This is a genomic window from Paenibacillus herberti (assembly GCF_002233675.1).
Lineage (GTDB): Bacteria > Bacillota > Bacilli > Paenibacillales > Paenibacillaceae > Paenibacillus_O > Paenibacillus_O herberti.
In genome coordinates this window covers 1,531,173-1,583,489 of the sequence record NZ_NMUQ01000001.1, presented here as the reverse complement: position 1 = coordinate 1,583,489, position 52,317 = coordinate 1,531,173, and the positions used below count along the sequence as shown (strand labels likewise).

Below are 52,317 nucleotides of genomic sequence, written 5' to 3'. Positions count from 1 at the left end.
CTATATAGAGCGCAAGTGAAAAACGAACAAAGTCAGGCTTACCACCAAAGTGGGTAATGAATAGTAACAAGAACCCGGTGGTGATGAAAATGAGTACTGCAGAAATGGAGAAACTCAATGTGTCCATGAGAGAAACTTCAGATAAACGGCTTTACGAGAGATACCTGGCGGTCCGTCTTCGCTTTGAAGGTCACTCGTTTGAGGAAATCGGCCATTTACTCAATCGCACGCGCCAAACGATCAGCCTCTATTGGCAAGCGTATCAAGAACGTGGTCTTGCCGGGCTGGAAATGGATCATTCTCCCGGACAACCGACAAAGCTCACGGATGAGCAACGCAGCCAGCTAGGCGCCATGCTGGAGCAGAAAACCCCAGTCGATGTTGGCTTTGAAGCGCGTCACACCTGGACACTTCCGCTGGTAGCCGAGTGGATCAAGATGACGTTTGGTGTCACCATGAGCGTACGCGGTATCAGCGCGATGCTGGGACGCATGAACTTCAGCTTTACCAAAGCGACCTATTCGCTGGTTAGAGCCGATGCGGATGCCCAAGCCCTTTTCCGCAAGCAAACGTTCGCTCAGCTCAAGAAACAGGTGGAAGCCGAAGAAATCGATCATCTGCTGTTTGAAGACGAATCCATGATTCGCTCCTATCAAGCGCTGCAATACAACTGGTTCCCACGTGGCAGGCAACGCAAAGTGCCGACTTACGGCAAGCATGAAGGAGCCAAGTTGTTTGGGGCGATTAACTACGAAACCGGACAGGTGCATCATCGAGAAGAAGAGAAAGCGGATGTAGCGGCTTTTGTTCGCTTTCTTGAAGATCTACTTTCTGTGTACCCGTCGGGAAAAATGGCCTTGATCCTGGACAACAGCCGCATTCATCATGCTAAAGCGTTACAGCCGTTTCTCAAAAAACATCCTCGTTTGCAGTTGGTCTTTCTGCCGCCTTACAGCCCGAACCTGAATCCGGTGGAAGGCTTGTGGCTATGGCTCAAAGCTGACGTAGTCAATAACGTATTCTTTGAAAAATTCTATAAGATCAAGCTTCATGTGAGTCAATTTATGAATCGAATTAATAAGAATCCGATGGAAACCATCGATCGTCTGCTTGTTTGGTTATGATCTTAAGTGCGCTCTATATAGCAGTTACTGTATTCGTGGTTGGGAAAATGATCGGTACTTCATAACGACTAGTCTGACCCGGTAAAATGCTGCCCGGGTCGGGGGGAGGAGAATTTCCATCAAGCGCATTTAAACCGAGCCTGTAGCTATTTGTATTATTGTGAATGACAAATCCTTGTGTGGCAGATATGACGGGACCGTTGGATCCATTACCATCACCATCACTGGGAAACATACTCGTGACTATGACCAATAAAATAAACAAACGAGAATTAAACCCATAATAAAAGTCCTCCAATTCTTGTACTTTAATCAAATTGTATGTAGAAGGAAGACTTTAAGACTCGGATACACCTACGACAGCAGCGTGCAAATCCGGCCGGGGACGATCCCTCTAGCCCCTACGGGCTACACCTACCGTCAGATGCAAGGCTTTATCGCAGCTGCAAATACCGCGTGCCTGTTTGCAGGTAAAGATGGTGTGCTGCGTTTCAAACGTTTCCGCGGCTGATGTACGAACATGGGGAGTGGACAGGCTGGGAGGCGTTTAAGGCAAAAGTGCTGGGGCTGTCGGCGCAGTGATATAATGTGAAGAAGAAGATGTACGTTTAAACCTTATCGGTGACATATAGTGTTGGGTACCTCTCATCATAACTTGAACGAGTGTCAACCTGTCCATCAGTGGTTGCATAAATGGTAGCACCCATATCGCAATGTTACGACAAAATCACCATAAGTAAGGCCTGATATATAGAGATAATAATAGATCGTAGCTGACGTTGTAAAAGGCCAATCTGTTTTAAGCTCAAAATGAGATGTTCCGCCGGGTTCAATACTAAAATAGGGGCCAGGAGTTGGGTCATGCGCATCACCTGTACGATACAGGTATCGTAGCGTGTGACGGATGAAAGAACGGTATGGGCCCTGTCCCATAGAGTGTTTAAGCCCGCTGACCTTTAATGAACCGCACCCCAAAAGTTGGACACATGCTATACTAGTCCAGGCGAAGGGGTGCGGTTTTTCTATTATGAGTAGGTACAACATGGAAATTCGACAAAAGGTTGTTCATGAAGTTCTTAAACATGGTTTATCGGAAAATGAGGCAGATCGTAAATACGGAATGAACCATGCAACTGTCAATCAGTGGGTGGCCGCCTACATCAATAATGGTGAATATGGCATTGTAGATAAAGCGACTAAGCGTACTTTCACCGGTGAACAGAAGTTATTTATTCTTGACGATATGCAAAACTATCAATTGAGTTATAAAGGGGCCACTAAGAAGCACGGAGTAGCAGATAGTGCAATCCGTAGATGGCAGCGTCAGTTCCTCAAAGAAGGCGTTGACGCTCTTTATATAGAACGTCGTGGAAGTAATAGGGGGAGTAATCCCTCCATTCAAGCAATGGCATCTAACGTAGATTCTACAGTGGATATGGAGCAAGAAAATAGACGTTTGCGCATGGAAGTTGATTACCTAAAAAAGTTACATGCCTTAGTTCAGGAAAAGCGAAAGTGCCGTATAGTCATAAGCTCACGTTCCATTCAGACCAAGGGTGGCAGTATCAACATTAACATTACCGCCATACTCTTAAAAAGCACGGAATTATTCAAAGCATGTCTCGAAAAGGGAATTGCTTTGATTATTATTATAATCATCGTAGAACGAAGGAAAAACTAAGTGGACTGTCTCTAGTAGATTACCGGCTACAGTCCACAAACGCAGCTTAAACTTTTCGGGGTCAGTTCAATTGGTCTGCAGGCTTGTTTTTGTTTATAGTCTATCGTAGACACGCATAATTCTGCCTTCAGTCTGTTCAAAGATAGGCCCTTGGATTATAGTACTCTCAAAGCCTGCCCCAAAATAAATGGTCCTGTACATCGCCGTGCTAAGACTCCCTACAGAAGCACCATCATTACCAACTACAGCATAAGTCACTCGTGCAACGGTAGCTCTACGGGGTATGACTAAAACCTCATAACGATAGAATCCTCCAGGAGGAATGGTGTGCTGCGCTGGCAGGGGAGGTTCAAAATCTCCCGACAGTGAGATTGTGGATAGCCTATACGAAGAATCGTTCCGGATCTCGAATCTTAGTGAAGCTGCGATGGAGGGAAAACCGTTATCTGGCTGAATGGGAAAAGTACGGTTCGACTCTTTACAAAAGGTTTGTGCAACAACCACTATCAAAATAAACAGAACTAGAATCATACCTATATTCATTCAATTTTCCTCCAGTGGCATTCTATCAATATCATATGAGGAATCCATAGAGTGGTTCGGGCTATGAAAACATTTAATGCCCGCTGACCTTGTGGTCGGTGGGCCAGGAATGTTTATTCATTAAAATCTCTGAACTATAGTTAACTGTAGATATTTAAAATTGGATTAAAGCTAACTGGGCCAGTTCTTGTAACGAGCGATATCGGGTGTTGAATATTTCTGAATGCTGCACCAGAGGTCGAGAAATTCCGCATTGTAAAAATAAGATCTCCGCGATTTAAACCGTTTCTTATTGCAGCGTACGTGGCGGTGGCATTTGTAGTGTAGACGCTTCTTGTGACTTCAAAGCGAGCGCTACTTAATGGAAGAATAGTTTCAACTTCTGGACTCGGGCTTGCCTCCCCGGTTAAATTAGTTAAAATGAACGTGTAGAAGATGCTATTGTTGATTATGGTGAACCTCGCCTGAAAAAACTCTTGAAACAATCACAAACAAAATAAACAAAACCAAAACGGTTCCTAACTTCATATCAAGTTCTTCCTATGGCGTTATACCAACATCATATGAGGAATTCGTAGAATGGTACTGGCTTAACTTGATGAGAATGTACGTTCGGACTAAAATTGACTCAGGAGCGTGATAACTCATGAGGAGGTTAACGGATACAGAGCGCAATGTGTTGCGCGGCTTGATATAGATTGATGCGAAGGTATTTCAGCGCTAATCGTGTCTTGAGGGCTTGGGAAGTTGATAAAACCGACCTTTTGGATAGACAAAAAGCCTATCGACATTAGCAGTCGGCGGGCGGATCACCAAATAATAATTAACTGCCCCAAAATTATGATACTTATTTAACTATTTCGGAGATAGACGTAGGTGTTTCCGTTATTAAGGGTATAACCGATACCTTTTTTTAAATAAATTGCAGTTGAAGGTACATATGTGCTTATTGTCATATCTACTCTAAAACTTCCAATAACTATACCGGTCATCGATACTACGTCGTAAACAACACGGGCTACTTTTACATTTCCAAATATAATAGTGCTTACCTCAAAGTGATAGATTTGCCCGGGCAGGATCACGTGTAGAGGAGGAGGGGGTGGGCGAAGTCTCCCCACAAACTCGTTGAGACTAATGTGAGACCTGGATTCTCAGTTACATTGATTATATCGAATCGACGAGCTGCTTCGCCATTTCAAAGCTCATTGTATTCCGCACTCCTTTGCTGTTACATCAATATTACTATGAGGAAAGAGGCAGATTGGATCAGGCTATTCAGCAAGATTAGTACACTTATTTATCGATCCAGGAGGATCGATCTTGAGGGCTTGATTTCCATAGCTTCACGAATAGATTTGAAGTTAGTTGACATTAGGTGGAGGTCTTTTCGCGGATTGTCAACGCTAAACTATGATCAGCGCGGCTTGTTTTAGAATGTCTTTTTTCATTTTGAGCTGCAGTAATTTCAGATGAGGAATCCATAGAGTGGTTCGGGCAACTGCATCAGAATCCCTTGGTCCTAGCGGGCTGAGGGGTTTTTCTTTTTGTGTTCTGAATGCCTCTTTTGCCGCATATTATTTGTACCTACAGACGTTATACAGGTTCCATTGGGCCTTTAGGCTTCAATTGGACTTGAGCGATCGGTTAGGAGGTGACGGGGCATGGTTCGGATCAAAAAAAGCGGATTAAGTTCACCGCTGAGAGCGGTAATGCTTGCAAGAACAGCAGGCAGCATGCTGCCTCTTTATCGGGAGTTTGTACGGGATCGCCAATTTTCCAGGCGCTGGTCACAAGCGGTAAAGGAAGCAGATTTGGATACGTTGCTCCTGCTTTTTCAGGAAAAAGTTCCTTTTGCTGTGTTGGATGCGTTCAGCACGAACGGGATCGGCTTTTTTGCCGATTTCAGTTATCCGGCTCCGCTTAATAGCTACACCAACGCAACATCGATCATTCCCGGTACGGCACAGTTCACATTCAGCTCCACCGCGTTACGCAGGATCTCAACTGCCATTGTACCTCTCTATCGCAAACTGTCGACAAGCCGTTTGTTCGCGCGTCATGCGGCAGATGCTGTGAAACGAGGCGATGATGAAAAGCTAGACCGCCTGCTGCGGCCTTACGTACGAAGTCGCTTCCTGGTCGATATTCAAATCAAATCATCTGGATTTCAGCTGAGCTTTAAGTTCCCTGGTAGCAATCTGATCTACCAGAATAAATTTTTCTTTGATAAGCTGCCTTGATCCTCTAGAAGGCTCACATATAGGGAAAGATGTAACGGAGGCAGCTCGAATCGTGCGAATAATAGGAACCTTTGACAAAAAAACGCGCACTCTGTCAGAGTGCGCGTTTCGTTGAATAAAGGCATAAAAACGGGGGTAATGGAGGAAACTCACCCCTTAAATCAACCGCATTGGACACCGTAGGACAAGCCTAGTGGAAGTCGCGGAAAAGGCCGATGACCTTGCCGAGGATACTTACATTCTTCAGACGGATTGGCTCCATGGAGGAGTTCTCCGGTTGAAGACGGATATGATCCTTCTCTTTGTAGAAGGTCTTGACGGTAGCTTCATCGTCTTCTGTCATGGCAACGACGATATCTCCGTTGCTCGCAGAAGATTGCTGGCGAACGATGACGTAGTCGCCGCTATGTATACCAGCCTCAATCATGCTCTCTCCCACAACGCTCAGCATGAACACTTCATGATCTCCGACAAAATGAGCGGGGAGAGGGAAGTACTCCTCGATGTTCTCGGTAGCAGTAATTGGCAAGCCAGCGGTAACCTTGCCTACAACAGGGATCTTGCTGACAGAAGTCGGGAACGGAAGCTCAGACGGAGAGTCGCCGTCGAGAATCTCGATTGCTCTCGGCTTCGTTGGATCGCGGCGGATCATACCCTTCTTCTCCAGGCGGTCCAGATGGCCGTGAACGGTAGAGCTGGATGCAAGACCTACCGCCTCGCCGATCTCACGTACAGAAGGCGGATAGCCCTTTTCCCGCACTTCATTCTTAATGAAGTCGAGTATCGCCTGTTGGCGGTTGGACACTTTAGACATCGCACTCACTCCAGAATAGTTTTAGTAGACGATAGCTTTTTCAGAGTATAGCACAGAACCCGAGTTCGTACAAACATAAGTTCGAGAAACAGTTGTTCGTAAATTACGGAGAAACAAGCATAAGTTTGGAGTAGCTTAAGCTCCTATACTCCGGAAAAATAACAGACCGTGATTTTAAGAGATTGCTTGTTCGAAAAACAATAGAAAGTTGAATAATTTCTGCGAACAAACGTTCCAGAAATACATTGACGGAAACAAATGTTCGTGCTAAGCTGATACCAGAACAAACGTTTGGGAGTGGATCTCATGTTGACGTTATCGGGATACAGCAGTAGTGATCGATCAGGCGCAGTTTCTCCGTCTACACACACACAGTCTTTGACTTCTTCAATGGAACAGTCTTATCGCGGCAGATCGAAGTCTTCCGCTTCTTCATATTCTTTCGGGCATGCTCGGCGTATGGTTCCTTGGCTAGTTGCTGCGATGTTGTTCGTTCTTCTTCTGACAAGCCTTTGGGGATTCACTCAAGCCAGCAGCTCGGAGATTGCCCCGTCCGCTCCTGATGAGATGAGCATTACCGTAACGAGTGGTGATACGCTCTGGTCTATTGCTGCAACTTACAATATATCGGATGATATCCGCGAAGGTGTGTTTTGGCTTAAGAAGCGTAACGGCCTAGCATCAACTTCCATTGATCCAGGTGACAAGCTCATTATCCCTCTCATCAACTGATTTTTTCTTACATTGACTAACAGTTAATTTCTTGCTTTCACTTACCGCCCTCGGACTTTCATCCAGAGGGCTTTTCGTATTCTTGACATGTCCCTTCTCATCGTTCAAAGTTAGAAGGAAAAGGATTTTTACAACGGGGGGAGGGACCGACAATGGACATCAACGCTCTGATCGCTCGAATCAATGAGCTCTCGCGAAAGCATAAAACAATCGGGCTTACGCCTGATGAAGCCATAGAGCGTACCCGCTTGCGCCAGGAATACTTGAATAATTTCAAGCGCAATTTCAAGCAGCAGCTGGATACTATTGAATGGGTAGATGAAGAAAAAAAAGAAGACTAAGTTAGGCATACTTATTTCACATTTGGAGGTCAAAGAATTTGTCACGTTCCTGGGAACGCAAAATCCGCCGCAACTCATCGCAATTGAACAAACAACGCAAAAAAAGTGGTCAAGATCTATTTAAACCCAATGCCGGTAAAGTTGATCCTACCGCTCCGGTCCGTTTTAAGGGCCGCAACTATATTTCCCCAATTTTGCTTGTCTCTGTTGTGGTCTTGTTCTCTCTTCTCCCTACAGAAAAGGGGAGCGGTTCACAAAGTTGGTTGCTCGTTGCCGCTTATGTAGCGTTGGCAGTGCTGTTTTTCCTTCGTCGTCCCTATCTTCAGGTCGGATCAGACCATGTGCAGACGAGGCGTATGATGGGAGACAAACGGCTCAACAAAGATGAGATCAAGAGCATCTCGGTTCAAAAGGGTTATGTTGTTATCCAGCCAGTAAAGGGTGGAAATTGGGTGTTCTCCCGAGTGATGAACCGTTATCCGATCGAGCAGATGGGTGAAAGTCTTGAGCAGATGGCCGCAGCGCATGGGATTCGTTTCGATAGGCAATAGTGAAATACTTTGCTTCAACCGAGTGTAAATTAGCTGTATGAAGCAATAAGGATGCAAGAGTAGACCTGAAGTAGTACGATTTGTGGACGGCATTAGTATGATAGACCGAAAGCAGCACGAGACATGGTATGCATGCAGCAACTCATCATACGCAGTGCGGGGGAGAGAACGGAACATGGCAAAAAAAGCGGTGTTATTTGATCTTGATGATACGCTTTTATGGGACGAGCGTAGTGTGGAGGAGGCTTTTCGGGCTACTACAGACTATGCGCAAGAGCAGTGCGGAGTAGATCCTGTCAAGCTGGAAGAAGCAGTCCGCAGCGAAGCGAGAGCGCTGTACAGCGCCTATGAGACGTTCGATTTCACCAAGCTGATTGGTATCAACCCTTTCGAAGGACTGTGGGCTAACTTCACTGGTGGAGAGCATGAGTCTTTCCGCAAGCTGCAGCAGTTGGCTCCCGGCTACCGCAAAGATGCCTGGACGCGTGGACTCGCAGCACTTGGCATCGACAACGCCGAGCTTGGCGCCGAGCTGGCTGAACGATTCCCGGCCGAGCGGCGCAAACGGCCGATCGTTTACGAAGAGACCTTCGAGGTGCTTGATGCTCTCAAGGGCAAGTACAAGCTGTTGCTACTTACGAACGGGACGCCGGATTTGCAAGAGGAGAAATTGCTCGGCGTTCCGGAGCTGACGCCTTATTTTGATGAGATCATCATCAGCGGCAACTATGGAATGGGTAAGCCAGATGCCGGTATTTTCCGCCATGCACTGGAATGTATCGGAGTTGATCCGGAAGACGGAATCATGGTCGGTGATAAGCTGACAACGGATATTCTGGGCGCAAACACGATTGGAATGACAAGTGTTTGGGTCAACCGCGACGCCAAAACCCGTACAGATGAGATCATACCGGTGCATGAAATTTCTCGATTGGACCAGCTAATTCCGCTGCTTGGCTAACATATAAACAAATGAAACGGACCTGTACACCCTTACTTAGGGGTGTGACAGGTCCGTTTCATTTGTAACCCTGTTGTAGGAAAGGTTAGGCTTTTTGGAATTGTGGGTCCGAATAATTGTGGGCGATCCAGCCATCTTTTTCGATGAACAGGCGCACCGCGACGATTTTACGATTATCCATCAACGTGAAGAAGTGCGGTTTGTTTTCTGGGACGGAGATGACATCTCCAGCTTGGAGCTCGACGTCGAAGTAACCAACATCATCAGTGCCCTTAATGATGAAAATACCACGACCTGCGGTAATCGCGCGGATCTCGTCTTCCGTATGAGTATGCACGTTCTCGAACTTCTGGAGCAGTTCATCCAGGTTTGGCGTCGATTCCGACAGCGTGATGATATCCCAGATCTGATAGCCGCGGCGGCCCGCCAGATCGCGGATTTCGGAATCGTATGTTTCGAGAATGCGGGCTTTTTCCTCGTCTGTCAGAACGAATTTCTCGCGCAGCGACTCGTCCAGCTTGTCCGAATCCCAATGCTCATAGAGAACTTCTTGGGAATCTAGAAATGCCTTGACCTGCTCTTCACCGGAAATGCGCTCGTCGGTATTGCGGATGCGAATTTCAGCCACGATTAATTCCCTCTTTTCCAATTGGTATGAATTGAATATTGCTTTATCCCCTATTATAAAACATCTTTTTTCTTCCCGCTAGTTGTCGATGAGAGTTCTTTTCAGTCGCCGATTCTTCTGCTACACTAATCTTTAATGATTTTTGGGGGGAAGGGTGTAGAGAGTTGTCGAAGCCGACTTTGCACGAAATGCTGGAAAAGCGCATCCTCATTATGGATGGAGCTATGGGCACGATGATTCAGCAGGCCGATTTGGCTGCGGACGATTTTGGCGGCGAGGAGCTGGATGGCTGCAATGAAATGCTTGTCCTGACCAGACCCGACGTAATTCGCACCATTCATGAGCAGTATCTTGAGGCCGGAGCTGACCTGATTGAGACGAACACGTTCGGCGGTGCAAGCATCGTACTTGCCGAGTACGATATTCCGGAAAAAGCCCGCGAAATTAACCTGGCTGCAGCCAGAATTGCCCGCGAAGCGGCTGATAAGTACAGTACGCCCGAGCATCCGCGTTTTGTTGTGGGCGCTATTGGGCCTACGACCAAAACGCTTTCCGTTACAGGTGGCGTCACTTTTGAAGGCCTTGTAGAGAGCTATATGGAGCAAGCGGTTGCCCTTATCGAGGGCGGCGTGGACGCCATGCTGCTGGAAACTTCTCAGGATACGCTGAACGTCAAGGCTGGCAGCATCGCCATCCGTCAGGCTTACGAGCAGACCGGCGTGCAGCTGCCACTGATGATTTCGGGCACGATCGAGCCGATGGGCACGACGCTGGCTGGACAAAACATCGAATCTTTCTACATTTCACTGGAACATCTCAATCCGATCTCCATCGGGCTTAATTGTGCGACGGGTCCGGAATTCATGCGCGATCATATCCGTACGCTTAGCGACATTTCCCATGCGGCGATCAGCTGTTATCCCAATGCCGGCCTACCTGATGAGAACGGCCAGTACCACGAGTCCCCTCAGTCGCTTGCAATCAAAATGGGCGCTTTTGCCGAGCAAGGCTGGCTAAATATCGCCGGAGGCTGTTGTGGAACGACGCCAGCTCATATTCGGGCGCTTGTTGATAAGATGGCGAACTACCCGCCACGCCCACGGAGTGGCTCACATGCTCCAGCCGTGTCCGGCATTGAGACCGTCTACATCGAGCCGGATAATCGGCCATACATGGTCGGCGAGCGCACGAATGTGCTCGGTTCCCGTAAGTTCAAGCGGCTCATCGTCGAGGGCAAATACGAGGAAGCGGCTGAGATCGCTCGCGCTCAAGTAAAAAAAGGCGCCCATGTCATTGACGTCTGCCTACAAGACCCTGACCGCGACGAGACCGAGGACATGCGTCTCTTTTTGGAGATTGTCGTTAAGCTGGTGAAGGCTCCACTCGTCATTGATACGACTGACCCGAAGGTCATCGAGCTGTCTTTGAAATATTCCCAGGGCAAGGCGATTATCAACTCGATCAACCTGGAGGATGGCGAGGAGAAGTTCCAGCAAGTCGTCCCGATTATCCACAAATATGGCGCAGCTGTCGTCGTTGGTACGATTGATGAAACCGGCCAGGCGATCAAGCGAGAGGACAAGCTGGCAGTTGCACAGCGTTCCTATGATCTGCTCGTCAACAAATACGGCTTGCAGCCCGAGGATATTATTTTCGACCCGTTGATGTTCCCTGTCGGCACTGGTGACGAGCAATACATCGGCTCCGCTGAAGAGACGGTTGAAGGCATTCGTCTCATCAAGCAGGCGATGCCGCGTTGTCATACGATTCTCGGCATCAGTAACATCAGCTTTGGACTGCCGGAGGCGGGCCGTGAAGTACTGAACTCGGTTTATTTGTACGAATGTACCAAGGCTGGACTGGATTATGCCATCGTTAATACCGAGAAGCTGGAGCGTTACGCATCCATCCCGGACCATGAGCGGAAGCTGGCAGAGGATCTCATTTACCGAACTAATGATGAGACGCTGGCGGCGTTTGTCGCTGCATTCCGCGAGAAAAAAGTCGAGAAAAGGGATAAAACATCCAGCCTGCCGCTGGAAGAGCGCTTGGCATCGTATGTAGTAGAAGGCACTAAGGAAGGGCTTATTCCTGACCTGGATGTGGCGATGCAGAAGTACAGCCCGCTCGAAATCATCAACGGCCCGCTGATGAAAGGGATGGAAGAAGTCGGCCGACTGTTCAACAAAAACGAGCTGATCGTGGCCGAAGTGCTGCAGAGCGCCGAGGTGATGAAGGCGTCCGTTGCGCATCTGGAGCCGTTCATGGAGAAAGAGGAGTCCTCGGTCAAAGGCAAGATCATTTTGGCCACCGTCAAAGGCGATGTACATGACATCGGTAAAAACTTGGTCGAGATTATCCTTTCCAATAATGGGTATCATATCGTAAACTTGGGAATTAAAGTTCCGCCAGAGCAATTAATCGAGGCTCAGCGCCGAGAGAAGGCGGATGCGATCGGTTTGTCCGGTCTGCTGGTGAAATCTGCGCAGCAAATGGTCATTACGGCGCAGGATTTGCGCAATGCCGACATTGACGTGCCAATTATGGTTGGAGGAGCGGCACTGACCCGCAAATTCACCAAAACGCGCATCATTCCCGAGTACGATGGTCTTGTGCTTTATGCTAAGGATGCGATGGAAGGGCTGGATTTGGCGAACAAGCTGATGAATAAGGAGCATCGCTCTGTCATGGAGAACGAGCTGGCCGAATTTAAAGCTTCCGGAGGCGTTGCGGTGGAGGAAAAGCCAAAGCTGCCTGAACTGACGCGCGCGGTACGCAGCGGTATTTCACAGAATGCGCCTGTATTTATTCCACCTGACTTGGATCGCCATATTTTGCGCAACGTTCCGATCCCTCAGATTGTTCCCTATGTGAATATGCAGATGCTGCTTGGTCATCATCTTGGCGTTCGCGGGAAAGTTGAGGAGCTGCTCGAAAAACGGGATGAAAAAGTGATGGGTCTAAAAGACACCGTTGACACTATTCTCTATGAAGCGGCCCGAGAAGGAATCGTGAAAGCGCAAGGTATGTATCGCTTCTTCCCAGCGCAATCCGACGGTAATGACATTCTCGTGTACGATCCTGAGGATCAGACCCGTGTTTTAAAGCGCTTCAACTTCCCTCGGCAGCAAGTGGAGCCTTATCTATGCTTGGCGGACTATTTGCGCAGTGTTGATAGCGGCGTTATGGACTATGTAGGTTTCCTCGTCGTTACAGCTGGAGAAGGCGTGCGGGAGCTGGCTAGCTCCTGGAAGGACAAGGGGGATTACCTGCGTTCCCATGCTCTGCAGTCCGTTGCACTTGAGGTCGCGGAAGGTCTTGCGGAGCGCGTTCACCATATGATGCGGGATGTTTGGGGCTATCCGGACCCACCGGAAATGACGATGAAGCAGCGTCACGGCGCGCGCTACCAAGGCATTCGGGTTTCGTTCGGCTATCCTGCTTGTCCGAATTTGGAGGATCAGGGTCCGCTGTTCGAGCTTATGAAACCAGAGGATATCGGCGTGGAGCTTACAGAAGGCTTCATGATGGAGCCTGAGGCGTCTGTATCAGCAATGGTATTTGCCCATCCAGAGGCGCAGTATTTCAACGTAGACAAAGCTTAGTGCAACGTGCCTGGTTCAAAGCTGTGAAATAGATAGGGATGGAAGGGGAGGCGAAAGCATGGAGCTTACATTTCTCGGTACTGGGGCAGGCAGGCCGTCGAGGCAGCGGAATGTAACCTCGATGGCGTTGACGCTTCCCCAGCCGCGCGGCTCGATCTGGCTGTTCGATTGTGGTGAAGCAACCCAGCATCAACTGATGAACACTCCGATTAAGCTGAACAAAATCGAGGCTGTGTTCATCACTCATCTTCATGGAGATCATATTAATGGTCTGCCAGGGCTGCTTAGCTCTCGCTCCTATCATGCCGGCTCAGGACCGCTGCAGCTCTTCGGGCCGCAAGGGATCAAGGATTATATCGATGCGGTGTTCCGATTGACTTCTTCCCATCTGGATTATGAGCTGATCATTACCGAGCTGGAGGCAGGGGTCATTTATGAGGATGAGGAGCTAATCGTGGAGGCACATCCTTTGAATCATCGAGTTCCTTGCTGGGGCTTCCGAATAGTCGAAAAGGACAAACCTGGCACGTTAGATGCGGCCAAGGCGCGAGAACTCGGCGTACCGTTCGGCCCGCTGCTCGGCCAGCTCAAAAACGGCAGGGATGTCATGCTGCCAGACGGCCAGCTTGTCCGTAGTGGGGATGTGACAGGGCCGGATTTGAGGGGCCGCATCATTGCTATTCTCGGTGATACGGTACCTTGTCACGGAGTTGGTCAATTGGCCCAGGGAGCGGATCTGCTCGTTCATGAGGCTACTTTTCAAGGCGATATGGCGGAAAAGGCCGCTGCCTACGGCCATTCGACAACTCTGCAAGCGGCTGAAGCGGCTCGTGCAGCAGGTGCGCAGAGATTGTATATGACTCATATCAGCAGCCGTTATCGCGATGAGGATATGGTTGCCTTGCTGCAGGAGGCACGCTCCGTGTTCCCGGAATCGTATGCTGGAGCGGATCTGATGTCGATACAAATTCCGCGTCGCGGTGAGTTGCCGCAAGACTCTAGCTTGTCGTAAATGGTAATGAAACAATGGCTCCTACCTCCTAATGAGGCGGGAGCCATTTTTCTGTTTAGTGATAGGGAGCGAAGGACTCGGGTCAAAATTGAGCCCACGTCTAGCGCCAAGCGATTCGACTCGCTTCGTTTAATCTAGTTTAAATTTAATTACATTAAACATAAATGAAGCTAATTAGTAGGGTTCTATGATTGCGAACCGAACATGTATTCTGTACAATAGAAACACTAGAAAGAGAAACGGAGTGAAGCACATGAACCGATGGACGGGCAGAGCGGACGGCCTTGACGATTGGCTGGAGGAGCTGAAGCAGGACCCCGAAATTATGGACCATGTGACGCATTGGCAAACGATCCCTCCACGCGAGGCGCGCGCTAGGGAATTCCCGGACAATCTGCATCCCAAGCTGGCTGACGCCCTCCGCAAAAAAGGCATCGACAGGCTGTTCACCCATCAGGATGATGCCTATCGTGAAGTGCGCGGGGGTCGAAATATTGTTGCTGTGACGCCTACGGCTTCTGGTAAAACCCTTTGTTACAACCTCCCGGTGCTGCAGTCCCTTCTCGAAAATGAAGGGGGCAGGGCGCTCTATCTGTTCCCTACTAAAGCGCTCGCGCAAGATCAGGTCGCCGAGCTGCAAACGCTGGCCGATTTGATGGAGGTTGATCTCAAAACGCATACATATGACGGAGATACACCTCCTCAGGTGCGTCAGGCGATCCGCAATGCGTGTCATATCGTCGTTACGAATCCCGACATGCTGCATTCAGCCATTCTGCCTCATCATACGAAGTGGGTGAAGTTGTTCGAAAATATCCGCTACATCGTCATCGATGAGCTGCATTCATACCGAGGCGTGTTCGGCAGCCATGTCGCCAATGTTATCCGCAGACTGCTGCGCATCTGCCAGTTTTATGGCTCAACGCCGCAGTTTATTTGCGCCTCGGCGACGATCGAGAATCCGCTGGAGCATGCGGAGCGGCTGACCGGTGCACCAATGGCACTTGTAGCTGACAATGGGGCGCCGATGGGCGAAAAGCATTTTATTTTTTATAATCCGCCTGTCGTCAACCAGCAGCTCGGCATCCGCCGCAGCAGCGTTCTGGAAACCCGTCGACTCGCTGCAAAACTGCTTAAACAAGGTGTGCAAACGATCGTGTTCGCGCGTAGCCGCGTTCGTGTGGAACTGCTGCTCACCTACCTCCAGGATGCGGTTAGGGGCAAGCTGGATGATCGGACGATTCGCGGCTATCGAGGCGGGTATTTGCCCAAGCTACGGCGCGAGATCGAGAAGGGGCTGCGCAGCGGGGAGATTCGCGGCGTCGTCAGTACGAATGCGCTGGAGCTCGGCATCGATATCGGCCAGCTGCAAGCTTGCGTGCTCAACGGTTATCCCGGAACGGTGGCCAGTACATGGCAGCAATCAGGTCGAGCGGGTAGGCGTCAGACGAGCTCGGTTACTTTTATGGTGGCGAGCAGCAATCCTTTGGACCAGTACATGATCCAGAATCCGGACTTTTTCTTCAGCGCTCCGCCGGAGCGTGCACTCATTCATCCCGATAATCTGCTCATTCTGATCGACCATGTCAAATGCGCCGCCTACGAGCTGCCCTTCAAGGCTGGAGACAGATTCGGGGGCGAGAGGCTGGAGGACATGCTGGAGTTTCTAACGGAGGAAAAGGTGCTGCATTATGTGAAGGATCGCTGGTACTGGATGGAGCAGAGCTTTCCGGCTCATGGTATATCGCTGCGCTCTGCGGCGCAGGAGAACTTCATTATTATCGATCTGACTGAGGGCAACCGGGTGCTTGGCGAGGTCGACCGTTTCAGCGCACCGACGCTTATCCACGAGGAGGCTATTTATATTCATGAGGGCGTCCAGTATCAGGTCGAGAAGCTTGATTTTCCCGAAAAGAAAGCCTACGTACGCCAGGTGAACGTGGACTATTATACGGATGCGAGCCTAGCCGTAGAGCTCAAGGTGCTCCATTCTGACAAGGAGCGAGTAAGCGGGCAATTGCTGTTGCAATACGGCGAGTTGACGGTTAATGCCAAGCCGACGATTTTCAAAAAAATTCGTCTGCGTACGCATGAGAACATAGGTTCCGGCCCCATTCATCTGCCGGAAGAGGAGCTGCATACGAGCGGATATTGGTTCAGCTTCAGCCCGGAGGCGGCGGCCGACATGGGAACGAATGAGATGCAGTTCGCACTGCTCGGCCTAGCGAATGTGCTTGTGCACATCGCGCCTCTTTATTTGATGTGCGATCCGCTGGACATACGGGTCGTGCCGCAGGTGAAGGCGGTGCATACGCAGCTGCCGACGATCTATTTTTATGATCGGTATCCAGGCGGGATCGGTCTCGCCGAGCGTTTGTACGAGGTACATGATGAGTTGCTGGAACGCGCCAAAGGGCTAATCTCTTCCTGCAGCTGCCTGAGCGGATGCCCGGCATGTGTCGGTCCGATCGAAGAGGTCGGGCTGCTCGGCAAGTCGCAGGCGAGGCAGCTGATCGCACAGGCGGTGCGCTCATGAGCGGAATGCGCGAGCGAATGAACCGGTTGCGCGGCATCAAGCCGCAGACTGAGGAGGCTGAGACGGACGGGCTGCAGTTCGAGGAGGCTGGGACGGCCGGGCTGAATGCCGAGGAGGCCCTGGTGGATGGGTCTCAGGTTGAGGAAGCCCAGGAGAACGGGCTGAAGGCTAAGGGTGCTCAAGCGAATGATCTGAAGGCTGGGGAAGTTCAAGCGGATGGACCAAAGGCCGAGGATGCCCACGCAGTTGGTCCGCGGTCAGGAGCCGAACTGGAAGCTCAGTCGCTTGTTGAAGCGAATACACTCAGCGACGATGCCGGCCCGGAATGGGCGGCGCTCGGTGTGCGCCTGCTCACCGTCGAAGCCGGAGAGTGCTTGGAGAGGCGGCTGCGCCTGCCGCTTTCGCATCGCAGCGGGATTCACCAGCTAGACGAATGGCTGCCGGCTGCGTCCCGCCTAAAGGCATTCCACCCGGAAAGCGGAGGAGTTCCTACGCCAGGAGAGGTGCTTTTCCTTGACCTGGAGACGACGGGGCTCGGCGGAGGAACGGGTAATGTTGCGTTCATGATGGGACTTGCCTATTATGAGTCGGACGCTTTTGTCATTCGTCAATTTCTAATCCGCCATCCCGCTGAGGAGTTGGCGATGTTAACCGAGCTGGAGTTGTTGCTCTCTCGCTTCCGCTGGCTGGCGACATACAACGGCCGTTCATTCGACTGGCCGCTCGTACAAACAAGACTTATTATGAACGGGCTTGGCCGGGAGCTGCCGGAGCTGCTGCATCTGGACTTCCTGCATCCCTCCCGCAGCATCTGGAAAAACACCCTCACTTCATGCAGGCTTAGCCATGTAGAGGAGGAACGGCTCGGCATTTTCCGGCTAGATGATGTGCCGGGCTCTCTGGCGCCAACGCTATATTTCCGCTATTTGGCCGAAGGAGATCCTGCGGTGCTGGAAGGCGTTTTCCGGCACAATGAGCAGGATATGGTGTCGCTGGCATGCCTCGGCATTCGCTTCGGGCAATTGCTCGGCGGCGAGGCCGGCAGCGGGTTCCCGATGCCGGAGGGAGCGGAGGAGCTGCTGCGCACCGGATTATGGCTCGAACGGATGGGCGAGCAGGACGAAGCCGAGCGGCTGTTTGCACTGCTTACCAAGGGAGACTTCGTTCCTCCTGGAGCCTTGCATGGCCTGGCAATGAGGGACAAGAAGGCTGGCAATTGGGAGCGTGCTGTGGTATTGTGGCAGAAAGCTGCGGCCGGCTTCGCTGTGGCTGCGATCCCGGATTGGCAAGCTCATGTCGAGCTGGCTATGTACTATGAGCATAAGGGCAAAAACTTCTCTGCCGCATTGGATTTGGCAGAGGAGGCACTCGTGCTCGCTGTTTCGCATCCGCTTGTTAGGCGGGACGCTCGTAAGCGCAGCGAGCTCGAAGCTCTGCGTCGACGCAGGGATCGCCTGCTCCGCAAGTTTGGCGCAGCCGAAGCAAGATTGGAGGCAGGCAGATGATGGAAAAGCTACAACATGATTTGCCCGGATTGCGTGAGCCGGATCGGCGCATTAGCGGGCTCCTGCTGGATTTGGACGGTACGATCTATCGGGGCGATGAAGTAATCGAGGGAGCGCCAGAGTTAATGAAGGCGCTTCGCGAAGCTGGAGTTCCTTATAAATATGTAACGAATAATTCCTCAGCCAGCCCGGCTGCTGTAGCCCAAAGGCTGAGGGCGATGGGCATCCCCGCGAGTGCCGACGAGGTATGCACTTCGGCTCAGGCTGCGGCTGCCTACGCGGCAGAGCATTATCCTGGCGGTAAAATCTTCATGGTCGGCGAAGAAGGTTTGGCCGAAGAGCTGGAAGGGGCAGGGCTGCAACTGGTCGAGGAAGCTGCCGATGCTGTTGTGCAAGGCATCAATCGCCGCTTCACCTATGAGCAGGCTGCCGCCGCTGTGCGCGAGCTGCTCTCGGGAGCAGCTTACATAATGACGAATCCGGATCTGCTCCTTCCTTCCAAGGGAGGGCTATTTCCAGGGGCTGGTTCGATTGGGGCGATGCTCCAGGCCGCCTCGGGTGTACAGCCGGTACTCATCGGAAAACCTTCGCCAGTGCTGATGGACTATGCGCTCGGCAGGCTCGGTGTGACGAGGGAAGAAGTGTGGGTCGTTGGTGACAATTTGGCGACCGATATTGCTTCTGGAGACAACTCTGGCTGTCGTACTATCCTGGTGCTGACGGGACTTACCGATGCTGCCAACTACGAACGTTATGCGACTGTGGCAAATGTTTCCCCATACGCCTCCTGTGTCAGCCTCGATGAGCTGCGGAGGTATATTTTGCGCGCCTAAGGCGCATAAGTGAGGTACGCGGTACAGAGGATTAACATGAGGAAGGATGCGAACAGAATATGCCGGAATATCCCGAGATGGACCACTACCGGATGCTCGTTGGTACCGCTGTAGCGGGTCAGCGGATCCGATCCGTCCAGGTGGGTCGAGAGAAGTCGCTGAATATACCTGTGGATGAGTTCATCCGCCAGGTTGAAGGCCGTACCATCTGGTTTGTCGAACGCCGAGGCAAACATCTTCTTTTCCACCTCGACAACGGGCAGCGGCTGTTGCTCCATTTGATGCTCGGTGGCTGGATGTTTTTTGGCACGGAAGAGGAAAAGCCGGATCGCACGGTACAGGTGAAGTTGGAGTTCGAGAACGGTAACTTGTACTTTATCGGGCTTCGCCTTGGGTATTTGCATCTACTGACTGCCCGCGATGCCGATGCTCGACTGGCGGCACTCGGCCCAGAGCCGCTGGACCCTCGGTTAACGCTGGAGCGATTCACTGAAAGGCTGATGACCAAAAAGCGCAGCGCGCTCAAAACAGCTCTCGTGGACCAAAGCGTGCTTGCAGGCATCGGCAATTGTTATGGGGATGAGATTGCCTGGCAGGCGGAAGTGCTTCCGAGCGCTCGCATCAGCTCGCTTGAACCGGCAACAATTGCTCGACTTTATGACGCTTTGCACAGCGTGCTGCTGGAAGCTAAGGCTCGCGGCGGATATATGGAGAATCCTTTCCAAACCGGTGATACCGTGACTGGTGGATATAACGATGAGTGCAAGGTATATGACCGTCCGGACGGCGATTGCAGCCGTTGTGGAGGCAAAATTGTGCAAGAGGAACAGGCTTCGCGCAAGGTGTTCTTCTGCCCGAAATGCCAGCGGGATCGCTAACAATGGCGGCCGGCAACCGGCGGGGAGCTCATGTTAGCACTCGTGGCGGGTACCTCGCTGCGGCCCAGCGGGCGTATGCGCTTGGTTGCGGCTCCTTTCAATATTTTCCTAAGAATCCGCGCAGCCTCGGGGTAAAATCTTTCGATCGCAGCGATGCGGCGCGCTGCCTAGAGTTTTGCCGGGAAAAGGGAATCGCCTCCATCGCGCATTCTCCGTATCCATGCAATTTGGCATCGCCGAGTGCGGAAGTTAGAGAGCGGACAGCTTTGTCGCTGCTGAATGACCTCGACATCGCGGAGAGCTGCGGCTCGCTTGGCGTTGTTGTTCATTTTGGAGTGTACAAAGAAGGCGATCCCTTGGAAGGTTACAGGCTGATGATCGCGACGCTGGATTCTATCACGGAGCGCTGGCAGGGGAGCTGTCGTCTGCTGATCGAAAATCAAGCCGGCAACCATGGCTTCATGGGCATGACGCTGGAGGAGCTGGTGCAGATCCGCTCCCTCTGTCGCGAACCGGACAAGCTGGGCTTCTGCCTGGATAGCTGCCATCTGTTCGCGAGCGGTGTATGGGACGGAAGCCCAAGCCCCGCTTGGGCTTCGAGTCCCGCTGGACAAGCGGCTAAGGACCATGTACTCGCGCTGCATGTCAACGGCTCGGTGTATGCGAGCGGATCGCGTCGCGACCGCCACGCTAGACTGGGCGAAGGAGAGCTTGGCATGGCCGGCATCGCCTGGCTGCTGGAACATTTTCCAGGCGTACCCGCCGTGCTTGAGACCGCTTCAGATGCGGACGGAACCCATCTGCAGCAGCTACGCAGGATGCTGGAAGAGGAGGAGAAGCTCGGATGATTCATCTGTATCTGGATGATTTTAGACACTGCCCGGAGGGATTCATGCTTGCACGGACGGCAGAGGAGTGTATTGTCCTGCTGCAATCCGGTGAGATTGGCATGCTTTCTCTTGATTATGATTTGGGTTGGAACGAGCCGACCGGTTACGAGGTCGCTTCCTGGATCGCGGACAGCGGGAGGTTCCCGCGCGAAATCTATCTGCACACTTCGAGCGAAGCTGGGAGACAGCAGATGTACAAGCGTTTGTCCGACGCGCTGCCGACTGGCGTAACGCTGCATGGCGGTCCTCTGACCGACGAAGCGCTGAAGAAGGCACTGGAGACAGGCGGCGATAGCAGTACGGCATCCATTGCAAATTCGGAGGCGGCTGCCGGAGAAGGCTGAGCGTTTTTTCATCATTCTCGTATTTTCATTTTCATCAACAATCGTCCTACGGACGATAAGGCTTATCGCTTGCAACAGGGGGAATGAGAATGTCGATCATCGAGCTGAACCACCTCTGCTTGCAGAGGGAACAACGAACGATACTAAGTGATGTCAGCCTTAAAATCGAAGCGGGGGAGCAATGGGTCATTCTCGGTCGCAACGGCTCGGGCAAAACGACGTTGCTAGAAATGCTGACCGGTTATATGTTTCCAAGCACGGGTACTGTCGATGTGTTGGGCAACCGCTTCGGGGAATGTGATGTTCGCGAAGTGCGCAAGCGCATCGGCTATATCAGCCAATCGCTGGTCGAGAAGTTAGCGCTCGCCGACTCTGTGTGGGAAGTTGTTGCGACAGGGGAATACGCTTTTCTGCGGTTCTATCAGGAGATTGATCCTGCCGTTAAACAAAAGGCGATCTTGCTGCTCCAGCAAGCGGGACTCGCTCATGCGGCGGAGCAGCCGTTCGGCACTCTTTCGCAAGGAGAGCGCAAAAAGGTGTTACTGGCCAGAGCGCTGATGAGCTCCCCGGAAGTGCTCATTCTCGACGAACCTTGTTCAGCGCTTGATCTGCATGAGCGCGAGAAGTTACTGGCGCAGATTGATAGGCTATCAACGAATCAACTGACAGTCATCTATGTGACTCATCACATGGAGGAGATCATGCCAATGTTCACCCATGTAGCGCTGCTGCATGAAGGACGACTGCTGCATGCGGGACCGAAGGAGCAGGTGCTGTCGGGCGAGGTGTTGTCTGAAGCCTACGGGCTTCCACTCGAAGTAGATTGGGCCTATGGACGGCCCTGGATAAAAGTAAGAGCGGATGGTGCAAACAATTGACGGAGTGGATCGGAACCGCGAATAAAAATTATTCCTCTTATGCAATGGAGGAGCTGCGCCGCCTGTTTGACGGGCTGTCGCTCTCTCAGCTATCGCCCGGAGAGGTTTTCCTTATGCAGCTGCCGCAAGATCGTGAGGCAGTGCTGCAAACCGTGCGGGAGGGCAAGCCGATTTTCTTGCGTCATCTCCAGCCTGTGGATGCATCCCGCACTTTGTCGCTAGATGCGGATGATTTGGACTGGCTCGGCGACTGGCTGCGGCTCTGCCGGGGCAAGCTCGCCGGAATGCGGGTTGGCGTCCATGTACGCAAGGCGGACGGAAGCCCATATCCTTATTCAGCAGCGGATACCCGCGCTTTGCTAGATGCCGTGCTTGCCGAAGCTGGCGCGGAGCCTGCACACAAGCAGCCGGATCGCTTGGTGTCCATTTATGCCACTAAGGACACGCTATATGCGGGCATCGGCACGCCAGAGGAAATGCTGAGCGACTGGCCTGGCGGCGCTGTGCGCTTCCAGAAGGAAGACGGGCAGATTTCCCGCGCCAAGTTCAAGCTGCTGGAAGCGGAGCGTGAGTTTGGACTGGACTATGCCAACTTCAAGCATGCGCTTGATATCGGTGCTGCTCCCGGCGGCTGGACGTCCCTGCTGCTTGAGCGGGGGCTGAAGGTGACAGCGGTCGATCCGGCAGAGCTGCATCCTTCGCTACGGGCGTATCGAACACTGACGGTGCTGCGCAAAAATGCATCGGAAGTTAAGTTCGATCCAGATAGCTTTGATCTGCTTGTCTGCGATATGAGCTGGAGTCCGATGCAGATGTGTCGGCTCGTACAGGATCTCACCCCCGCGCTGCAAAGCGGCGGGACGGCGATTGTTACGGTGAAGCTAATGCATCGCAAGCCGCTTCAGACGATCCGCGAGGTGATGAGCCGCTTTAGCGAGCAGTTCGAAATTCTCGGCGCGAGACAGCTCTTCCATAATCGGGAGGAAATGACGCTGTACATGAAGAAGAAGTAACAGAGGAACAAGTAAGACACTGTAAGAGGCAGGCAAACAAGCACGCAATAGGCCAGCCAACGGCAAACAGTCAGCAATATAGCAGAAATAGCAACAATAGCGAGTAATAAGTAAGCACAAACGGGAAAGAATCCCGCTGAATGGCAGTGTCTCCATGCGGAGGACGCTGTCTTCAGCGGTTTTTTTATTAGATAAAAGATTTTCCATTGGAAATAACTAGCCTAGTGGCAGCAATATCATAGTTTAAGTTGAAGGCACTATTGACATTATTAATCGAAGGGTTTCTTTTTCCGAATAAAGAGATTCTACTCTGTAATTCAAAGGTAAGAACAGTCAAATCAGAACTTGCACGCTTATAATACTGGGTAGAGTTGGTGGTGCCACCTGAATAATCAATTCGTAATTCAAAGTGTTGACCCCGCCATATGGCGGCAAAACAATGCTAGGGTTCGGATTTACCTGTTCGCCAAATAAATTATACCAAATAAAGGAATAACGCGATTCATTAAAAATGTCAAATCCTTCGGTAGTGGAAGATGATATGTCATTTGAATCCTCGCCCTGGGAGCAGTCTCGAGGAGGAAAGCATGGAGTGACGAGAACGAGCAGGATAAACAGAATCAATATGCTCCCTAAACTTCCTCCATTCCAACCCCGGCTTTAACTTGAAAATCGCTTATTTAATGATAAAGGTGGGAGAAATGGGATGAGAACTGAGCATACGGGCAGACGGATGAATGACGGCGAGGCAAGTTTCCTGCCGGGAGACATCGCCGGAGGGAGATACCGCATCCTGCGCCAGATAGGTGAAGGCGGTATGGGGCAGGTTTATGCCGCAGAAGACTTGCGGCTGGACGGCCGTTTGCGTGCGCTTAAGCTCAAGCCTGCGGGCGGAGCAGGGGAGCTTTTGAGTGTGGAGGAGGCGCATATGCAGATGCAGCTCTCCCATGCTCATTTGCCGCAGTTGTATGACTATTTTCCGGCGGAAAACGGCCGTGGCGAGATGCTTGTAATGGACTATGTGGAGGGACATACGCTGGAGGAGCTAATAGCAGCAAGGGAAGCTCCTTTGTCGGCGACGGACACGGCTTCCATTGCGCTGCAGCTATGCTCGGCGCTTGGTTACTTGCATGCACAGTCGCCGCCGATCGTGCATCGCGATCTCAAACCTTCCAATGTCATGATCGATCGGGCTGGGGGGGTGAAGCTTATCGATTTTGGCATAGCAAGGCGCTTTCTCCCCTCCCAGGCAGCGGATACGACCCAGCTTGGAACGCCAGGTTATGCCGCTCCGGAGCAGCTGACAGGCCAGCAAAGCGATGCACGTACGGATATGTACGGGCTTGGCTGCCTGCTTTGCTTGCTGCTGACGGGAAAGCTGCCGGAGCTTGCTCTACGCGGTCACGCTGGCCGCGGCGCTTTGCCGCCATGGCTTGAAAGGCTGTTGCAGCCGGAGCGTGGCCGCAGGTTTACCAGTATGATGGAGGCGGCAGCCGCAATTGCAGACTGGGCAGCGGTAGACTTTTACAGTAAACGCAGCACCCCTCTAGCGACTGGGTTGAGACAGGGCGGATTCAGTAGCGGCAAAGCTGTAGGCGATAGCCAACAAGTGCAAGTATCGATTCTTTCTGTTTCTCCTGGGAGCGGCGCCACTTTCATTACCCTGATGTTGGCCCGGCTGCTGGCCGAGATCGGTTTTTCCGTTCAGGCTGTAGAAATCCAGTCCGGACAGCCACACTGGCATGCGCTGCTGGGCGCTAATTCCGGCTCTTTGCCGACAGCGTTAGATCCTCGATATGTTACACTGCGCGAGGGCGGGGTAGAATGGCTATTAAAAGGACCACATGCTGGGTCCCAGTCTCGGCCGGATGACGATGCGCGTCTTGGTCTCATGCTGCACGGAGATGGACGCCAAATTCAACTACTGGACTGGTCCTCCGGCTGGGAGCGGCCAGAAGCATTAAATAGGCTTCGTTCGTCTTCCTTGATTATCGCTGTTGCTGATCCCGATCCTTCGCGCTGGTCCGCGGAGAGGATGGAGCTGCTTGAAGAACTAACCGGAGAACTTCGAACTAGTGAGCGCGGAACAAGCAGAGGGACAAGAACAAGCAAAGGGATGCTGTGGGCTGCCAATAAAGATGTTACTTTTGCCAGACGGAGGGAATGGCTGGGCATGCTGCCGTGCCGACCAGATGCCTTTATCCCTTTTCTTCCGCCCGAGGACTGGTACATGATGCTTTGGCAGGGTTTTCCGCTTCCTCGCAAGGGACGCTCGGCCAGCAGGCTTAGAGCGAGCATGAAGCCGCTAACCGAAGCCGTGCAACGGCAATATGCGATTCGCTTAAATTATAAGCAATAGGGGAAGCCAACAGGGGGCAGGTTATGGTACAATAACCTATTAGGGGCGATCATATTCCCCATGACTTTTGTATCTAACAGGAATGGAGAATTCAACAACTCATGAGCTTATTAACAGTAGAAAATTTATCACATACATTCGGGGACCGGATTTTGTTCAGGGATGTTTCCTTCCGCTTGTTGGCAGGAGAACGAGTTGGGCTTGTAGGAGCCAATGGAGCTGGAAAATCAACCCTTATGAATATTCTTACAGGCAAACAATTGAAAGACGAAGGCCGCGTTGAGTGGACGCCTAAAATCCGCTACGGCTACCTCGATCAGCATACAAAGCTGCAACCGGGCAAGACAATTCGCGACGTACTGCGCGATGCCTTCGCTCCGCTGCTGGAGCTGGAGAAGGAGCTCGGAGAGGTAACGGCTGCTATGGGCGAGCCGGATGCCGATCTGGACGCTCTGTTGGAACGCATGGGCGAAATTCAGGAAGAGCTGGAGATTGGTGATTATTACATGCTCGACGTGAAGGTAGAGGAGATGGCCAACGGCCTCGGCTTGAACGCAGTCGGTCTGGACCGCGATGTATCCGCACTTAGCGGTGGTCAGCGCACAAAAGTACTGCTTGCCAAGCTGCTGCTGGAGAAGCCTACGGTCCTACTTTTGGATGAGCCTACGAACTATTTGGATGAGGAGCATATTACTTGGCTGGCCGGATATTTGCGCAACTACCCCAATGCCTTCATGCTCATTTCCCATGACACGGGCTTCATGAACTCGGTCGTTAGCGTCATCTACCATCTGGAATTCACTCGCCTGACACGCTATACGGGCAACTATGAGAAGTTTCTGGAGATGGCGGAATTGAATAAAGCCCAGCACTTGGGAGCATACGAAAAGCAGCAGGATTTCATCAAGAAGCAAGAGGACTTCATCCAGCGTAACAAAGCGCGCGCCTCGACCTCTGGTCGGGCCAAAAGCCGTGAGAAACAGCTGGATCGGATCGATCGGATCGATAAGCCGGAAGAAGCGGCCAAGCCGACATTCGCCTTCAAGGAAGGCCGTACGAGCGGTAAGACGATCTTCGAGGCAAAAGGTCTCAGCATCGGTTACGCGAAACCTCTGATTCCATCGATGGATGTGCTGATTGAACGTGGCGACAAGATTGCCATTGTCGGCTGCAACGGCGTCGGTAAGTCGACGCTGCTGAAGACGATTCTTGGCCGCATCGAGCCGCTTGATGGCGAAGTTTATCGCGGTGATTATTTACTTCCAGCCTATTTCGAACAAGAAGCCAAGGCGCCTACAATGACTCCGCTGGACGATGTTTGGAATGAATTTTCCTGGATGAACCAGCATGAGGTACGGGCGGCACTGGCGCGTTGCGGACTCAAAAACGAGCATATTACCCGTGCACTCAACCAATTGAGCGGCGGCGAGCAAGCTAAAGTACGGTTGTGCAAACTGATGCTCCACGAGAGCAACTGGATTCTGTTTGATGAGCCGACGAACCACTTGGACGTTCACGCCAAGGCTGAGCTGAAGCGCGCGCTGCAAGCTTATCGCGGTACAGTTGTACTCGTTTCGCATGAACCCGATTTCTATGAGGATTGGGTGACGAAGACTTGGGACGTTGAGTCCTGGTCGATGAAACAGCTCCAGAGCTGAACGCCGGCCCTGGTGCAATCTACAGGAAAGCAGGTGACATCTTAGAATGAATGAACGCGTGCTGGTGATTGAAGACGAAGAGAGCATTGCCCGTATTCTGCAGCTTGAGCTGGAGCATGAGGGGTATGAGGTCGGACATGCTTTGGACGGCCGCAGCGGTTTCCTGCAAGCCTCCTCTGGAGAGTGGGACCTCGTGCTGCTCGACGTCATGCTGCCGGAGCTGAACGGCATTGAGGTGCTGCGTCGGCTGCGGCAGGCAGGCAACCCCATCCCCGTCATTCTCATCACAGCCCGGGATACAGTTCCAGACAAAGTCAGCGGCTTCGAGCATGGCGCAAATGATTATGTAACAAAACCGTTTGCAATGGAGGAGCTGCTTGCCCGGGTCCGCAACCTGCTTCGCATTTTCCAACAGAACCCGAAGGAGACAGAGGGCTCCGATCTGCTTAAGATCGGGGATTTGACCGTGGAGCTGCGAACGCGCAAAGTGTTCCGCAAGGAGCTGTCGATTGACCTCACACCACGTGAGTTCGAACTGTTGGTGTACCTTGCTCAGCATAAAAACGAAGAGAAGTCTCGTGAGGAAATTTTATCCGAAGTATGGGGGTATGATTTCATGGGCGAGACCAATCTTGTCGATGTTTATATCCGTTATTTACGTCAGAAGCTCGATAAGGGATTCCGCCACAAGCTGATTCACACCGTGCGCGGTGTAGGCTACATGATGAAGGAGCCTGAGGCATGACTCTCCGCAAGAGATTCACGCTTTTCACCATTTTTTGGTTGATTTTCATCTTGATTTTATTCAACATTTTTGTTTATCTATTCATGACCAAAATTACGACCCGCAGCGAGCAGCAGGTGATGACGAACAAGGTGAACCTAATTCTCGAAAACAGCAAAATCATGGACAAGGAGCAGCTGTCCGACGAGGGTCTGTTGCGGGAGTTCTACAATGTGAATGAATTGATCCGAATCATTACGCCTGACGGCAAAACGGTCAATCTGCAAGGGTCGGACACCGACCTTCTAGCGTTGCCGGTCAAATTTCAGTCTTCTCATGAACAAGGAGAGATGTTCGTTGACAGCACCCGTGTGCTGTACATGAAGGTTCCCCTTTATCAGGATTCGGAAATTATCGGCATGTTAGAAATCGAGCGTAAGTTGAATTTGCAGGACAGTTACATGAAAGTTCTGGTGGCGGCGCTCTTTGTGACAAGCATCGGGGCGATTCTTTTTGCAATCTTCGGCACCTACTGGTTCACCTCACGATTAACCGCGCCAATCCAGCATATGGTGCAGACGATGCGCGAGATTGACCGGAGCGGCAAGCTGCGAAGCATTGAGATAGGGGACAAAGAGGAGTCGGCTGAGCTGCTTCAGCTGATCCGCGCCTTTAATCAGATGATTGAGCGATTGGATCGCACGTTTGCCAGGCAAAAGCAATTCGTCGCAGACGCTTCCCATGAGCTGAAAACGCCGCTGACCGTTATTGTCAGTTATGCGGGCATGCTGAAGCGCTGGGGCCGGGATGACGAGAACATTCGCGGCGAAGCGATCGAGGCAATTGCCAAGGAGGCGGAGCGCCTGCAAAACCTCACCAAGTCCATGCTGATGTTGGCTGAGGCGGAGCAGGAAGACTGGCTGAACTTGCAAACCTTTGATGTCGTTCAAATGGTCGATGAGCTTGCCGGCATGCTGCAGACAACGTTCCAGCGGCAGATTCGTGTTCATACCTCTACGACTGGGCTCAAAATGTCGGCTGACAAGGATAAGATCCGCCAGTTACTCGTTATCCTACTGGACAACGCGATCAAGTACAGCAAGGAACCGATCGACGTGACGGTCAGCTCTGTGAAGCAATCGGTGCGCATTCATGTGACCGACAAGGGCATTGGTATCTCCGAGACCGAGATTCCGAACCTATTCGAGCGATTTTATCGGGTTGATGGTGCGAGACGCCGTATCACGGGCGGAGTGGGACTCGGTTTGTCGATCGCCAAACGCATCGTAGAGATGCATGAAGGACAGATCGATGTGTTCAGTAAACCAGGCAAAGGAACGACGATTACGCTGCAATTCCCACAGACGCTCAAAAACACGTCAGGACGTTGAGGCCCGACGTCAGAGTATAGAGAAACCCACGTTTTTAAAACGGTGGGTTTCTTTTTGTGCTTTTTTAAGATGTATTAACGCGGTGTCGTATTGAATTATTTAGATACAAAAAATGGAAAGTGACAATCCATCTGCAGACATCATTGTCAATCGGATCGTTAAGGATCCATCTTTGATTCCTGTCCGATATGTGTATGATATGTATGCGGATGATATCGTGTTTAATAAGCCAACACAAGGCTATCTGCGGGTACAGGCTGGAGAAGCCATAGACATTAGCGGATCTGTCAATATGGATGAGGATATTCGGAGTCAGGTTGTTGGATTTCAATTGACGAAGTTCCAGAATGGAGACTATCAAACAAGCGGCAAAAAAACAGTCGTTCAGATGAACGAGAATAGAGAGTTTAGCGGGTCGGTTGCGATCAATGAACCAGGTAATTATTTGATTAATATACTTAGTCCGGACGTATTCGCAGGGGGAATGACATCGCCGTACGGCTCGACTAAATGGGCGGAGATTGCAGTTGAAGTAATGCCGAAAGGCAAATAGCGGGAAGAGCTAAGAAGTAACGCATGCCGGGCTATCCATCGGATAGCTCTTTTGGTGAGAACACAGCAAAAAAAAAGCTGCATGACATTTGTGTTAGAAACACGTAGTCATATAGCTTCATTCCTTAAACAGATCACCAATTAGAGAACCCGTCTAGCGGTGACGTAATGGTCGTTCCAGTACGAGGTGCCAAGGCTGGAAACCGTAACTCCAGGTTTACCGTAAGTATGCAAAATCTTATTAGAGCCTGCGTAGATGGCGACATGGCCGATTCCCTTGCCGCTGCGGCCTGTAAAGAATATAAGATCGCCTTTGCTAAGGTTGCCGCGTGCGACCTTTTGGCCTTTATTATATTGAGCGTTTGAAGTGCGTGGCAGGGAAACTCCGCTGTTTTTAAATACATATTGAGTGAACGAGGAGCAGTCGAAGGCATAGGTCACTCCGCTTGGCGCTCCAAGCCGATAATTAACTCCAAGGTACTTTTTGCCGTAGCTGAGCAGCTTTTCTGATTTAGGGGTAGCGGCAGACGCCGTCTGAATCGTTCCGATGCTGAAGCCAGCCATTCCGATCACAGCGCAGAGGCTGAGGCGGGAAATCGTTTTTTTCCAGTTGCTTATGCGCATATCTTGTGGTGTCCCTCCATCATGGTGTACGTTTGTACGTAAGTATGTAATGAACTAAAATCAATATATCACAATAAGAATAACCTATTTTTTACCAGTAAGAAGAGAAACCTTGCTGTGGCGCGCTAGAAGCAGGAATATGAGAACAATGTGAAAATACTCTCATAATTCACGGGATTTTGATTCGAGGAGGAAGTTTAAGATGAAATATCGAGTTTCTGCCGTTCAATATCACCTGGAAGATATTAATTCCTTTGCGGATTTTGCCGCTCAGGTGACTCATTATGCCCGTAATGCTGCGGAATACGGGGTGCAGTTTCTGTTGTTCCCAGAGTTCCTGACCACTCAGCTGCTGTCCATCGGCGATGAGCAAGGCAATGCGCTTCCCATCGATCGACTCCCTGATTTTACGGATGAGTATGAGGAGCTCTTCAAGGCGCTCGCGGCCGAATATAACATGTTTATCGTGGGCGGAACTCATGTTGTGCAATCGACGGATGGCAAACTGCGCAACACGGCGTATCTGTTCCAGCCTGATGGAGCCATTCACACCCAGGCGAAAATTCATCTCACACCAACTGAGGTGGAGGAGTGGAATATGTCGCCCGGAGACGGCTTGGACGTATTCGATACACCTTTTGGCAAAATAGCCATGCTCACTTGTTACGATATTGAGTTTCCCGAAATTGTCCGAATGGCTCGCGCCAAAGGGGCGGACGTTATTTTCTGTCCTTCGTGCACGGATGACCGCCACGGATTTTATCGCGTCCGTTACTGCGCCCATGCCCGGGCGGTGGAAAATCAAGTTTACATCGTCACCACTGGGACGACCGGCTCCCTACGCAAGGTTGATTTTATGAGAGCAAACTACGGACAGGCAGCAGTCATTACTCCCAATGACATTCCGTTTCCACCGCGGGGCATCATGAGCGAAGGGACGGAGAACCACGATATGCTTATCGTTGCAGACTTGGATTTGCAACTGCTGCATGATGTGCGACTGAGCGGTTCAGTGACGACATGGCGTGATCGCAGGACCGACCTTTATCCCGATTGGTTTTGAACAAGTAGAGAGGGGGCAGACAGCTTGGAAAAGACTCTGTTCGTCCTGCATGACGGCAAACCTGTAGAGACGCGTATCCGGTGCTACACGCTGGAGGATGCGGAAGCTTTGATTGCGGTACAGAGGCTGAGCTTTCCGCCTCCTTATCCTCAGGAGCTGTTATGGAATCGGAAGCAACTGGCACAGCATGTCAGCCGGTTTCCAGAAGGGGCGTTATGTGCGGAAATCGACGGAACAATCATCGGTTCGATGACTGGCATGCGCACACGCTCGACAGACGCGAATCATCTTAGCTGGGCAGAGATGACTGCTGACGGATACATTAACACGCATGATCCAGATGGCGATACTTTGTATGCTGTTGATATTTGTGTTGTGCCGGAGTATCGTAAAACCGGTATTGGCAAATGGCTCATGCAGTCGATGTATGAAACGGTTGTACAACTGCGGATAAAGCGGCTGCTTGGCGGCGGCAGGCTGCCAGGTTATCATCTCCATGCCTCGGAGCTGAGCGCCGAGGCATACGTCGATGCTGTGCTGCGAGGAGAGCTGCGCGATCCGGTGCTGACCTTCCTGCTGCGCTGCGGCCGTACTCCGGCCGGTGTTGCGGCGAACTATTTGGACGACGAGGAATCTTGCGGTTATGCTGCAATGATGGAATGGCGCAATCCTTTTCTCAACCACTGACTACTTGTACATAAGGAGATTATCGATGAACTTCTATCGCATTACTTCCATTGAGGATGAACATTTCCCCAAGTTGCACCGTCTGCTGCAGGAGGTTTTCCCTCCTGAGGAGGTGCTAGCTTACGAGCTGTGGCGTGAGCCGCTTCAGGACCCGACCATTCATGTGTGCGTCGCTCTGCAGGGTGACGAGGCTGTAGGGGCGACGGAGTATCGTTATTACCCTGAGCTGCGTGTGGCAATGACAGACTTCACGATTATTGGCAAACCGGGCCTTGGCATTGGTCGTTTCCTCTTGCGCTCCCGCGAAAAGGAGCTGACCCGCCTTGCTGCCCAGTCCGGCACGGAGCCGATCGGCATGTTCGCGGAAATTTATGATCCATATCGCACGGAGCATTCTTTCGGAGGTGTCAATCCGATGAACCCGATCGTGAGGCGGGAAGTGCTGTCCCATATCGGCTACAAAAGGCTGGAGCTGGACTATGTACACCCGTCCTGGGATTTGGAAGGCGGAGCGGTCAGCGGGCTGGATCTCGGCTTCCTGCCGAAGGATGAAGAGCTTTCTCAAATTTCCGGCGCTCTCGCGGCAACCTTTTTGGAGGTCTATTATTCGGCAATTGAGAAAAAGCCGCAGCAATGGTACGACATGGTGGAGACGCTCAAACAGCGTGACGTCGTAGCTCTGCTGCCGCTGTAGGCTGGACATGACGATGAATGATCAACAGAATCTTTCCCCAGTGAATATCCAATTCCTCGGGACGGGTGATTCCATGGGTGTGCCCCGCGTGTACTGCAACTGCGCCGTTTGCGAGGAAGCTCGTTCAGGTGGTGTCAACCGCCGCCTGCGGTCGATGCTGCTGTTAAAAGGCTTGGACGGCGACAATAGAGCTGATGATGTTACGCTGATCGATTGCGGACCGGACTGGGGACGGCAAATGGAGGCAGCCGGCTTGCGGCGCATCCGGCGGATTTTAATTACTCATGCACATTTTGACCATATCGGTGGACTGATTGAATGGGCGGATGCATGCCGTTGGACGAAGGAGAAGGGCATCGCCTACGCGCCGCAGGAAGTCATTGATGAAATCAAGGGCCGCTTTCCGTGGCTGGATCGCTGGATTGAGTTCCGCGCCGCGGATGAGCCGCTGCAGTTCGGCAGCTGGACCGTGAGCTGTTGGCGCGTTTACCATGGGCATAACGGCTACGCCTATGCGTATCGGTTCGAGCAGAAGAGCACAGGCTACGCCTGGGTGTACTGCTCAGATTCAATAGGGCTGGACGAGAGCCAGAAGCGACCTATGATGAACTGCGAGCTTATCGTGCTCGGGACGAGCTTTTACAAGGAACCTTATCCGTTCCACACTCGGTCCGTTTATGATGTCAAAGAAGCGCTGGAGCTGCTCCTGGAACTGCAACCGGCTGAAATGCTGCTGACTCATCTTTCGCATGATATTGATAGTACGAGGAATTATGAGCTGCCTGCTGGAGTACACTTTGCCTCCTCTGGCTTGGAGCGGAGCTTGGGCGGGAATAGAGCATGATTCTGACGCATTTAGAATAAATAAAAGGGAGCTGCCGTCCCAAGCGAATTTCGCTTGGGACGGCAGCTCCCTTTTATTTGAAGACCCGGCGATTTTAGCGGCATAAGCCTCTCCATATCCTTATCCTGCCGGTTGCTCCTCCTGCTCCCCTTGGGAATGCGCGTATAAACGGGCATAGTAGCCACCTCGGCGCATCAACTCGCTATGTGAGCCGGACTCCGCGATGCGCCCGCTGCGCAGGACGATGATGCGGTCAGCATCCATAACCGTCGAGATGCGATGTGCGATGACAAATGTGGTGCGGCCGACTGAAACGGAGTTCAGCGCCTGCTGTACCATCTGCTCGGTGCTGGAATCGAGGTTGGCCGTTGCCTCATCAAGGATAAGGATAGAAGGGCGGAACACAACGATGCGAGCGAAGCTGATCAGTTGCCGTTCACCGGCGGACAGCCCGCTTCCTTTTTCACTGAGCAGCGTTTCGTAACCATCGGGCAACCGCCCGACCAGCGCATCGGCGCCAACGAAGCGGCAAGCCTCTCGCACCTGTTCCGGGCTGATAGAGGAGTCGAACAGCCGCACATTGTCGATGATGGAGCCTGAGAATAGGTAAGGCTCTTGCTGCACGAGTCCAACTGCACGGCGAAGCTGAACAAGCGGGATTTGGCGCACATCGACGCCGTCGATGGTGACGGAACCCCTTTGCGTATCGTAGAAGCGGCATAAAAGGCTGATCAGCGAGCTTTTGCCAGCTCCGGTCGTACCGACGATCCCAATCCTCTGACCAGGCTCAATATCCAGGCTGATGCCTTGCAGGACAGGCTCTTCGGGAGTGTAGCCGAACACGACGTCGTTGAAACGCACTGCACCAACGGCGCGCCGCGGATCACCATCCTGACCGATCGTAGTTACTCCTTTGTCTGCCAGCTCCGAGTTGGTTTTGAACAGCCTCCATATACGATCGGCGGAAACGGAAGCGGCCTGGAGTGTGTTCCATTGTTGGGTAATGGAGTTGATTGGCTGGAAAAATTGACGGATATACGTAATAAAAGCATATAAAACGCCGAATTCAAGCCCTTCACCATATACGGCTCGACCGCCGATCCAGGTAACAAACGCGACTGATAGATTGCCGAGCAGGTCGAAGGAGCGATTGAACAGCACATTAGTGCGGATTTCCCGCAAGTTAGCCTCATAGTAAGAGCTGTTGCGATCCTCGAACTGTTTTACCTGCTCGCGCTCCTGATGGAATGCCTGCACAAGATTCATCCCACTCAGGTTCTCGGCGGTAAAAGCGATCAAACGCGATAGTCGGCTGCGGGACAACTGATACGTCTTGCGCATATAACCACGGAACAATGCGGCAATTAGCGCGATGGCCGGCAGCAACAGCAGGCTGTATCCGGCGAGCACCGGATCGAGCTGGAACATGAAGAAGAGAATGAAGGCGAGCGTCATGCCGTCGCGCACAAGGCTGAGACATACCTGTGTAAAAAATTGGCTCACCGTCTCGGTATCTCCGGAAATATGGGTTACGAGCCCTCCACTGGACATCCGATCGTAAAATGATGGCGATAGTCTGGAAAGATGGCGGAACAGATCCTTGCGCAGCTGCATCACAATGCCTTGGCCGGCAATCTGGATCAGCTGGTTCTGAATATACGAAAACAGCAGGGAGAGCAGGGAGAGCAGCAAATATAGGCCACCCAGCAGAAGCAGGGGACTGAACTCTTTACTGCCATTCATCAGATGATCGTCTATAGCGATCTTAACGATGTACGGTTGAAGTAGGTCGGCGGCAATGGCGATGATCGTGCAGCCGACAACACCGACGAATTGTCGCTTATGAGGCTTGGCATAAACGAGCAGCCCGCGGATCGCGGCGCTTTGGCCTGCCTTTTCGCGGTCTTGCTTCGCCCGATTCTCAGGCTCCTGTCCGGCCATGGCCCATCCCTCCTTGCTGCAGGCTCGCCAGCTCGGCATACAGCCCCTGCTCCTGAAGCAGGGACTCATGCGTTCCCCGTTGGACGATTCGCCCTTCGTCGAGCACGATAATTTCGTCGGCATGTTTCAAGGCGCTGATCCGATGCGCGATGATCAGCGTCGTTTTGTTGCGCCTTACCTGTCGTATGCTTGCCACAATGGCGGATTCTGTTACGGCGTCGACCGCGCTGACACTGTCATCCAGTATAAGCAGCGGCGCCTGCTTGATAAGACCGCGAGCCAGGCTAGTGCGCTGGCGCTGTCCGCCGGACAGCGTCACGCCGCGTTCGCCCAGCTTCGTGCTGAAGCCGTCTTTGAACTCCAGAATATTTTCATAGATGCCCGCGTATCGGGAAGCCTCTTCGACCTCTTGCTGATCGGCATCCCGCTTGGCAAATGCGATATTGTCACGCAGCGTCGTGCTGAAAAGGAACCCGTCCTGCGGCACATAAGCGATGGAATCGCGCAACGAGTGGACATCGATCCCCCGAATGTCCAGGCCATCGATCAAGATAGCACCTTCTGGAGCTTCCATCATCCGCAGCAGCAGCTTGGCGAGCGTCGTTTTGCCGCTGCCGGTTCGTCCGATCAGGCCCGTAGTCCAGCCTTGCCGGATTTGCAGCTCAATATCCTGCAGCGCTGGCTGAGCCGCCCCGGGGTAGCTGTAGGTCAAACCTTTTATGACGATGCCAGCCTCGGCGGGAAAAGGCAGCGGATCAGCGGCATTGCGGATGTCCGGTCGGGTTGACAGGAGCTCCTGCAGTCTTTCCAGGCTAGCTCTGGATCGCTGCATCGTGTTGATGACATTGCCGATCATTTGCAAAGGATTGATGATCAGCCTCATATAGAGGGTAAGGGAAACGAACATACCGATCGTAATAGCTCCGGTGAGCGCCTGGTAGCCTCCAGCTACAAGCGTCAGAACAAGTGAGACTGAGCCCAGGAAGGGTATTAGTGCCTGAAACAGGGAGCTCATTTTCACCAGGCTAAGCTGGCTGCTGTAAACCTCATCAACATGTGATCCGAACCGCGCCTCCATCATCGGCTCAACCGAGAATTTCTGCGTGACCCGCATGCCGCCAATCTGCTCCTCGGCCGATTCCGTCATTGCGGCGAGGTCATTTTGCACTTCACGTGAGCGTTTGCGGATGCGGGGGCCGAAATAGACGACCAACACCGGAATAAGTAGGAGCGGCGATACGCAAAGAGTGATCAACCCCAGCGGCAATCCTGAAACCTTCATCATGATCAATGCACTGATCAGCAAAATGACGGCATTGGCGGTTTGACTGAAGCAGGAGGAAATCGCCTCACGCACGGATTTGACGTCGCTAAGCACATAACTAAGCATATGGCCCACTCCATGACTGGCATAGTAGGCCTCGCTTAGCCGGGTAAAATGACGGAACAACTGCTTGCGCGTCAGCCGCTCAAACTCTCTACCAAGCCTCATGACCAAGTATTGGCCAGAGCCAGCCAAACAGGTGAAAAGCACGGCGATGCCGGCAAGGAGCAAGGCAGACTGAGCGATGATCTCGGGGGTAAGCGATCGACTTTGGAGCTTGTCGGTGAACTCACCGAGCACTCGGGGATAAAGGGACTGAATGATGTTCCCGAGCGCAATTGCGAGCAGGGCGGCGGCATAGAGCCAGCCTTTAGAGGTTACATACGGGAGAAGCAGCCGCTGTTGTTTCATGCCCAGCATTCCTCCTTTTCAATTTCCTTGTGTTTCCATTATAACGCCGATTGCAAAATCCTTCACGGGTAAAGTATCGGCGAATGGAGAGGTTGACTTCCACTTGTCCAGAAGGTTAGGATAAAAGGCAAGCCAAAGTTTATGTCTCAACATCTCCAAACCGATCTTCCAAAAAGGGGAGCTATTAATGATTACGGGTGTTCAGATCTCATAATTTCATAGGGTAAACCTTCAAGAGCCGATTTGGCTAACGCTTTTTTGCGTATGCCCGCCTAGGGTTCTTGAAGTGTGCCCATGATAGAGTTCTGAACACAAGCATCCAACCCCTAGTTAACGATAGCCAGCCTTTTTTCACCTTTCGGGCTTACTTGCGCTCTTTTTAGACAGCGAGTATGTTTGCGGATAGGTTAGAGGGCTGCAACTTAACAGGAATGGAACGCCTATGCGTTCTGTTCCTGTTTTTTGTTTTTCCATCCTGCTGCGGGGATCGGGATTGCGGTTGTGGTTGGCATGAACAGGCTTGAAGTGCTTGAAGTATTAATGCGACACCTAACTTTAGGAGGAATCCTTTATGAACCAGGCATCCATGATGCGCTTGGAATATAGCTTTATTCACGATAACATGTGCAGCTTCACCGTGTCCGAACCCGGTAGAAAGCTCGCAGAGAAACATTTCCCGTCAACAATGCTCCGTCAAGCAGCGGCTTGGCAGCATGAAACAGCCGAAGCGGAAGCACTGCTGCGCGCCGGATCTAGCGTGCCGCTTTCCTCGATGGAAGGCATCGGAATTTTCCTCTCGCTGCTCGGCAAAGGCCGGATCTATGATGAGAAGGAACTTGATGTGCTTTCCTCCTGGCTCGCTTCCATTGGGCAGATGAAACGATATATGGCGGCCAAAAGAGAGCTGGCGCCGCTGTTGTCCGGTTATGCGGACTCCATGCAGGATTGCCCAAATCTCAAAGCTGAGATCGATCGCTGCATTCGCAGCGGCTGGCTGCTCGACAACGCTTCCCCAGAGCTATCCCGCATCCGCCGGAGCGCTGGGGTGGCTGAAGATCGGGTTCGCCGCAAGCTGGACGCGGCTCTAGTTAAATACCGTAGCTCACTTCAGGAGGCTATTGTCAGCCGCAGAGGGGAGCGATATGTCATTCCTGTGCGCCGCGACCAGCGCAAGCTCGTGCCGGGGACCGTGTGGGATGAATCCTCCAGCGGTCAAACGCTGTTCATCGAGCCGTCGGATGTGGCCGATTTGCAGGCGGAGCTGTCCATGTGGAAACAGGAGGAAGAACAGGAGCGAACGCGGATTCTCTCGATGCTTTCCTCTATGGCGGAGGAAAATGGCTCCCAGCTTGCGGTTAACTTGGAGGCTATGGCTCTGTTTGATTTTATTTTGGCACGCGGCAAGCTGGCTCGCTCTTACGATGGTATCAGGCCGGAGCTGACCGCCGAACCGATCATCCGGCTCAAAGGTGGACGGCATCCGCAGCTCGGCGACAAAGCGATGCCGATTGATGCTGAGCTCGGTATCGGCTGGGATCAGCTATGCATCACCGGCCCCAATACCGGGGGCAAAACAATCGCTTTGAAGACGCTCGGGCTGTTCACGCTGATGGCTCAAGCCGGATTGTTCTTACCAGCAGAGGAGGGAAGCGAGTTTGGCATCTTCGAGGATGTGCTGGCTGACGTTGGCGACGGTCAAAGCATTCAACAGTCGCTTAGCACCTTTTCGTCCCATCTGGCTGTTCTGAACGATATTCTGGGCACGGCAGGCGGAAGAACGCTGGTGCTGCTAGACGAGCTTGCAGCCGGCACCGATCCGGGCGAGGGCATTGCGCTGTCGATCGCCGTCCTGGAAGAGCTAGGTAGAAGAGGTACGAAGCTTGCCGTTACGACCCACTTTAACGAGATCAAAGCCTACGCCTCCCGGACGCCGCGCTGCATGAATGCAAGAATGGCGTTCGACGCCGAAACGCTGCAGCCGCTCTATCGCTTGGAGCCTGGCGAGGCAGGGGACAGCTATGCTCTGTCGATCGCGAAGCGATATGGATTGCCGGAGCGGGTGCTTAAGCGAGCCGAAGAAATTAAGGCGAGCGGCGCCAGCACGACAGCATCGGGCAAAAGCACAGCACTGCTTGAGGAGGGGGTAGAAGGAAGCCGTCAGAACACCGGTAATAAGGAGGAATCCAACTTCGAGCCGAAGATTGGACTCGTCATGGAATCGCGGCAAACATCGCAGCCTACCGCCCTGAAACCGACGGATGTGACACAGCTCGCCGACCCACAGCCGCCGAAGCCAATCAAGAACACCGCCAAGCCCAAGGAGTTCAATGTGGGAGACTGCGTTTGGATTCATCCCTTGAAGCGGACCGGCATCGTTTACCGGGAGGCGGATGAGAGGGGAGAGGTCATCGTCCAGGTCAAAAAGGAGAAAAAAACGTTCAACAGAAAAAGGCTCTCCCTCTATATAAGCAGGGACAGCCTGTATCCGGGCGAGGAATACGATATGAATATCGTATTCGACAGCAAGGAGAACCGTAAAACACGGAACCTCATGTCACGTAAACATGTCGAGGGAATGCGCATCGAGACACCGAGCAGTAACGGCGGCGCAGGCGGGCCCCAATAAACGAGTTTAACCCGCTGTTTCCATAACGAGCAGCCAGCCTTTGCTGGAGCGAATAGTGCCAACATCGTTTGCCAGCACATTACTAATTCCGAGCGACTGGCCGATGCGCAGCGTGGCGTCATGGAGAGGATACTGGAATCCTTCCAGATTAATCCCGTGAACTTCCTCGCTGAGCGGCAACAGGGACACATGCGGCAGCAGATCGCTGCGCTGGATCGTCAGTGTTTGACCACCTTGGATGAGCTGAATCCGATTGGAAGCATCCTCTATAACCGCCGCACAGCCGCATTCGGCTGCCTTGCGGAGCAGATGTACATTGGCCAGAGAATGGTCAAAGCGGCTGCCCAAAGCGCCAAAAATCAAGATGGAAGATGGTTTTCGCTCTATAGCTCTCATGAGAGCTAGCTCGGTATCGGTGTAATTTTTGTCAATCGGATCAAAAGAAGCCATCTCGCGAGTTCCGCGGATGATTTCCCCCATCTCTTCCTCCGTGACGGAGTCGAAGTCTCCGAGCGACAGATCGGGACAGATGCCGCTGCGCACAAGGAACAGCGCGCCGGCATCGGCGCCGATAATATAGTCATCAGGACGCAGCTTGCCGATCATCCATGCGCCAAGGTTTCCTCCTGTGATGATAACGATCCGCTGAGGGGTTTCCGGCATCTTTTTCATTCCTTCCGAAAAATGGTTTGCGGCTCATTATATCGCGCATGGACAAATGCTGGCAATTCGGTTGCGGGATGGGACACTCGCGGCTATTATAGGAGGGATGGTTGACTGCATTCTAATGGCGGGGGCGTTTGGACTTGTACACCGATATTTTTGCCGTTTTCAGCATCATTGGTACGATTGCTTTCGCGGCGAGCGGAGCGATTGTGGCTATGGAGGAAGAGTACGACATCCTGGGCGTATTCGTATTGGGGCTAGTCACCGCGTTTGGCGGCGGCGTTATCCGCAATTTGCTGATCGGCATTCCTGTTACAACTTTATGGTCTCAGGGTTTGTTGATCCAAATCGCTTTGGCTTCCATGACGGTTGTGTTTCTGCTCCCCGTGAGCTGGATTCAGCATTGGCGAAAGGCCGAAGCGCTGTTCGATGCGATCGGACTGTCCGCATTTGCGATCCAGGGAGCATTGTACGCAACGGAGATGAATCATCCACTCAGTGCCGTGCTCGTTGCGGCGACACTTACCGGCATCGGCGGCGGCATCATTCGAGATCTGCTGGCGGGCCGCAAGCCGCTAGTGCTACGGGATGAGATTTATGCGGTTTGGGCCATTTTAGCCGGTGCTGGAATTGGTATCGGATGGTTCAGCGGCACGCTAGGACTGATGATACTGTTCGCGCTTATCATCATTTTGCGGATGTTGTCCGTTGTGTTCAAGTGGAGCTTACCGCGAAGATCGCTTCGTTCCGCTGCAGGAGATCGCAGTGAAGGAGGCATGTTCTAAAATGGAGCACAAAGTAAAAGTTATTTTCGTCTGTCTTGGCAATATTTGCAGGTCACCTATGGCTGAAGCCGTGTTCCGGCATATGGCCGCAGAACGAAATATGGGGCAGCTAGTGGAGGCTGACAGTGCGGGCACCGGAGATTGGCATCTCGGCAAGATTCCTCATGAGGGCACGCGCCGCGAGCTCGACAGCGCCGGCATCTCCTACGATGGCATGAAGTCGCGGCTGGTCGATCGCCAGGATCTCCAAGATTCCGATTATATCGTAGTAATGGATAGCGCCAATGAGCGAGATGTGCGGGAGCTGATTCAATCCGGTGGTTATACTCCGCAAGGGAATCTCATGAGGTTCATGGATTTGCTGCCGGAAAAGAATATGGACGGGGTGCCCGATCCGTATTACACCGGAGACTTCAACCAGACGCGGGAGCTAGTGACCGCGGGCTGCAGCCGCCTGCTTGATCGAATTGCCCATGAATTGGCAATCCGATAACCGTACCAAAATCAAAGGAGTCGCCCTCTAACTTGGCTAGAGGGCGACTCCTTTTTGCTGATATACTCGTCTTAATCAAGAAAATGCTGAAGGCCGTCTGGAATTTCCTGTTGCCAGGAGCCCCATTGATGTTTCCCGTCCTTCTCGATGTAGCGGATGTCGGCTCCACGGTCGCTGAGGATGGCGTACATATCCTGATTGAGCTTTACAAAATCATAAACGCCAGTGTCCGTCTCAAAGTCCGTCTCCTGCAAACCGACGTATTGATAAAGCTGCAACCATGAGAGATCAGCTTGCTTGCTGGCGATCGTCTGCGAGGCGCCGTAGAACGCTCCGGACAAGGACAAAACTCGATTCCACAGCTCTGGATAGCGGAGTGCAAGATGCAGCGAGACCGTACCGCCGAGGGAATCCCCGATAAGCAGTCGTTCCCGGCGTTCCCTTCTCACGGGGTAGCGTTCCTCTATAAAGGGAAGCAGCTCCTCAGCAAAAAAGGAAATGTACGCCTCATGCCGCTCTCCGTCAGGCGCGTACTCCGAGGTGCGCTTTTTTTTGTTCACGTCCACGCCGACTAAAATGAAGGGTTCAAGCTCGCCATCAATAATGAGGCGATTGGCCAAAGTGGCCGCTCTGCCGAAGTTGAACAAATCTTCTCCATCTTGGCCGTATACGACGGGATAGCTCAATACTTCATTATAGCCAGGGGGCAAATAGATGCGTAGCTCCCGTGATCCGTCTTCCAAATAACGGCTCGGCACCGTCTCTTTTACGATGGTACGTTTTAAATATTTGTCATCCGACATCGGACAATTCCTCCTCTGTTGCATGGGAAGACGCGCCTAAGGGTAAACAATAGGGAGGCGCGCCATTTACGGGACGGCCAGCTCTAGTATGGCCAATCAATGAAAACGTTATTGTACTACACTGTACTACCACATTAATTGTTCTGTTACACATACACTTAATGCCTAAAAAACGTGAAAGTAATGAAAAAGCAACGTTATTTTGCTTTTTTGCTTTGACCGTATCATCAAAACAGGTTTATAATAATTCTATAACAGAAGCATGCAAGTTTCAAATAACAAATCGAGGTGAACCTCTCTGATGAGCAAGCTGCTGAACAAGCATTCTTACGAAGTGCATAGCGAGGACGTAACGCCGCTTACGATTCTTTCTCCTGAAGGCGAAGTCGTTAATCCTGACCTTATGCCCAACCTCAGCGACGAACAGCTGAAGGAACTTATGTACCGCATGGTATTCACACGTACTTGGGATGAGCGCGCTGTAAACCTTGGCCGTCAAGGCCGTCTTGGTTTCTATGCGCCAGTATCTGGCCAAGAAGCATCGATGATCGGTAGCGAATTCGCACTGAACAAAGATGACTTCATTTGCCCAGGCTACCGCGACATGCCGCAGCTCGTTTGGCATGGCCTTCCAATGTATCAAGCATTCCTGTACTCCCGTGGTCATCAACATGGCGGCCAGATTCCAGAGGACGTACATGTGCTTATGCCACAAATTATCATCGGCGCGCAGATTCTGCATGCGACCGGCGTAGCAATGGCGTTCAAGAAGCGCGGCGAGAAGCGCGTAGCCATTACTTACACGGGTGACGGCGGTTCTTCCGAGGGTGACTTCTACGAAGGTCTGAACTTTGCTGGAGCTTACAAGCTGCCCGTTATCTACACCGTTCAGAACAACCGTTATGCAATCACAACTCCTTACGAGAAACAAACGGCTGCCCAATCGATCGCTCATAAAGCGCTTGCTGCTGGCATCAAAGGCATCCAAGTTGACGGTATGGACGTTTTGGCTGTTTACAAGGCTGTATTGGAAGCTGCAGAGCGCGGTCGCAACGGCGAAGGCGCTACACTGCTTGAGCTGCTTACGTACCGTTTCCGTCCGCACTCCATGGCCGATGACACGACCAAGTACCGCACCAAGGATGAAGAGGGCGAATGGTCCCTCAAGGATCCAATTATCCGCTTTGGCAAGTTCCTCGAGAAGAAGGGCCTTTGGAGCGAAGAAGACACAGCTCGCGTGAAAGACGAAGCAAAAGCTACTGTTAACGAAGCGATCAAAAAAGCGGAAGCAACTGAAAAAATGACGGTCGGCGGACTGATCGACTCGATGTTTGAACATACACCAGCTCATTTGGAAGAGCAAAAAGCCGATTTCTAATTTTTAAATCAAGCGATGGATGAGTCCGGAACGGCGGGGAGCCGTTCCCCTAAGGAGGAACCTGTTAATCATGGCTCAAATGAACATGTTGGAAGCAATTCGCGACGCTCTTCGCACTGAGCTGAAGCGGGATGAGAATGTAATGCTATTCGGCGAGGACGTTGGCCACACCGGCGGCGTTTTCCGCGTAACAGAAGGACTTCAAAAGGAATTCGGCGAGGATCGCGTATTCGATACGCCGCTTGCTGAGTCCGCTCTGGCGGGCATGGCAGTAGGCCTCGGTATTCAAGGTTTCCGCCCTGTTGCTGAGATCCAATTCGTAGGTTTTATTTATGAAGCAATGGACCAAATGTTCATTCAAGCAGCGCGTATGCGTTACCGTTCCGGCGGTCGCTACAATTCGCCGATCGTATTCCGTACACCTTTCGGCGGCGGCGTTAAAGCAGCTGAGCTTCACACGGATTCCCTGGAAGGCTTGGCTCTGCAAACGCCAGGCATCAAGGTTGTAATCCCGTCTAATCCATACGATGCAAAGGGCCTCATGATCGCAGCTATCCGCGACAATGATCCTGTATTCTTCATGGAGCATCTTAACCTGTACCGTGCTTTCCGCGCCGAAGTGCCGGAAGAAGAGTACACGATTCCGCTTGGCAAAGCCAATGTGGTACGTGAAGGTTCTGATGTAACGATCATTACCTACGGTATGATGGTTCATACTTCGGTTAAAGCAGCTGAAGAGCTTGAGAAAGAAGGCATCAAGGCGGAAGTTATCGACATCCGCACGCTGTTGCCGCTTGACATCGATACGATCGTTGAGTCCATCAAAAAGACCAACCGCGCTATCGTTGTGCAAGAAGCTCAAAAAACTTCCGGTGCTGCAGCTGAGATCATCGCCCAAATCAACGAGAAAGCGATTCTCCATCTGGAAGCTCCTGTACTTCGTGTAGCTGGACCCGATACGGTTTATCCTTTCGCGCAAGTTGAGGACCAATGGCTTCCATCTCCAGCTCGTGTTATCGCGAACGTGAAGAAAGTTTTGGAATTTTAAAGTGTACAGCGGAGCGTTCCTTGCTCCGCTTTCATCTATACCCCTGAAGCTGGCATCCGCTAGGAACAGGCCGGGCGCTTGGCGTTAAGGCTTGTCCCAGGAACAGCTCAGCTCTACATGCAAAAGGAGGTTCACCTCGTGGCAAAGTTTGAATACCGGTTCCCGGAACTGGGCGAAGGCCTTCATGAAGGCGAAATTATTAAAATGCATATCAAAGTCGGAGACAAAGTAACGGACGATGATATCATTATGGAAGTACAAAATGACAAGGCAGTAGTTGAGGTTCCTTGCCCAGTTAACGGTACGATTCTGGAAGTCCTCACGAAGGACGGCCAAGTATGCCATGTCGGCGACATCGTAGCGATTATTGACGCAGAAGGCGATCTGCCTGAAGGTGCGGCTCCAAGCGAAGATAGCGCGAAGGAAGTTGCTAAGGATGAGGCTCAAAATGTAGCTCCTGGCGCCGTGAAAGGCGATGCGGAGATTACAGCGAAAGATTCTGCTCCAGTAGCAGCTCAGCCGGCTGCAGCGCAAGGTTCCGCTAAGGGCCAAGTGCTGGCAACGCCAAGCATTCGCAAATTCGCTCGTGAAAAAGGCGTAGACATCACTGCCATTCAAGGCACCGGCAAAAACGGCCGCATTACCCGCGAGAACGTGGAACAGTTCGCAGCTGGCGGCGGTGCATCCGCTCCGGAAGCAGCAGCTGACAATGCAACTACAGCAGCTAAGGGAGCAGGCGAAGCTAAAGCAGCTCCTGTTACATCCCAAGGTGGCGACCGTCCTGAAGAGCGCCTGCCGTTCAAAGGTATCCGCAAAATCATTTCCAACGCTATGGCGAAATCCGTTTACACCGCTCCTCACGTAACACTGATGGACGAAGTGGACGTAACCGCACTCGTTGAGCTACGCAAAAAAGCCAAGCCTGTCGCTGAGAAAAAAGGCGTTAAGCTGACTTACCTGCCATTCATCGTTAAGGCTCTCGTAGCTGCAGTCCGCGAGTTCCCGATCATGAACAGCATGCTAGACGAAGAAGCTCAAGAAATCGTGCTTCGCAAGTACTACAACATCGGTATTGCTACCGATACCGACAACGGTTTGATCGTTCCAGTTATCGAGCATGCTGACCGCAAAAACGTTTGGACGATCGCTGACAGCATTCGTGACCTCGCTCTTCGCGGCCGTGACGGCAAGCTCTCCGGTGCTGAGCTCAAAGGCAGCACGATTACGATTACGAACATTGGCTCCGCTGGCGGCATGTTCTTCACGCCAGTAATCAACTTCCCTGAAGTGGCAATCCTTGGCGTAGGACGCATCTCCGATAAGCCAGTTGTCAAAAACGGCGAAATCGTAGCAGCTTCCGTAATGGCTCTGTCCCTCAGCTTCGACCACCGTCTCATCGATGGCGCGACGGCTCAGAATTTCCTGAACTACATTAAGCAGCTTTTGGCAGACCCACAGCTGCTCATCATGGAGGTATAAGCTCATGGTAGTAGGAGACGCATCTCTCGATATTGATACACTGGTAATTGGCGCCGGACCTGGCGGATATGTGGCAGCGATTCGCGCTGCCCAACTCGGCCAAAGCGTGCTTTGCGTGGAGAAAGAATATGTTGGCGGCGTTTGCCTCAACGTAGGTTGTATTCCTTCCAAAGCTCTGATCTCGGCTTCTCATCAATTCGACAACGTCAGCCACGCTGAAGCTATCGGCATCACCGCTAGCGACGTGAAAGTCGACTGGAACAAAATCCAGGAGTTCAAAGGCGGAGTCGTTAAGAAGCTTACTGGCGGCGTTGCCAGCTTGCTCAAAGCGAACAAGATCCAGTACTTCGCTGGTGAAGTTATGTTCATCAACGAAAACGAAGCTCGTGTATTCAACGACCAGGAAGCTCCGCGCTACCGGTTCAAGAACTGCATTATCGCGACGGGTTCCCGTCCGATCGAGCTGAAAGCTTTCCCGTTTGGCGGACGTATCATTTCCTCCACCGGTGCATTGTCTCTGCCTGAAATTCCGAAAAGCCTGGCCGTTATCGGCGGTGGCTACATCGGCGTCGAGCTGAGCCAAATGTACAGCAAATTCGGCACAAAAGTAACGATCATCGAAGGTCTGGACTCCATCCTGGCTGGATTTGATAAAGATATGTCCCAACTCGTAGCGAAGAAACTCAAAGCAAAAGGCGCTGAGATTATTACTGGCGCTCAAGCAAAAGGTGCTGAGCAGACGGATAAGGACGTTACGGTTACGTACATGGTTGGCGACAAGGAAGAGAAAGTTACTGCAGACTATCTGCTCGTAACGGTCGGCCGTCGTCCAAACACGGACGGAGAGCTTGGTCTTGATCTGATCAACATCAAAATGACCGATCGTGGACTGATTGAAGTCAACGATGAAGGCCGCACAAGCATTCCTCATATCTTTGCTATCGGCGACATCGTTCCAGGACCTGCGCTTGCACATAAGGCTATGTACGAAGGTCGCGTTGCGGCTGAAGTTATTGCTGGCGAACCAAGCAAAGTGGACTACAAATGTATGCCTGCTGTTTGCTTCTCCGATCCGGAGTGCGCAAGCGTTGGCTTGACCGAAAAAGAAGCAAAAGAGAAAGGCTACAACGTTAAAGTTGGCAAATTCCCATTTGCCGCTAACGGACGCGCCCTATCTCTGAACGCTGCTGAAGGCTTCGTGAAGCTCGTTGCAGACAAAGATTCCGGTTTGGTACTTGGCGCTCATATCGCCGGTATCGAAGCTTCCAATATGATCGCTGAGCTTGGTCTGGCGATCGAGATGGGCGCTACGCTGGAGGATATTGCTCTGACGATCCACGCGCATCCAACACTCGGCGAAATTACGCTTGATGCGGCTGAAGTGGCGCTTGGCCATCCGATCCATACGTTCGTAAAATAAGATAACTTCTGGAGGAGCCGGCACTTGCCAAGTGCCGGCTTTTTCGTACTTATTTGACAAGAATACATAATTTCGCGGTAGTAATATCTTATTTCCCCCGTATACGAAGGAGACAAATTAGCCTTCGGGATGTTAAAATACTTCTTATAGATAGTGGCTAGGGGGTTCGAAATGAACAATTACTTGGAACTTTTACAGGATATTCTTGACAACGGCACGGAGCGTTCCGATCGAACCGGCACCGGCACCATTTCTGTATTCGGAAGACAGCTTCGATTCGATCTGGCCAAAGGATTTCCTTTGGTCACAACGAAGCGGGTTCATGTCAAATCGATCATTCACGAGCTGCTTTGGTTTTTGAGCGGAGATACGAACATTAAGTACCTTCAAGAGAATGGTGTTCGGATATGGAATGAATGGGCGGATGAGAACGGAGACCTTGGGCCGGTATATGGCTCCCAGTGGCGAGCTTGGGAGGACAAAAACGGCAGTACGCATGATCAGATTGCGGCCGTTATTGATTCGATCCGTAACAATCCGGATTCCCGCAGACATATGGTCAGTGCCTGGAATGTGGGCGAGATTGGTGGGATGAAGCTTCCTCCTTGTCACTTTGTGTTCCAATTCCAGGTGAGCGGCGGACGTCTGAACTGTATGTTTACGATGCGTTCCTCCGATACTTTCCTCGGCTTGCCGTTCAATGTTGCTCAGTACGCCATGCTGACGCATATGATTGCGCAGCAATGCGATCTGGAGCCTGGAGAGCTGATCTACTCCGGAGGAGATGTGCATATTTATACGAATCATCTGGAGCAGGTTAAGCTGCAGTTAACACGGGAGCCATACCCGCTGCCGAGACTTGTGCTGAATCGCAGACCAGATTCCATTTTTGACTACCGTTTCGAAGACTTTGAGGTCGTCGGCTATGAACATCATCCTACGATTAAAGCCGAGGTATCGGTATGAGTGTGACGATGATTGCTTGCATGGACCGGGATCGCCTGATCGGGAAGGGCAATGATCTGCCGTGGAAGCTTCCGGAAGATATGCGCTTTTTCAAAAATCAAACGCTGGGCACAGCCGTACTAATGGGGCGGAAGACGTTCCAATCCTTTGGCAGCCGACCACTCAAGGGACGTCGCAATTTGCTGCTTTCTCGCAGCGAGATTGAGCTTCCTGAAGGCGTGGAGCTTTTTCATACGGTTGAGAAAGCACTGGAAGCAGTACCATCTGACTCGGAGCTTATGGTTATCGGAGGCGAGCAGATTTACCGCCTTATGATGCAGCATGCGGACAGGCTTCTGCTGACGGAGGTTAATTTCTCTTATGGCGGGGGAGATGCTTATTTCCCTGAATTTTCGCCGGAAGAGTGGAAGCTCGTGGAGTCTGTTCCTGGGCAAGAGACAGGATCGCAGGGGGAGACATACACTTTCAATACGTATCAGCGGAAGTCACAGGCTCGCCAATTGTAATCTCTATGCTGCTTTTATGCGACAAAGTGCAAATGATTGTACGCATACTCCATTAAGCACACTTGGAAAGAATGCTACGATGTTGTACAAAGTATTCGCCGGCATGCAAGTTTATGTAATGAATCGAATCGGTTTGGTCAAGTGTCCTAGCACACATACACATACAGATAACAGATGAACACGGGACTAATGGATGGAGGAATGGGGAAAGATGTCGACACCAACTGGTTTTATGGAATATAAGCGTGAGCTGCCGACTGATCGCAGTCCGCTAGAGAGAATCAAGGATTGGGATGAATTCCACAAGCATTTGCCCGATGATCAGCTGCGTACGCAAGGCTCGCGCTGCATGGACTGCGGCACGCCTTATTGCCATACGGGAATGGAAATCGCGGGAGCTGCTTCCGGCTGTCCGGTGAACAACTTGATTCCAGAGTGGAACAATTTGATCTACCGTGGTCTCTGGCGTGAAGCGCTTGAGCGCCTGCACAAAACGAATAATTTCCCTGAATTCACGGGTCGCGTCTGTCCGGCGCCTTGCGAAGGTTCCTGTACAGTTGGGCTGATCGGCGATTCCGTTACAATTAAGACGATTGAGCAAGCGATTATTGATCGCGGCTTCGACGAGGGCTGGGTCGTACCTCAGCCTCCTAAGATGCGTACGGGTAAAAAGATAGCCGTAGTCGGCTCCGGCCCAGCTGGCATGGCTTGTGCGGCTCAGCTGAACAAAGCTGGCCATACGGTAACCGTATATGAGCGTGCGGATCGGATTGGTGGCTTGCTCACTTACGGCATCCCGACGATGAAGCTGGACAAAGGAGTCGTTCAGCGCCGTGTAGACCTGATGGAAGCGGAAGGCGTCGACTTCGTACCGAATACGGAGATTGGCAAAGACATCGGAGCAGAAGAGCTTCTAGAGGGTTTTGACGCAATCGTGCTGTGCGGTGGCGCGACCAAAGCTCGCGGCGTAGACATTGAAGGCTCTAAGCTTGAGGGCGTTCATATGGCGATGGATTACCTTAACGGAACGATTAAGAGCTACCTGGACTCTGGCCTGGAGGATGGCAACTATATTTCCGCCAAGGACAAGGATGTTATCGTCATCGGCGGCGGTGACACCGGTACTGACTGCGTTGCTACGGCGCTGCGTCATGGCTGCAAGTCCGTGACCCAGTTCGGTACGCATGCGAAGGCTCCGCTGCAGCGTGATTCGCTCACGAATCCATGGCCGGAATTCCCGAACGTTTATACGCTTGATTACGCCCATGAAGAAGCTAAGGCGGTATACGGCGAAGATCCACGGGCATTCTCTGTGCTGACGAAGAAGTTCGTCGGTGACGAGAACGGCAAGCTGAAGGAGCTCCATACCGTGCAGATCGAGCGTACGGTTGATGAGACCGGAAGAAAGATCTACAAAGAGCTTCCAGGCACCGAAAAAGTATGGCCGGCTGATCTCGTTTTCATCGCGGTTGGGTTCGAAGGACCAGAAAAAACGCTTGTTGATGCCTTCAAGGTGGAGCAAGATCGGCGTACAAATGTCAAAGCTCGCTACGGCAAGTACGTCACGAGCGTTGATAAAGTGTTTGCAGCTGGCGATATCCGTCGCGGCCAAAGTCTCGTCGTTTGGGCGATCAACGAAGGTCGTGAAGCTGCTCGCGAGGTCGACAAATATCTGATGGGCAGCAGCATGCTCCCTTAAGAATAACTAGGCGCCTGCTCACCAGGCGCTTTTTCCTTTTTAAGAAAGTTCTGGATGTATTGGTTCATACTGACGGTTTATCCAATATCTTAAGCTCTCCACTATCACTTGATATGGTACAATAGGCCTATTGCCTATTCCCAATAAGGATAGATAAAGGAGAGATTGCTCGTGAAAAGCACCGAAGGCGCCTCAATTCTCACGCCTGCGGATATTCACCATATCAGAACCTTTATTGACGATAAATACCCTGATAAACCGCAAAGTGAGAAAAGCGAAATTGTTGCCGATGCCATTCGGCGTATTATCAATCAGCATTTACCGGACTTTGCCGAAACCGTTAAAAAAGAATTGACCTCGCGCCTTGTACGTAAAAAGCTGCTTGGCAGCGTTGGAACTGTTCATACGGGGCATATTTTTGAAGCATGCCTTGACCTCGATATTCGTGATCAAAGAATTGTCCGGCCGCTTCGCAGCTGGGTCGAGCGCAAGTTGGATGTTTCAGTAGAAGACCGTGAATTTCAGCGTGTATTGCGACTGGTGAACTCTAATGATCAGCAAACTCCGCTCGATGCCGTTGCACGTGAGCTGAATGCCCCTGTTGCTGCCGCTGAGCCACAAGCTTCATCCTCCCTTGAAAAGGGGGATACGGCTTCTCTGTTGAGCGGTATGCCAAGCACACGGATTCTGCTGTCTGCCGTGTTCGCCATCTTGCTTTTGGGTGGTTTACTGGTGTATATTTGGTCTCTTGTCCATAAAAGCAATGGAGCAGGTACGATGCCAATCGTGTCGGCTTCAGCTCTGGAACAGCAGGCTGCTGCCGGAGTCAAGAGCCAAGCATCCGGAGCTCCTGGTAAGGAAGCAGCTGCTGCAGCCACTGAACCTGGAAAGAAAGCAACACCAACTTTTAAAAATGAGCTCCCGAAGTCATTGCAATATTCCGATATTCAATATGAGGAATTGAAAGCTTTCCTAGAAAGCCGATCTTCGATGTTGGCCGAGCCTAAGTATATGGATGCCATTATTAAAGCTGCGCGCCATTATAACATCGATCCGCTGCTGCT

At 51.9% G+C, this 52,317-nt stretch carries 43 protein-coding genes and 2 pseudogenes (1 of these 45 cut by a window edge); 38 read left to right on the top strand and 7 right to left on the bottom strand.

Translation table 11 applies throughout. The annotated features are described in order from the left end of the window. Positions 1 to 80: 80 nt before the first annotated feature. The 4 genes and pseudogenes from CGZ75_RS07255 to CGZ75_RS07240 all read left to right on the top strand — a co-directional run bounded on the left by CGZ75_RS07255 (position 81) and on the right by CGZ75_RS07240 (position 5,591). Positions 81 to 1,124 (top strand): IS630 family transposase, encoded by a 1,044-nt coding sequence (locus CGZ75_RS07255; protein WP_425436444.1) that lies wholly within the window; start codon positions 81 to 83, stop codon positions 1,122 to 1,124. Positions 1,125 to 2,028: 904 nt separating this feature from the next. Further along, positions 2,029 to 2,583: pseudogene (locus CGZ75_RS26330) on the top strand (transposase); the annotation flags it as partial. 83 nt (positions 2,584 to 2,666) lie between these two features. After that, positions 2,667 to 2,855, top strand: a pseudogene (locus CGZ75_RS25735) (IS3 family transposase); the annotation flags it as partial. Positions 2,856 to 5,012: 2,157 nt separating this feature from the next. Beyond that, on the top strand, positions 5,013 to 5,591 hold the full coding sequence (locus CGZ75_RS07240) for a hypothetical protein (RefSeq protein ID WP_089523546.1): 579 nt from the start codon (positions 5,013 to 5,015) through the stop codon (positions 5,589 to 5,591). Positions 5,592 to 5,781: 190 nt separating this feature from the next. Here CGZ75_RS07240 and lexA read toward each other — a convergent pair whose 3' ends face one another. Further along, a complete protein-coding gene (gene lexA / locus CGZ75_RS07235) occupies positions 5,782 to 6,405 on the bottom strand; it encodes a transcriptional repressor LexA (RefSeq protein ID WP_089523545.1) in 624 nt (207 codons plus the stop codon). Positions 6,406 to 6,711: 306 nt separating this feature from the next. Between lexA and CGZ75_RS25575 the strand changes: the two genes are divergently transcribed. The 4 genes from CGZ75_RS25575 (at position 6,712) to CGZ75_RS07215 (ending at position 8,990) form a co-directional block, all read left to right on the top strand. Beyond that, the gene (locus CGZ75_RS25575; RefSeq protein ID WP_141136688.1) at positions 6,712 to 7,137 is read left to right on the top strand and encodes a LysM peptidoglycan-binding domain-containing protein; all 426 of its coding nucleotides are present in this window, start codon (positions 6,712 to 6,714) and stop codon (positions 7,135 to 7,137) included. A 152-nt stretch (positions 7,138 to 7,289) separates the two neighbouring features. After that, complete coding sequence (locus CGZ75_RS07225) at positions 7,290 to 7,478, top strand: DUF896 domain-containing protein (protein WP_089523543.1); 189 nt, start codon at positions 7,290 to 7,292, stop codon at positions 7,476 to 7,478. A gap of 38 nt (positions 7,479 to 7,516) precedes the next feature. Continuing rightward, positions 7,517 to 8,029 carry a hypothetical protein gene (locus CGZ75_RS07220; protein WP_089523542.1) on the top strand — a complete coding sequence of 171 codons (513 nt, stop codon included), beginning with the start codon at positions 7,517 to 7,519 and terminating at the stop codon, positions 8,027 to 8,029. 175 nt (positions 8,030 to 8,204) lie between these two features. Next, entirely contained in the window at positions 8,205 to 8,990 is a 786-nt protein-coding gene (locus CGZ75_RS07215; RefSeq protein WP_089523541.1) for an HAD family hydrolase, read from the top strand. A gap of 85 nt (positions 8,991 to 9,075) precedes the next feature. Here CGZ75_RS07215 and CGZ75_RS07210 read toward each other — a convergent pair whose 3' ends face one another. Beyond that, entirely contained in the window at positions 9,076 to 9,618 is a 543-nt protein-coding gene (locus tag CGZ75_RS07210; RefSeq protein WP_089523540.1) for a 1,2-dihydroxy-3-keto-5-methylthiopentene dioxygenase, read from the bottom strand. Between the two features lie 164 nt (positions 9,619 to 9,782). On the opposite strand from CGZ75_RS07210, the gene metH reads away from it, so the two are divergent. From metH to CGZ75_RS07135, 15 genes are all read left to right on the top strand, one after another. Continuing rightward, positions 9,783 to 13,223 (top strand): methionine synthase, encoded by a 3,441-nt coding sequence (gene metH, locus CGZ75_RS07205; RefSeq protein ID WP_089523539.1) that lies wholly within the window; start codon positions 9,783 to 9,785, stop codon positions 13,221 to 13,223. A 58-nt stretch (positions 13,224 to 13,281) separates the two neighbouring features. Continuing rightward, positions 13,282 to 14,235: a ribonuclease Z gene (gene rnz / locus CGZ75_RS07200; protein ID WP_089523538.1), complete on the top strand. Its 954-nt coding sequence runs from the start codon at positions 13,282 to 13,284 to the stop codon at positions 14,233 to 14,235. Between the two features lie 253 nt (positions 14,236 to 14,488). After that, a complete protein-coding gene (locus CGZ75_RS07195) occupies positions 14,489 to 16,771 on the top strand; it encodes a DEAD/DEAH box helicase (protein WP_089523537.1) in 2,283 nt (760 codons plus the stop codon). Further along, complete coding sequence (locus CGZ75_RS07190) at positions 16,768 to 18,276, top strand: ribonuclease H-like domain-containing protein (protein WP_176444712.1); 1,509 nt, start codon at positions 16,768 to 16,770, stop codon at positions 18,274 to 18,276. The genes CGZ75_RS07195 and CGZ75_RS07190 overlap by 4 nt, the downstream gene beginning before the upstream one ends. Further along, on the top strand, positions 18,273 to 19,109 hold the full coding sequence (locus CGZ75_RS07185; RefSeq protein ID WP_245850736.1) for an HAD-IIA family hydrolase: 837 nt from the start codon (positions 18,273 to 18,275) through the stop codon (positions 19,107 to 19,109). Before CGZ75_RS07190 ends, CGZ75_RS07185 begins: the two co-directional genes overlap by 4 nt. Positions 19,110 to 19,168: 59 nt before the next feature. Further along, complete coding sequence (locus CGZ75_RS07180; protein WP_089523535.1) at positions 19,169 to 19,987, top strand: Fpg/Nei family DNA glycosylase; 819 nt, start codon at positions 19,169 to 19,171, stop codon at positions 19,985 to 19,987. A 2-nt stretch (positions 19,988 to 19,989) separates the two neighbouring features. Then, positions 19,990 to 20,835: a deoxyribonuclease IV gene (locus tag CGZ75_RS07175; protein ID WP_089523534.1), complete on the top strand. Its 846-nt coding sequence runs from the start codon at positions 19,990 to 19,992 to the stop codon at positions 20,833 to 20,835. After that, positions 20,832 to 21,221, top strand: coding sequence for a cyclic-phosphate processing receiver domain-containing protein (locus CGZ75_RS07170; RefSeq protein ID WP_089523533.1), 390 nt, complete (start codon positions 20,832 to 20,834; stop codon positions 21,219 to 21,221). The genes CGZ75_RS07175 and CGZ75_RS07170 overlap by 4 nt, the downstream gene beginning before the upstream one ends. A 95-nt stretch (positions 21,222 to 21,316) precedes the next feature. Beyond that, the gene (locus tag CGZ75_RS07165; protein ID WP_176444808.1) at positions 21,317 to 22,099 is read left to right on the top strand and encodes an ABC transporter ATP-binding protein; all 783 of its coding nucleotides are present in this window, start codon (positions 21,317 to 21,319) and stop codon (positions 22,097 to 22,099) included. After that, positions 22,096 to 23,112, top strand: coding sequence for an SAM-dependent methyltransferase (locus CGZ75_RS07160; protein WP_245850735.1), 1,017 nt, complete (start codon positions 22,096 to 22,098; stop codon positions 23,110 to 23,112). The genes CGZ75_RS07165 and CGZ75_RS07160 overlap by 4 nt, the downstream gene beginning before the upstream one ends. Positions 23,113 to 23,818: 706 nt before the next feature. After that, on the top strand, positions 23,819 to 25,471 hold the full coding sequence (locus CGZ75_RS07155; protein ID WP_089523531.1) for a serine/threonine protein kinase: 1,653 nt from the start codon (positions 23,819 to 23,821) through the stop codon (positions 25,469 to 25,471). Between the two features lie 101 nt (positions 25,472 to 25,572). Beyond that, complete coding sequence (locus CGZ75_RS07150) at positions 25,573 to 27,129, top strand: ABC-F family ATP-binding cassette domain-containing protein (RefSeq protein WP_089523530.1); 1,557 nt, start codon at positions 25,573 to 25,575, stop codon at positions 27,127 to 27,129. A gap of 46 nt (positions 27,130 to 27,175) precedes the next feature. Further along, a complete protein-coding gene (locus CGZ75_RS07145; protein WP_089523529.1) occupies positions 27,176 to 27,874 on the top strand; it encodes a response regulator transcription factor in 699 nt (232 codons plus the stop codon). Then, on the top strand, positions 27,871 to 29,244 hold the full coding sequence (locus CGZ75_RS07140) for a HAMP domain-containing sensor histidine kinase (RefSeq protein ID WP_089523528.1): 1,374 nt from the start codon (positions 27,871 to 27,873) through the stop codon (positions 29,242 to 29,244). Before CGZ75_RS07145 ends, CGZ75_RS07140 begins: the two co-directional genes overlap by 4 nt. A 112-nt stretch (positions 29,245 to 29,356) precedes the next feature. After that, entirely contained in the window at positions 29,357 to 29,797 is a 441-nt protein-coding gene (locus CGZ75_RS07135; RefSeq protein ID WP_089523527.1) for a hypothetical protein, read from the top strand. A 140-nt stretch (positions 29,798 to 29,937) separates the two neighbouring features. On the opposite strand, the gene CGZ75_RS07130 is transcribed toward CGZ75_RS07135, so the two are convergent. After that, positions 29,938 to 30,420, bottom strand: a complete 483-nt coding sequence (locus CGZ75_RS07130; RefSeq protein ID WP_089523526.1) for a C40 family peptidase — start codon at positions 30,418 to 30,420, stop codon at positions 29,938 to 29,940. 202 nt (positions 30,421 to 30,622) lie between these two features. Between CGZ75_RS07130 and CGZ75_RS07125 the strand changes: the two genes are divergently transcribed. The 4 genes from CGZ75_RS07125 to CGZ75_RS07110 are packed head-to-tail and all read left to right on the top strand — an operon-like array spanning position 30,623 to position 33,708. Next, positions 30,623 to 31,483, top strand: a complete 861-nt coding sequence (locus CGZ75_RS07125; RefSeq protein ID WP_089523525.1) for a carbon-nitrogen hydrolase family protein — start codon at positions 30,623 to 30,625, stop codon at positions 31,481 to 31,483. A gap of 24 nt (positions 31,484 to 31,507) precedes the next feature. Beyond that, positions 31,508 to 32,170, top strand: a complete 663-nt coding sequence (locus tag CGZ75_RS07120; RefSeq protein ID WP_089523524.1) for a GNAT family N-acetyltransferase — start codon at positions 31,508 to 31,510, stop codon at positions 32,168 to 32,170. A 25-nt stretch (positions 32,171 to 32,195) separates the two neighbouring features. Continuing rightward, complete coding sequence (locus CGZ75_RS07115) at positions 32,196 to 32,864, top strand: GNAT family acetyltransferase (RefSeq protein ID WP_089523523.1); 669 nt, start codon at positions 32,196 to 32,198, stop codon at positions 32,862 to 32,864. 13 nt (positions 32,865 to 32,877) lie between these two features. Continuing rightward, positions 32,878 to 33,708 carry an MBL fold metallo-hydrolase gene (locus CGZ75_RS07110; RefSeq protein WP_089523522.1) on the top strand — a complete coding sequence of 277 codons (831 nt, stop codon included), beginning with the start codon at positions 32,878 to 32,880 and terminating at the stop codon, positions 33,706 to 33,708. A 120-nt stretch (positions 33,709 to 33,828) separates the two neighbouring features. On the opposite strand, the gene CGZ75_RS07105 is transcribed toward CGZ75_RS07110, so the two are convergent. Further along, complete coding sequence (locus CGZ75_RS07105) at positions 33,829 to 35,649, bottom strand: ABC transporter ATP-binding protein (RefSeq protein WP_089523521.1); 1,821 nt, start codon at positions 35,647 to 35,649, stop codon at positions 33,829 to 33,831. Further along, positions 35,630 to 37,384, bottom strand: coding sequence for an ABC transporter ATP-binding protein (locus tag CGZ75_RS07100; protein ID WP_089523520.1), 1,755 nt, complete (start codon positions 37,382 to 37,384; stop codon positions 35,630 to 35,632). The genes CGZ75_RS07105 and CGZ75_RS07100 overlap by 20 nt, the downstream gene beginning before the upstream one ends. Before the next feature lie 571 nt (positions 37,385 to 37,955). Here CGZ75_RS07100 and CGZ75_RS07095 point away from each other — a divergent pair. After that, positions 37,956 to 40,010: an endonuclease MutS2 gene (locus CGZ75_RS07095; RefSeq protein ID WP_089523519.1), complete on the top strand. Its 2,055-nt coding sequence runs from the start codon at positions 37,956 to 37,958 to the stop codon at positions 40,008 to 40,010. Between the two features lie 6 nt (positions 40,011 to 40,016). On the opposite strand, the gene CGZ75_RS07090 is transcribed toward CGZ75_RS07095, so the two are convergent. Next, the gene (locus tag CGZ75_RS07090; protein WP_089523518.1) at positions 40,017 to 40,673 is read right to left on the bottom strand and encodes a thiamine diphosphokinase; all 657 of its coding nucleotides are present in this window, start codon (positions 40,671 to 40,673) and stop codon (positions 40,017 to 40,019) included. Between the two features lie 137 nt (positions 40,674 to 40,810). Here CGZ75_RS07090 and CGZ75_RS07085 point away from each other — a divergent pair, with 137 nt between their 5' ends. Further along, entirely contained in the window at positions 40,811 to 41,461 is a 651-nt protein-coding gene (locus CGZ75_RS07085; RefSeq protein ID WP_089523517.1) for a trimeric intracellular cation channel family protein, read from the top strand. 1 nt (position 41,462) lies between these two features. Further along, positions 41,463 to 41,954: a low molecular weight protein-tyrosine-phosphatase gene (locus CGZ75_RS07080; RefSeq protein WP_089523516.1), complete on the top strand. Its 492-nt coding sequence runs from the start codon at positions 41,463 to 41,465 to the stop codon at positions 41,952 to 41,954. Between the two features lie 71 nt (positions 41,955 to 42,025). On the opposite strand, the gene CGZ75_RS07075 is transcribed toward CGZ75_RS07080, so the two are convergent. Then, positions 42,026 to 42,757: an alpha/beta hydrolase gene (locus CGZ75_RS07075; protein ID WP_089523515.1), complete on the bottom strand. Its 732-nt coding sequence runs from the start codon at positions 42,755 to 42,757 to the stop codon at positions 42,026 to 42,028. Positions 42,758 to 43,058: 301 nt separating this feature from the next. Here CGZ75_RS07075 and pdhA point away from each other — a divergent pair, with 301 nt between their 5' ends. The 8 genes from pdhA to CGZ75_RS07035 all read left to right on the top strand — a co-directional run. Further along, a complete protein-coding gene (gene pdhA, locus CGZ75_RS07070; RefSeq protein WP_176444711.1) occupies positions 43,059 to 44,135 on the top strand; it encodes a pyruvate dehydrogenase (acetyl-transferring) E1 component subunit alpha in 1,077 nt (358 codons plus the stop codon). A gap of 70 nt (positions 44,136 to 44,205) precedes the next feature. Next, positions 44,206 to 45,183 (top strand): alpha-ketoacid dehydrogenase subunit beta, encoded by a 978-nt coding sequence (locus tag CGZ75_RS07065; RefSeq protein ID WP_089523514.1) that lies wholly within the window; start codon positions 44,206 to 44,208, stop codon positions 45,181 to 45,183. 138 nt (positions 45,184 to 45,321) lie between these two features. Continuing rightward, positions 45,322 to 46,662, top strand: a complete 1,341-nt coding sequence (locus tag CGZ75_RS07060) for a dihydrolipoamide acetyltransferase family protein (protein WP_089523513.1) — start codon at positions 45,322 to 45,324, stop codon at positions 46,660 to 46,662. 4 nt (positions 46,663 to 46,666) lie between these two features. Next, positions 46,667 to 48,082, top strand: coding sequence for a dihydrolipoyl dehydrogenase (lpdA, locus tag CGZ75_RS07055; RefSeq protein ID WP_089523512.1), 1,416 nt, complete (start codon positions 46,667 to 46,669; stop codon positions 48,080 to 48,082). A gap of 171 nt (positions 48,083 to 48,253) precedes the next feature. Beyond that, positions 48,254 to 49,048 (top strand): thymidylate synthase, encoded by a 795-nt coding sequence (locus CGZ75_RS07050; protein WP_089523511.1) that lies wholly within the window; start codon positions 48,254 to 48,256, stop codon positions 49,046 to 49,048. Further along, complete coding sequence (locus CGZ75_RS07045) at positions 49,045 to 49,554, top strand: dihydrofolate reductase (RefSeq protein WP_089523510.1); 510 nt, start codon at positions 49,045 to 49,047, stop codon at positions 49,552 to 49,554. The genes CGZ75_RS07050 and CGZ75_RS07045 overlap by 4 nt, the downstream gene beginning before the upstream one ends. A gap of 211 nt (positions 49,555 to 49,765) precedes the next feature. Next, positions 49,766 to 51,253 carry a glutamate synthase subunit beta gene (locus tag CGZ75_RS07040; protein WP_089523509.1) on the top strand — a complete coding sequence of 496 codons (1,488 nt, stop codon included), beginning with the start codon at positions 49,766 to 49,768 and terminating at the stop codon, positions 51,251 to 51,253. A 171-nt stretch (positions 51,254 to 51,424) separates the two neighbouring features. Further along, a protein-coding gene (locus CGZ75_RS07035) for a lysozyme family protein (RefSeq protein WP_089523508.1) crosses the window boundary here: on the top strand, positions 51,425 to 52,317 show its 5' portion. Its footprint extends 283 nt past the window's final position; only the first 893 of its 1,176 coding nucleotides appear in the window; its start codon is at positions 51,425 to 51,427; its stop codon lies beyond the right edge, outside the window.

Excerpts from the sequence above, each read along its gene's own strand:
- CGZ75_RS07240 (WP_089523546.1), top strand. The coding sequence starts at position 5,013 with ATGGTTCGGATCAAAAAAAGCGGATTAAGTTCACCGCTGAGAGCGGTA.
- lexA (WP_089523545.1), bottom strand. The coding sequence starts at position 6,405 with ATGTCTAAAGTGTCCAACCGCCAACAGGCGATACTCGACTTCATTAAG.
- CGZ75_RS25575 (WP_141136688.1), top strand. The coding sequence starts at position 6,712 with ATGTTGACGTTATCGGGATACAGCAGTAGTGATCGATCAGGCGCAGTT.
- CGZ75_RS07225 (WP_089523543.1), top strand. The coding sequence starts at position 7,290 with ATGGACATCAACGCTCTGATCGCTCGAATCAATGAGCTCTCGCGAAAG.
- CGZ75_RS07215 (WP_089523541.1), top strand. The coding sequence starts at position 8,205 with ATGGCAAAAAAAGCGGTGTTATTTGATCTTGATGATACGCTTTTATGG.
- rnz (WP_089523538.1), top strand. The coding sequence starts at position 13,282 with ATGGAGCTTACATTTCTCGGTACTGGGGCAGGCAGGCCGTCGAGGCAG.
- CGZ75_RS07195 (WP_089523537.1), top strand. The coding sequence starts at position 14,489 with ATGAACCGATGGACGGGCAGAGCGGACGGCCTTGACGATTGGCTGGAG.
- CGZ75_RS07190 (WP_176444712.1), top strand. The coding sequence starts at position 16,768 with ATGAGCGGAATGCGCGAGCGAATGAACCGGTTGCGCGGCATCAAGCCG.
- CGZ75_RS07185 (WP_245850736.1), top strand. The coding sequence starts at position 18,273 with ATGATGGAAAAGCTACAACATGATTTGCCCGGATTGCGTGAGCCGGAT.
- CGZ75_RS07180 (WP_089523535.1), top strand. The coding sequence starts at position 19,169 with ATGCCGGAATATCCCGAGATGGACCACTACCGGATGCTCGTTGGTACC.
- CGZ75_RS07175 (WP_089523534.1), top strand. The coding sequence starts at position 19,990 with ATGGCGGCCGGCAACCGGCGGGGAGCTCATGTTAGCACTCGTGGCGGG.
- CGZ75_RS07170 (WP_089523533.1), top strand. The coding sequence starts at position 20,832 with ATGATTCATCTGTATCTGGATGATTTTAGACACTGCCCGGAGGGATTC.
- CGZ75_RS07155 (WP_089523531.1), top strand. The coding sequence starts at position 23,819 with ATGAGAACTGAGCATACGGGCAGACGGATGAATGACGGCGAGGCAAGT.
- CGZ75_RS07150 (WP_089523530.1), top strand. The coding sequence starts at position 25,573 with ATGAGCTTATTAACAGTAGAAAATTTATCACATACATTCGGGGACCGG.
- CGZ75_RS07145 (WP_089523529.1), top strand. The coding sequence starts at position 27,176 with ATGAATGAACGCGTGCTGGTGATTGAAGACGAAGAGAGCATTGCCCGT.
- CGZ75_RS07140 (WP_089523528.1), top strand. The coding sequence starts at position 27,871 with ATGACTCTCCGCAAGAGATTCACGCTTTTCACCATTTTTTGGTTGATT.
- CGZ75_RS07135 (WP_089523527.1), top strand. The coding sequence starts at position 29,357 with ATGGAAAGTGACAATCCATCTGCAGACATCATTGTCAATCGGATCGTT.
- CGZ75_RS07130 (WP_089523526.1), bottom strand. The coding sequence starts at position 30,420 with ATGCGCATAAGCAACTGGAAAAAAACGATTTCCCGCCTCAGCCTCTGC.
- CGZ75_RS07125 (WP_089523525.1), top strand. The coding sequence starts at position 30,623 with ATGAAATATCGAGTTTCTGCCGTTCAATATCACCTGGAAGATATTAAT.
- CGZ75_RS07115 (WP_089523523.1), top strand. The coding sequence starts at position 32,196 with ATGAACTTCTATCGCATTACTTCCATTGAGGATGAACATTTCCCCAAG.
- CGZ75_RS07110 (WP_089523522.1), top strand. The coding sequence starts at position 32,878 with ATGAATGATCAACAGAATCTTTCCCCAGTGAATATCCAATTCCTCGGG.
- CGZ75_RS07105 (WP_089523521.1), bottom strand. The coding sequence starts at position 35,649 with ATGGCCGGACAGGAGCCTGAGAATCGGGCGAAGCAAGACCGCGAAAAG.
- CGZ75_RS07100 (WP_089523520.1), bottom strand. The coding sequence starts at position 37,384 with ATGAAACAACAGCGGCTGCTTCTCCCGTATGTAACCTCTAAAGGCTGG.
- CGZ75_RS07095 (WP_089523519.1), top strand. The coding sequence starts at position 37,956 with ATGAACCAGGCATCCATGATGCGCTTGGAATATAGCTTTATTCACGAT.
- CGZ75_RS07090 (WP_089523518.1), bottom strand. The coding sequence starts at position 40,673 with ATGCCGGAAACCCCTCAGCGGATCGTTATCATCACAGGAGGAAACCTT.
- CGZ75_RS07080 (WP_089523516.1), top strand. The coding sequence starts at position 41,463 with ATGGAGCACAAAGTAAAAGTTATTTTCGTCTGTCTTGGCAATATTTGC.
- CGZ75_RS07075 (WP_089523515.1), bottom strand. The coding sequence starts at position 42,757 with ATGTCGGATGACAAATATTTAAAACGTACCATCGTAAAAGAGACGGTG.
- pdhA (WP_176444711.1), top strand. The coding sequence starts at position 43,059 with ATGAGCAAGCTGCTGAACAAGCATTCTTACGAAGTGCATAGCGAGGAC.
- CGZ75_RS07065 (WP_089523514.1), top strand. The coding sequence starts at position 44,206 with ATGGCTCAAATGAACATGTTGGAAGCAATTCGCGACGCTCTTCGCACT.
- lpdA (WP_089523512.1), top strand. The coding sequence starts at position 46,667 with ATGGTAGTAGGAGACGCATCTCTCGATATTGATACACTGGTAATTGGC.
- CGZ75_RS07050 (WP_089523511.1), top strand. The coding sequence starts at position 48,254 with ATGAACAATTACTTGGAACTTTTACAGGATATTCTTGACAACGGCACG.
- CGZ75_RS07045 (WP_089523510.1), top strand. The coding sequence starts at position 49,045 with ATGAGTGTGACGATGATTGCTTGCATGGACCGGGATCGCCTGATCGGG.
- CGZ75_RS07040 (WP_089523509.1), top strand. The coding sequence starts at position 49,766 with ATGTCGACACCAACTGGTTTTATGGAATATAAGCGTGAGCTGCCGACT.